Below are 57,671 nucleotides of genomic sequence, written 5' to 3'. Positions count from 1 at the left end.
CTCTACAACTAAACAGGTATTCTCAAGCGCCAACAGCGGCTTGGCATGGGCAGCATCTTGCGCAGGCATACCTATGCTCGGCGGCTCAGATGGCACTAATGCATTCGGTAATGATCGATTCTATGACAATCGAGTTGAGGACCTGTGTGCGCTGGTGGGCGGCACCTGGAGCAGCAGTACGATCGCTGGCATCTGGATCGTCACTGGCCTCAATTCTCGGTCGAATAGCAACAACAGCCGCGGCGTCCGGGCGGCCTTGTATTTTGTTTGACTGAGCGATAGCGAGGGGATTAATAAATTATGGCAGTAGATAGCGAGTCAAATTTAGATAGGAAGTTTATACAAACGATGCAGCTATTGAATATATATCTAAATCACTTCCCAAGTCACGAGAAGCACGGCTTGGCGTTAAGAATAAGGACCACTGCTTATGAGATGTATGATTACATCGTCGAAGCGCAAAAGAGATATCACAAAAAGACAACGCTCACTAACTTAGATATTAAGCATGAGCAACTAAGGATGCAGGTAAGACTGGCGTTTGAGCTGTCCTACTTCGGCCATCCAAAAACTGAGAAGATATCAGTGCAAAAGCTAAACGCTAAAAGGTATTTATCTATATCAGTGAATATTGATGAGATCGGTAAGATTATCGGTGGCTGGATAAAGTCAGTTATGTAGCAAGCAAGGTTCAAAAAAGGGAGGCGTCTTAATATGTGCGCTGGTGGGCGGCAACTGGAACAACAGTACGAACGCTGGCGTCTGGATCGTCAATAGCAACAATTCTCGGACGAATAGCAACAACAACATCGGCGTCCGGGCGGACTCGGCATCACCTCAAGCGACAAGTTGTCGTCTGGTGCCAAGGGAGACGTTTTCCTGCGTTACGCGAAATCGGAGTAAGCGCGCATTTCTAGTAGGGCAACCGAAAGTCAGGCGCGTTCTTTTAAGGATGTTTATGAAGAGAGTGGGTGATTTATATAGCTCAGTTGTTTCATTAGAGAATCTATGGCAAGGCTTTTTGGGTGCCAAGAAAAGCAAAGGCGGTAGAAGAGGTTGCTTTCAATTTGAGAAAAGCTTAGGCCGAGAACTAGCATCGCTACAAGAAGAGTTAGAAGCTGGTACTTACAAACCACGGCCCTATTTTAAGTTTATCGTTTATGAACCCAAAATCAGGGACATTTATGCACCGGCATTTAGAGATTGCGTCGTTCAGTATGCGATATATAACGCACTCATGCCGATATTTGAAAAGACATTTATTGATCAGTCATTTGCTTGTCGAGTCGGCTTGGGCACACACGCTGCTGCTGACTACGCACAAAACGCATTAAGAAGAGCGGGACCAGATACTTATACATTGCAGCTTGATATCAAAAAGTTCTTTTATAGTATTGATAGGCCAGTATTGAGGCAGTTATTAGAGAAGAAGATTAAAGATAAAAAGATGGTCGACTTGATGATGCTGTTTGCTGACTATCCAGAGCCAACAGGAATACCGATTGGCAACTTACTATCGCAGATGTTCGCGCTCATCTACATGAACCCAGTAGATCACTATGCTACTCGCGTGCTTAAGCCAGCCGCAGGTTATTGCAGGTACGTTGATGACTTCCTATTGTTTGGATTGACTAGGGATGAGGCGTTGGATTACAGGGTTAAGCTCACAAAGTTTGTTAATGAAGAGTTGAAGCTCACACTGTCACGATCAACCATCGCTAATACGAGAAAGGGCGTTAACTTCTGCGGGTATAGGACGTGGCGATCAGGCAGGTTCATTAGAAAATACAGTTTGTACAAATCAAGAAAGGCAGTCAGAAAAAACAAGCTCGACTCTTTTATCTCACATCTAGCACATGCATCAAAAACGCGATCACTGCAACACCTACTAACTTATGCGGAGCAAGAAAACTATGGCTTATATTGTGAGCTACCAAAAATTTATCACAAGAAACATCACAAAACAGTTAGAGATCCCAGAGTCGGCAACGGAGTTATGTACAATCGCTGGGGTGACGTATGTTAGCGTTCCTGACGGCTTGGAGCTGCCAGAGAGCCAGCCAAATGAGATTGTGAGCACTATAGAGACGGTCGTAATGACTGATCACTTTCTTGAGCTAATCAAAACTAACTCTACGCACGTACAGCTCATCAACAATAGAGTCAAAGCAAAGATTGCAGAGCGTTATAGCTTGTCGGACGAACTAAAAGAGATACGCAACTCATCGTCAGAGACATTTAGCGTTTATGCTGATTATGTAGAAGATTGTAGACAATGGGGACGCGAGCAAAAATCAGCCCTCGGCTTAGCTACTGACACAAGTAAGCATTTACGGGCGCTAACTCGCAGGCAGTTTAAGCTGGTCTTGATGAAAAATGACTTACTCAGTGCCATTGAGACAGCTATATCGGGCATAGAGGATGGGGCATTAAAAGCTCGTATTGAAATTGAGTACAACGAAGCGACTATCTTTGAGCGTACAAGTGAAAGCGTGGCTTATATGGGCGCGATGCTTGGTTTAACTAATGAGCAGCTAGACGCGATGTGGGCTCAAGCACTACTACTTTAAAATTTAGGAGCGACAATGCTTAGCTCAGACTTACAAAAACTTAGCGTTACGGGTCTTGTTACGCTTTATGAGTTGGACGCAACTAAACTAGGCGGCAGCTTACTTCGATGGCACGGCCATCAATCTTATGAGGAATGGGAATACTTGTTTAAATTCGCTAGCAAAGATGAGTTTGCTGACAGTCAATATCATGTAACAAATACAGGTAAAGGCGAGACAATAAGACGCGATATTATCTGGCAGGGTCAGTCTTATACACCAGTAGCGATACAATCTGACGGATTAGAAGTGCGCGGTGATGGTCGTCCGTCATCACCCACCCTAGTTATAGCAAACGAGATTGATGGCACTGTGGGCGCTGTAACTATTATGTGCGCTCTATACAAAGACTTTGCCGGGGCGACCTTAAAAGTCACGCGCTTACTTGCTAAATATCTCGACGCCGCAAACTTCACCGAAGGCAATCCAACCGCTAATCCTAATGAGTTTACTAGCGAATACTGGACGATTGAGCAAAAAACAGAAGAACAGTTTGATACCGTAACCTTTGAATTAGCAAGCCCGTTAGCGGCTCAACGCATCAAAATACCGACTATCAATATCACGTCTTATTGCACATGGGCAGTACGAGGTCAGTATCGTAGCGAGTATTGTGGCTATACCGGTACAGCTATGTTCACCAAAGACGGTGAGCGAACTGATAACCCTGCGTTTGATCGGTGCGGCGGTAGACTGTCAGACTGCAAAAAGCGATTTGGCGAAAACGAACCTTTAGGGTTTGGCGGCTATCCGGCCTCTAATCTTAACTAAGGCGCTACTATGTATATTTTAAAAGCAACCAAAGAAGCGATGCTTAATCATGCCGCCGCTTGCTATCCGCGTGAGTGTTGCGGCTTTTTAGTCAATCGTGAGTATGTTGAGTGTCGTAACATAGCGGATAACGATAGCGAGTTTAAGATTGATCCGCGTGATTTAGTCCGCGCTGAGAAACTAGGTAAGATAGAAGCTATCGTCCATAGTCACCCAGACGGCTCATCAAATCCCTCGACATTCGACAAGCTGCAAATGAGCAAACATAATCTACCGTGGGTTATCGTGGCCTATCCTGAGACTGACATTAAAGTCCATAAAGATAAAGGCTATCAAGCGCCGCTAATTAATCGTGAGTACATTCACGGTGTTTTAGATTGCTTTAGTATAGTCCGTGACTACTACAGCCGTGAGCTTGGCATTGATATTGACAACTTTGAGAGGACAGATTTATGGTGGGAGTCAGCCGACAGTGATGATTTATATGTCGCTAACTTTGAATCTCAAGGCTTTGTACAAGTCGGTAGTTTGCAGCGACATGATGTTATTTTGTGCCGTGTTCAGCCGACACACCATGTCAATCATGCGCTTATCTACCTCGGCGATGATAGCAGCTTAACCAGTGAGCAATCAGAGCGTGTGATTAACAATCACTTAGTGTTGCATCATCCATACTTGCGAAGGTCAAGACGCGAGATATATGGCAATATTTGGCAAGAGCGCAAAGCTATTATTGTGCGCCATAAATCACTGATGTAACAATAAAAACAACCCACCGCCCACTTAATTGTGGGGTTTTTTATGCGAGGTCATAAATGCTAAGACGTATTGAATTGAGTGGCGTACTCGCTGAAATGTTTGGCAAGTCTTTTGAGCTAGACGTTGCTAGCCCACGCGAAGCTTGTGAGGCATTGAGCTATCAAATTAAAGGCTTTAAGCAATTTATGGCAAACGCGCATAAAGACGGGTTATTTTTTGCGGTATTTAATGACGACGATAATATTGCTGACAGTCAGATCGAGCATAATACAGGCGCTCAAGTGATCCGCATTGTGCCCGAAATTGTCGGTGCGGGTGGTGATGCTGGTGGTTGGCTGCAAGTTATTGCGGGCGCTGTATTGGTAGGCGTTGGTATTTTTGTGCCAGGCGCACAAGGACTGATAGCTCCAGGTGTTGGTTTGATGATCGGCGGTGCTGCAACCCTGCTTATGCCGACCCCTAACATTGAGCAACAAGATGAGTCGGGCAACAAAGCGAGTTACGCTTTTGGTGGCGCAGTCACGACAACCGCTCAAGGTAACGTGCAGCCCTTGCTATTAGGTCGTCGTCATATCGGCGGTCACATTATCAGCTTACAGATAGTCAATGAGGATACATAATGTCAGTAGTTATCGAAGGCCGAAAAGCAGGTCAAAAACAGCCTAGCCGTCCGTCTATCGCTGACGACACTATTGCGTCAATTAGCCGCCTAAAAGCACTATATCTATTATCAGCTGGTGAAGTCAAAGGTCTAGCGAATGGCGCAGCTAGTATCATGCTTGAGGGTACGCCTTTAGTTGATGATAGCGGCAATCCAAACTTTGAGAATGTCGAGTGGGAGATTCGCCACGGCACAGTTGACCAAACTCATATCGCAGGTATGCCGAGCGCAAGCAACGAGGTTGGCATTAACGTCCAACTCTCTAGCGATACGCCTTATATTCGCAGCATTACCAATACCCAGCTATCTAGCATCAACGTCAACATCTCATTTCCACTGCTCAAAAACGTCACCGATAAAGGCGATGTAGTCGGCACTACTGTCGCTTATGCGATAGATGTACAGACAGACGGCAACGGCTATGTAACGATGCTTAATACGTCATTGACTGCTAAAACCAGTGGTCGCTACCAAAAGACTTACAATGTTAAATTACCAGACGCTCAAAATAATTGGCAAATTCGTGTGCGTAAAATTACGGCTGACGGTGACAATGAGCTGTTATTTAACGGCATGCAGGTTGATAGCATTGCTGAGATTATTGACGCAAAATTACGCTATCCTTGCAGCGCATTACTCTATTTATCGTTTGACGCTAAGACGTTTAGTAATATCCCTAAGCTATCGGTTGATATGCAGGGCGTTTATGTGCAAGTGCCTAGCAACTATGACACTGCAACTCGTACTAGCACTGGTATTTGGGACGGTACATTTAAGCAAGGTTATACCACCAATCCGGCTTGGCATTACTACGACTTAATTACCAATAAGCGTTATGGCTTAGGCGATAAAATACAGCCGTTTATGATTAATAAGTGGGCGCTTGAGCATATCGCAAGAGTTTGTGATGAACCAGTAAATGATGGAAAAGGCGGTACTGAGCCGCGCTTTACCTGCAATCTATATTTGCAAAAAACTGAGGATGCTTATCAAGTCTTGCAGCATGTCGCAGGTATATTTAGAGGCATGAGCTTTTGGAATGGCTCACAAATCGTAGTCGATGCTGATACGGCTCGTGATGCTGAGTATGTGATTACTCGTGCCAACGTTATCAATGGCGCGTTCGTCAAAACAGGCAGCGCCGCAAGCGATAGACATACGATTGCAAAGGTGGCATGGTCAAACCCTGCCAATGCTTATGAAACTGAATATGTGATGGTACGCAATGAGCAAGCCATTGCCGAATTTGGGATTAACCTACTCGACTTATCGGCTGTCGGCTGCACAAGCGAAGGGCAAGCCTATCGCATGGGTTTAGCTGCTTTACTCGCTGAGATTAACCGCACTCAAACCGTTAGTTTTGCAATGGGTTTAGATGGCTCGCTACCTGTTGTTGGCAGCCGCTTAGACATTGCGGATATGATGTTTACTGGTGCCAATAATGGTGGCCGCATATCGTCTGTCAGTGCCAATCGTAAAGTAATTACCGTTGACCGTGACAATGTTCCTGCTACCGTTGGCGATAAACTCATTGTTAATCTTGAGTCCGGCAAAGCGCAAGAGCGTGTGATTACCGCTATCAATGGTCGCGCTATTACTGTCGCACTTGCTTTTGATCCAGTCGCTAGTCAAAACGTCTGGGCGGTCAATACGGCTGAGATGCCAACAATGCCATTTATCGTTATGTCGGTCACGCAAAACGAAGATGCTACTCAGTACAATTACACTGCAATGCAATATGACCCTAGCATGTACGCGCAAATTGACAACGGCACAATTATTGAGCAGCGTCCAGTCGTACCTACCAACAACCCTTATATTATCGCAGCACCGGAAACGGTCGCGCTTGATAGTCGTCATCGTGTCGCTCAAGGCTTAACCGTTACCACGCTAATCATAACGTGGGCACAAGTAAAAGAGGCGGTTGCTTATGATGTGGAATGGCGCAAAGACGATGGCGACTGGGTTACAGTACCACGCACAGGCAATATATCAGTAGAAATTGACGGAGTTTATAGCGGTAATTACGTAGCGCGCGTCAGAGCAGTTAGCGCGTTTGATGCTATCTCAAAACCTGTCACATCTATGCTAACGGCTATCGAAGGCAAAGTGGGAGTGCCGCCCGTTATTGTTAGCTTGACTGCTACTGGTGTGTTATTTGGTATGGAGTTGAAATGGGGATTTGGTCAAGGTAGTGGCGATAGTGACTACACCGAGATACAAGTTGGTAGTGCGCCTGATGTCAACGTGGCAGCATTAACACAAGCAAGCTACCCTACTAATACGCACACCATTAGTGGCTTACAGGGCGGTCTATCGCAGTCATATAAAGCACGTTTAGTCGATAAGCTCGGCAACAAAAGCGCGTGGTCAGCTTGGGTTACTGCTACGACTGATAACAGTGCTGATAAAGTGCTTGATTTAATTGAGGGAGAAATTAACGAAGGTAGTCTTAACGGCATCTTAACCTCAAAAATTGACAAAATAGAAGTAGTTGAGCGTGAGTTATCAGCTGAAACTGCCACCCGCATACAAGACATCATCGAGACTAAGCAACAAGCCGATGACGCTCAAAGAGCCGCTGACGCAGCCGCAACAGCTGCTAGCAACGCCGCCACCGCCGCAGGAAACAAGGGTGAGGTTATTTATCAATGGCAAACCCCTTCCGCCGCGCGTCAACTCCCACAAAACCTATGGATCGACACAACAGGAGGCAAAAATACACCAAAACGCTGGGACGGCAATACATGGGTAGTTGTGACTGACAAAGCCGCAACGGATGCCGCTCAAGCCGCTAGCGAAGCAATGGCCGCCGCGAAAGACGCTGATGACAAAGCAGTAGCTGCACAAAGTACCGCTAACACTGCAAAAGCAAACGCCAAAACAGCAGACGATAAAGCGATAGCCGCGCAGCAGTCAGCAACCGCCGCACTATCATCTTTAACAGAAATCGCAGCAGACAACAAGCTAACAGCGGTCGAGAAAAAACAGGTCAAATTAATATTCGACGAGATGCAGCGAGTTAATACCGATCTGCTAGCTCGCGCTACAAAGTATGACGTTTCATCTATAGCTTATACAGCTGCTTATAATGCTTTAGTGAGTTATATTACACCGAAACTGGCTGATATGAGCACGACTAGCGTTATTATCAGAACTGCTTTTAATGGCAAGTTTGATGATCTGTTTTTAAAGCGCGCTGATCTTAACACTGCTATTGTTAATGCCGCCAAACTCGTTAGTGATAACGCTCAAAACACTGCCAACCAAGCGCTAGATAAAGCTAATATTGCAAGCGACAAGATCATTACGATACTCGATGAGCAAATCGAGATTAATAACGAGCTTGGCGTGCAATACGAAACGTTGCAAGGTGTTATTCTTGACTACAAGCCACGTTATGCAGACAAAACTCGCCATGTAGACGCTAGCAGTAGTCAGCAGTGGACATATGCCAAGACTGTGGCGCGTGATAACTACGCCGCTAACGAGCGTGTCACCAACTTGCAGTCTGAGTTTAATGATAGCAATGCCGCTTTACGTCAAGAGCTTGAGACGCTAGCCACCAATGACGCTGCTTTTGCTACTAGCTTTACTCAACTCAAAGCAGAGACACAAGGCAACATCGCATTAATACAAGACTTGGATCTTGCTATCACTACTCCAGGCACCGGATTGGCCGCTAAAGTTACCGAGCTTCAATCGTCAGTAGGCGAAAATCTAGCTTCATTAGTCGAAGGCAGCGGGGCATTTAGCACAGATTTTGGCTCTATTGCAGGTAGCTTTTCAAGCATGCAAGGCGTTATTGACGGTCAGCAAACAGCCATCGAAACTATATCGGCTGTAGGTAACGCTGAGAAGTTAAAGAATGAGATTGCTAAAGCTCGTTTGGATAAAGACGTCACTAATCTAAACGCACAATCAACAGCCTTAACGACTCAGATCAATGACTACACAAGCAAGGTCGCTGACTTAACCGCTAAGCGCAACTCTACGCCTGACACAGCATTAAAAGCTGAGTACGACAGTCTGATAGCAGATATAAACGCTGCGAAGGCTGACTTAACAGCGCAGAAAGCCGTTATCGCTGACCAAGTTGGACAGTTGAATGCTGAAAAGGTAGTGCTTGACTCGCTGGTAGCTACTGAGACAGATGTAAAAGCGCAGCACACTATCAAGATTGATGCAGGGGGTAAAATTGCAGGTTATGGTCTTGTTGTTCAAAAGAATAACTTTAGCGCGTTTGATGTTCGAGCCGATAGGTTCACAATATCCGCACCTGCTAATGGCGTCGATGACGGTGTAAGTCCTTTAATGGTACTAAGCACACCGCAAGTAATCGACGGTGTGACGGTGGCAGCTGGAGTTTATACTCGTAACTTTTACGCACCAAAAGCGTCAATAGGTCTTATTAGTATCGATACGGCAACCATAGGCTCATTAGACGCATTGTCAGCCACAATCGGACATTTTAAGTCAGCTCAAACAGGCGCAAGACTTGAGATACAAGACAGTTTACTAAGTGTTTACGATGATAACAACACACTAAGAGTGAGATTAGGACTATGGTAAATAATTTTCTAAGTATGATTAAGAGATTTTTTAGAAAGTTATTTGGTAAGGAGAAAGATATGCCAAAAGGGTTACAGGTTTTCGATGAAAATGGTATCAACGTATTAGATACTAATTCAGGTACAGTAAAAATATTTGGCAAGTTTGATTATGATCCAAATGTTGTGGTTTTCTATAGTGATTTATTTGCAACAGAAACACCCTTTTTCATCGCGAGTCCTAGTATGCGATATGAAGATAGCCAAGTTAAGGTGGAGTTTTCAGGCAATAAGTGTACAGTAACTAACACAAGGTCATCTTTTAAACGTAGTTTATACGTGGGGGTATATTAAATGAGCACAGGATTTGAGGTTGTAAATGACAACGGTAGTAAACAAGTATTGGACAAAGCACCTTTATTTGTGTTTAGAGATAAACTTGACCACAATAACCCCAACGGTTCAGGAAGGCAGTACGGTCAATTTTCAAATAAGCATGTATTTGCTACTAGACCGTATGATGGACATACGTTATTAACAAAACAAGGGGGCGCTTTTTACTGGTTAGATGACCCAGTAGATAACGAGCCTTATGCTCACGTAGGTATAGGCCAAGGCGAAGTCATAAGGTTTGACTATAACATCCCCGCCAATTCTACTGATAACTACGGTTTAGAGGTTTTCGGGGAATCAGGTTCTTTAGTTTACACAAGCAACCAAAAGGCGTTAAAGATACTGGACGTTGTTAAGTTCTCTGATATTAGGCCTGAGCTAACCACCGTAAACGGTAGGAATACCTGCTGGTCAAAAAATTACATTGGGAAGAATGTTGCAGCACTAACAATCCAATTTCCAGCGTGGAATAAAAACTCTGATTTGATGACTATAGCTTTAGCAAAAAGAGGAGATACTTACGCATTAGAAGCAGCCGTTGAAGTCAGTAATGATAGTAATGGTGATATTGTTCCAGCATGGGGTTTGTACGTTTTAATAATAGACGTCACGGGATACTAGAAAAAATTGGTTATTACTGATAAGTATAACTATAAGTAATATATAAATAGTGGATTATTAATACAGCACCTTAATCGGTGCTTTTTTATTGCCAAAATTAAGGAGATGTATGCCAAATAACACACCATTTATTGACGTTATTATATTAAAGCTGCTGGCGTTTCTGCCAAAAGTCTTTGCTGCTGTTATCGGCGCTGTTTTTGGCTTAATGCTAAGCGGCGACATCGGCAAGGACGGTAAAATACAAGTCAATATATCAGTTATCGTTAAGTTTACAATTGCTGTAACGATTAGTTTATTCGGTGGTCAAGCACACATCGAAATTTATGGGTGGCAAGATTATAGCCCAATGACGCAAGGCGCAATCATGCTCATGTGGGCAGTGTTTGGCATGTTAGCCATAGGTATTGTCTATCAAGCTGTCGCTCTCATGCAAGGTAAGCCAGCATCAGCAATCATCAAAGAGGTTAAAGACGCCGCTTTTGCCATCTTCGGCAAGTAATCAAAGGGAATAAATCATGAGAAGAAAATTTATCAAACTAGCAAAGAACCTAACTAGTATCGCAGTACAGAACAGCGAGGTTATCCAGCCATATGTCGAACCAAAGTATTATCGACGCGGCTTAGCAGCACTCAACGCACTGCATTGGGCGCTACGACTCGCAGACAAATAACAATCGACATTAATCACAGCCTCTATTCAGAGGCTTTTTTAATGTCTGAAAAAGGATAAATCTATGAGCACAGTTACTATCACAGCAGGCCACAGCAATACCGACCCCGGCGCAGTCAACGGCAACGTCACTGAAGCTGAAATCACTACTGATATGCGCAATATCGTCGCTTACTGCTTAAAAGATTTGGGCATCGATGCGATCACAGACGGTAAAGGGAGTGACAATCAATCACTACGCCAGGCTATCAAGCTGATCAAAAAAGGCAATGTCGCTATTGAGTTTCACTGTAATGCCTTTCACCTCCCAACCGCCGGCGGCGTCGAAGCACTAGCGCAACCCAAAGATAAAGCAATCTGTCAAAAACTCTGTGAAGCAGTTAGTGATGTGATGGGTATCCCAGTTCGCGGCTCTGCTGGTGGCTTTAAACCAGAAAACAGTGGCCAACACTCACGCCTTGGCTATGTGCGGAATGGTGGGATCATTTTAGAGCTATTCTTTATCTCTAATCCGACCGAGCTGGCAACTTATCAAGCCAAAAAATGGCCACTCGCACGTGAGATTGCGGATGTCATTGCTCAGCATGTTGGTGTTGGGTGCACTGGATAAAGATTGACGCAGTTTTTGGCGCAGTTTAATGTTAAACTATCACAATCAATCGAGACGTAGAATCATAAGGTTTTGATTTTACTTATTTTAATTGTGATGGGTTTGTATTGATTTACATCAAAGAGAGTTCGAGTCTCTCCAGCCCCACCATTTTTCGATAGTGACTTAAGTTTATCTAATTAAACGTTTGTCTCAAATACATATCAAATTAAACCTGCTATTAAGCAGGTTTTTTTGTGTCTGTTATTTGATAAATAAATCTTCTGAACATACTAATTCGCATGTTACCTCTCTCCTTTCTACTATTAATCTTTTATTGGATTTTATGAAACACAATCTCGAAGCGGGCACAGACTCTCTGCGGACTCAGTATTTTAGAGTGATCTTAATGGGCATCAGTGCGTTCGTGGTGAATACCACAGAATTCGTCCCTGTGGCGCTGTTGAGTGATATTGCCCAAGATTTTTCAATCACCACGGCAGAAACGGGTTGGATGTTGACGCTTTATGCCTGGATCGTCGCTGCCATGTCGTTACCGCTGATGTTATTGACCGGTAAATTGGAGCGCAAACGGTTGCTACTGGCCGTTTTCGTGGTATTTATTGCCAGCCATGTACTGTCCGTTTTTGCGTGGAGTTTTCAAGTACTGCTGATGAGCCGAGTCGGGATTGCTTTATCGCATGCGATATTTTGGTCAATTACAGCGGCGATAATACTGCGGGTGGCCCCTGAAGGTAAAAAGGCGCTAGCGCTTAGTGTACTTGCTACAGGTACCTCATTGGCGATGGTGCTGGGTGTTCCTATAGGACGATTGGTGGGTCAATGGTTTGGCTGGCGAACCACGTTTGGTGGCATTGGTGTGATTGCTTTTGTAGTTTTTGTTCTACAAGCAAAGCTATTGCCAACCCTGCCAAGTATGTTTGATGGGTCGGTCAAAAAAGTACCAGAATTACTTAAAAATCCATTATTGGTCTGCCTGTATTTGTTCTGCTTTGTGGTCTTTACGGCCCACTACGCCGCTTACTCTTATATCGAACCCTACATGCGTCAGGTCGGCTCAATCAGCGAAAACTTGGTCACCTTCGTGCTGCTACTATTCGGTGGCGCTGGGCTGATTGGCAGTGTGATATTCAGTCGTTGGGGTGATAAATCCAGTACGAAGCTAATGTTGGTATCTACAGTACTGATGTTACTGTCTATGGCCACGCTGTTGTTGGCGGTTAAATCTATATGGTCGCTGAGTGTGATTACCTTACTCTGGGGAGCCGCGCTCATGCTGCTTGTAATCTGCACCCAAGCTAAGGTCATTATAATTGATGAAAAGGCTCAAGACGTAGTGATGTCGATGTTCTCTGGTATGATTAATTTAGGCATTGGTGCCGGTGCTCTGCTCGGAGGCTATGCCGTCACCCATATCTCGCTGTCGAGCGTGGGATTCGTGGGTGCTGCCTTCGCTAGTGTGGCGCTGCTACTCATGATATTTATGATCCAACGCTTTCCTGCATTACGCTAAGCGTTGTGGTTAGATTTTTATTGTTAAAGGTCTATTTTAAATACGGATGTTAGAGGCAAGTACTTAAAGATGCCAGTCACTCAAGTGAGCTGGCATTTTGCAATAACTATACTATTTATAGCTTACAATTTGTCCAAATCTCTCAAAACCTCTTCCATATTTTTACAACGCCTTTCCACCCGTTTCGCCAGTAGCTTTTTAACAATATCTTGATAATTATGATATTCCTTCGGTAATATTGGAATTGGAATTGGTTTTTGGCAATGCTCAATCGCCCAATCTCTTAATGGCTCACTACTTTGCTTTGATATATTAAACGGTCGCATGCCTATCAGTATTTCATAAACCATTATCCCAAACGCATAGATATTGCTTTGCTGGGTTGCGCCCTGCCCTTGCCAGCGTTCAGGTGCGAGATAAGCCGGCGTACCAGCAGCATCTATTGAGTACTCTTGATCAAAGCATTTATTAACGCCTCTATCAGAGCCTTCAACAAAGCGTTCAGCTAGAGCAAAATCGGTCAGTAATAAACTAGGCGTTACGATTTCACTGTCAGCAGAATATATTTGATGCTCACTGAGCAAAATATTGCTAGGTTTTATATCGTTATGTAGCCAGCCACTATCGTGAAGATTGGTTATAAGGTGTGCGACCTGAACAATAAGTTGATATTTTTGCTGGTCTGTTAATGGCTGCCGTAAAAAATGCGCCAAGTTGCCATTTTTATAATAAGGCATAACTAGGATAGTGAGTTGCTGATTCTGCTTAAAGACTTCGATTTGCAAAGTATCATAAGCCAAGACTAGCGGCGCTATAACTAATATAGATTCGGCTTTTTTTTGAGCTTGAATTAGTTTTGATTTGTTTAAGGCAGTCGAGACAGCAATTTCATAATCAAGATTATCAAATGGATCACGGTTACTATCAGAGTTAAGTTGCCACTTAATCATAACGCTACCAAACTGTGAATGTTGTGCTCGCGTTAAGCCTTGATAGCTATTGGTTTTAGCGTTTCCTTGCTGACTAATACGCTGGTGACATACCTCAACATAACCTAACGTTGCCAGCACAGCAGTCAATGCCGTCAATAGAGGGGTGGATTGTTGTTTTAAAACCTGTTGAGCGCTAGAGGCTTGTGTTATGGACGAATTACTGGCACTATTTTTCATGGTACAGTCAAACCCTTATAAAGCCGCTACCGAACTATTAAACATAGCATTTATCTTTTTATTAATAATAGAGTAATTATGTCTTCCTCATCTGAGTCATCTAAGTCATCACTCCCTTACGCCCTACCCGATCCACTGCTAGATTTACTCAGCCAGTATTTACAGCAGCAAGTGACCCCAACTATTGAGATTGATCCTGAGCAGCTGGCCTATCGCTGGGTTGGTGGGCGTACTGGTCACTTAGAGCCATTGGTGGTCAATTTGTTTTTGAGCTTAGACGATTTACACGGTATCGATACGCAAAAATCGAAGCTGGTACAGAACACGCGGCAGTTCCTAAAAGGCTATCCAGCCAATCACGTGTTAATGACTGGTACACGCGGCGCAGGTAAATCATCTCTGATTCGCGCACTGCTCCAAGCCTATCATAGCGAAGGGCTGCGCATTATTGAGATTGCCCGTGATGACTTACTCGTGCTAGATAAGATTCGCGTGGCCATCAACGCCTTACCTGCTGACTGTAATTGTCGCTATGTGGTGTACTGTGATGACTTGTCATTTAACGGTCAAGATGAGAGCTACCGTACTTTAAAGAGCGTCCTTGATGGCTCGCTAGACTCCGAACAAGACAAGCTATTGGTTTATGCTACTAGTAACCGCCGTCATTTATTGCCACAGTTGATGAAAGATAACGTCAATATTTATGATGGGCAGACCGATGAGGTCAATCCTTATGAGACCATTGACGAGACCGTATCCCTATCTGACCGCTTTGGCATATGGTTGTCGTTTCATCCGATGAATCAGCAGACCTATTTGCAAATCGTTCAGCATTATTTAAGCTTACAACAAGCGCAAATAACAGATAGCGTTGTTGATAATAGTATTGATACTGACATTGGCACTGAGGTTGATAATAACGAAATGGCTGAAGATATCAGAGCCGATGCGCTACGATGGGCATCAGAGCGTGGTGGACGTTCGGGGCGTATAGCGTATCAATTTAGCCGATATTGGATAGGAAAAGCACAGTTAAAAGCTGCGGATAATGAGTTTTAAAATATTCAATACAAATTGCTAACGCGGGTCGTCAATTAGATTATGAGACTTAAAATGAGTGCATAGGCTAATTAATGACACGCTCCAAAGCTTTATTCAAAAATTACGACTCATTGCCGCGCTTCATCGTTATATAGCAGATTCACTTTAGAAAGAATGCAGTGCTATTAGGAGAAATTTTTCGAAGCCTCTGGAGTGGCGCAGCCACACAGCAAGCGAGTAAAATTTGTACCAGTAGCACGTTGTCATATCTGTGACTACTTTATCTTCAATTGACTATATATAGAGCCTAAATACTGTACGCGGCTATCTGACTGCTCATCTACTTCTGCTCCTCCATTAATCATATACTGGGCAAAATCCGCTGCTAGCCACAAATTACCTTTATACGCACTTTCTGCATCCAAGCGAATATGACCCATATTAGGCTTGAGGCTGCTTGGATTATCAAAGCCTTGATAGCGAGCGCTAAAGTGAGTCAGGATTAAATTATTGAGTCCGATATCTTGCGCGAATTTGCCGACTTGTTGGGCGCTACTGTGCATCGGATCGAAGTTTGGATTTTTAGTTTGAATGTTAGCCAACACTTCCGCGGTATAAGTCGCTTCATGTACTAATAAGTCGGCATCGTGTAGTGTATTCGAAAGTAAACTTGGCGTGTCATTATCTCCTGCCACGACGATTCTAGTACGTTGCTGCTCATCGTGAACATAATCTGCCGAAAGCAATAACTGCCCATTTTCTGTACAGACGTCTTTGCCTCGTTGCAGTTTACCCCAAAGTGCACTTGCTGGAATACCTGCTGCTTCAAGCTTATCCGTATCCAATATACGGTGATTGATAGTTTGAGTCACGCCAAACGCATGTGAAGCAACCCGATGTGATAACGGTGTGATATCAATGCTAACCTCATACTGATGCTGCTGCTGACTGTCTAAATGCAAATTGATTTTGCCATTTTTCTGGGACAAGACCTCCTCAATCGCCATGAAGTTAATGACGAAGGGAAGGTATAATTCGGTGGTTAAAATAAAAGCATCAAGCAGCGTAGCGATAGCTTGTGGTGCGATAAGAGTGAGCGGTGCAGTACGTCCTGACATAGCCATACTAGCAAGTAAACCAGGTAGCCCATAGCAATGATCGCCATGCACATGGGTAATGCAGATAACGGTCAGTTGATGTAGCGATAACTTGGTATGTAATAGCTGCTGCTGAGTACCTTCGCCACAGTCAATCAAAAGCCAAGGGCGTGACTTGCCAGTTTGCTGCTTACTACCTGAGGCATACGAGTTTAGGCACTCAATAGCCAGCGCGGTAACGTTGCGCTGCTTAGTGGGTACGCCCGCTGATGTGCCTAAAAAGGTTAGCCGTAGCATGGCTTATCTTTCATAAAACACACCTTGTTCATAAAACACATAATCTATGATAATTCACATAAGATGGTCTTATCACCTTCAACGATTTGGCCACCGCTAGCAAAGCATTGATTAACCATGCTCGACTCATATGACTTCCAGCCGCCATAAAAACTTGCCACACATAATAAAACGACCAGCAGTTTTTGTGACCATGCTTTGATCGACACCTGCTGCGGATCTATGGCTGGCTCTGTACGGCTTTCGACCTTAGTATGAGCCGTCTTGGTGTCCAAGTTATTGGGGTCTGTCATCACGTTACCTTATCAAGACTTTGTCTATTAATTTGCTATTAATTTGCTATTGATTCGTTATTGATTCGTTATTGAGTATAGTCAATGCTAAATAAAAACATCAAACGCAGCATCTTCTGTAGCTAAAACTGAATACGACCACCCTTTTCTTCAGCGCGTTTAAAGGCGTCACGTTCCTGACAGCGTTTGAGCCAATTTAATACATTAGCATATTTGCCGTCGCTTAATCCTGTACGTGATTTGGCTGCGACCACCGCAAAGTACATCTGAATATCTGCGGCACTAAAAGCTTCACCTGCGAACCAATGATTGTCTTGTAGCTGTTGCTCCATCATGGCCAATATGTTGGTAATACTGTCCTCAATCATACTGCTTTCGACCTGCTTTTGGATATTCTTGCTGATGGGTTTGACTAGCATTGGCGACCTTTCCACCACTTTAGTAAACACCAAACGCATAACTAATGGCGGCATTATCGACGCTTCACAAAAATGCAGCCAAAAAGTGTAGGCTTCCCACGCCGCTTCATTATCACCAGAGGGCTTAAGCAACTGTTCTTTATCATAGTGTCTGAGCAAGTACTCAATGATAAAGCCGGACTCGACTAGCACGCGATCGTCCACTTCTAATATTGGGGCGTGACCTAATGGATGGATTTTCTTTAGGCTATCTGGCGCAAGATAAGCTTTGGTGCGCTCATAACAGGTCAATTGATAGTCCACATTCAACTCTTCTAATAACCATACAATACGAAATGAACGCGAATTTTCTAAATGATGAAGATGTAACATAGACCATCCTAATAATAAATTATCGTGAGTCAAACATAGTGATATACACTTGTTATTAATAATAGCGTACTTAACTTACCTTTAACACAGCCTACGCGCTTTACCGTTACCAAAAACAATGCCTGTCTAGTCAGGTTTGAAATACAATCCCATAACAGCCTTATCTTGAATGTAGCTGTTCAATTTTATTGGTCATCTTATCGATTTTCTGTTGATAACGCTTGATTTTGCGAAACCGACGCGCGGTTAGTACGCCTTTAATACGGCGATTTTTTATACGACGACGCGGCGGGAAGCTATTAATTTGTGGCTCCCTATAACCATGTAAGCGGTTATCACGCCGGCGGCCTACGTAGCCAAGCGTACTATCCATAATCATAATAAATAGCGCGACAAAAATCATCGCATACATAAATAATGAGCCAGCCTCTTCGATACCTTGATTCAAAAACGTTAAAGAAAAAACAAGTAAAAAAATAGGTTCAAGATAGGATAAGGTGCCAAATAGTGAGACCGGCAGCTTACGACTGGCAATCATGGTCAGTGACATCGCCGCCGTGCTAATAATACCCAACAGCGGCAACAAATACCATAGCTTACTGGTCGATACCGCCAAATCAAAGCCACCACTGGTATAAAGCACCACTAAAACCAAGGGTAATAATAAAGTCAAATCCGACAGTAAACCAGTAATAGGCGGGACTGCCAACTTACGCCGCAATAGATAATAAGGAGGATAGCCCAGGCACACAAACAAGGTTGCCCACGATAGTGACCCAAATTGCCACACTTCATAAGCAATACCAACCGCCGCGCATAAAGTCGCAACCCACTGCAATTTACTGACATACTCATGATAAAAGAAGCGACCGACCAGTATCATCACTAATGGGTATAAGAAATAACCCAAGGTCACATCGAGGCCTAAGCCGTTAACCGGCCCCCACATAAACAGCCAAATTTGCCCCCCTAAAATCGGGGTGGGTAATATAAATAGCAGCCATTCTTTTCGAGTTTTTAAGGTCTTTAGATAATCAAAAACATGCTGCCACTGCTTTACTAGGCTCACCAACAACACCAGACTAAACAGCATCATCACCACGCGCCATGATGCCACTTGCGTACCCGATAGCGGGTGCAAAAATAGCCCAAACAAAAACAATAATGAGAATAAAAAATTGGCAGTCGACGCAGCAGCGGTTCCTTTCACAGTCTGGTTGGTAGTTAGCATAACAACAGCCTTGAAAAAATAGCCTTCAAAAAACAACCTTTATAAATAGGTTATATCGATAATACTTTATTAAAAAAACATAAAAGCCTCAGACGCGAACGTCAGAGGCTTCCTTTCACTTTGCCATTAGCCAATAAAACAATGCTAAGACAATCGGTATTACTTTATGGTACTCAAATTATATGTCAGTATTATGTCAAACGCCGACTGAATAAGCAATAATCTTGCTTATCCAGTCTTAGTCTAGTCTGCGAATTACAAACTCAAACGCTTATTCTGCGTCGTTGTCGATAACGTTGTCATCATCAACATTGTCATCATCAACGCCATCACTAACAGTGCTTTCAGTCGCAGCATCTACGTCCATTTGTTCCTGACCTTCTACTTCAAAGACACCATCTTCTTTTAAGGCGTCAACTAAAGCATTATCGCTTTCTACATACTCAACCCGCGCCATAGCAACCAGTTTTTCATCTTTTGACAAACGAATCAGAGTGACGCCTTGGGTGTTACGTCCCGCACTAGCCACGTGTTCAACGGGTGTACGTACCAAGGTACCTTTATCAGATATTAAAATAATATCATCTTCAGGTTCAACCTTAGTCGCCCGTACCAGTGCTCCGTTACGTTTACTGGTTTTGATAGCGATAACACCGCCACCGCCACGCCCTTGTTTATTGAATTCCTCGATAAAGGTACGCTTACCAAAGCCGTTTTCGCAGGCAATCAAGATTTCTCGAACATCTTGTTCAATGACCACTAGCGACTTGATAAACTCATCATCAGCAAGGCGCATACCGCGAACACCTTTGGCAGTACGTCCCATAGAGCGTGCGTCATTTTCATCAAAACGTATCGCTTTACCACTAGACGCAAACAGCATTACGTCTTGAGTGCCATCAGTAATACGGGCGCTAACTAACTTGTCACCCTCTTCTAAACCAACGGCAATCAAACCGTTAGAGCGAATACTGGCAAACTGCTCAAGCTCTACCCGTTTTACCGTACCGTTAGCGGTAGCAAAGAACACAAAATGACCAGTTACTTCAGCAGTGGTTTGCGGTATCGGTAAAATAGTCGTTACTGTCTCATCATTATTAAGCCCAATCAGATTAACCAATGGACGACCACGTGCGCCGCGACTGGCAATCGGCACTTCAAAACCGCGCAGACTAAATACTCGACCAGTATCAGTGAAGCACAACACGGTGGCATGGGTTGAGGTCACTGCTAGATGATCAATCACATCGTCTTCTTTCATAGCAGTGGATGACTTGCCTTTACCGCCACGTTTTTGGGCGACATAGTCGTCGATCGGTTGGGTTTTTGCATAACCAGTACGCGAGACGGTCATCACGACCGTTTGTTCAGGAATAAGATCTTCACGGCTAAAGTCAGTACGTGAATCAATAATATCGGTACGGCGTTCATCACCGAAGTTTTCACGAATCTCAATCATCTCATTAGAGATAATGGTCATTAATTTATCAAAATCACCAAGAATAGATTCTAAATTCGCGATTTCACGTAATAAGTCTTGATACTCTTCCGTCAGCTTATCTTGCTCAAGACCAGTTAAACGGTGCAGTTGCATCTCTAAGATCGCATTGACCTGATCTAATGATAAGCGATAGCTCTCTATACCTTCAGCACCATCATTAATTAAGCCAAATGGTGCTTTTGGATCTTCACCTTCAATAAAGTCAGGACGTACTGATTGACTACCTGCAGCAGTGAGCATCGCTTGTACGCTGCCTGAACCCCAAGTATTGTTTAGTAAGCTTTCACGTGCTTCACCGCGGCTTGCAGAGGCTTTAATAGCGGCAATAATCTCGTCAATATTGGCGAGAGCAACGGTCAAACCTTCGAGCAAATGACCACGTACGCGTGCTTTATTCAGCTCATAAATAGTACGGCGCGTCACTACTTCTTGACGATGACGTACAAAAGCAGCAATCAGCTGACGCAAGGTCAATAGCTTAGGCTGACCATTGTCCAGCGCCACCATATTGATACTAAAGCTAGACTCAAGAGGCGTTTGAAGAAACAGATTGTTGACAATAACCTCAGCGGTCTCACCACGACGCAAATCAATAGCGATACGCATACCGTCTTTATCAGACTCATCGCGTATTTCGGTAATGCCTTCGATTTTTTTGTCCCGTACCAATTCAGCAATACGTTCAATCAGTTTTGCTTTGTTGGTCTGATAAGGCACTTCAGTAAAGACAATACGCTCACGATCACGGTTGACACCCGTGTCACTCATGGCCTCAATAATATAACGACCACGAACATGCAGACGGCCTTTACCGGTGCGATAAGCATCTAAGATACCCGCACGGCCATAAATGATACCGCCTGTCGGGAAATCCGGACCTGAGATATAAGTCATCAGCTCTTCGGCTGAGATTTGCGGGTTTTCTGCATAAGCTAGGCAAGCATTAATCACTTCGGTCAGGTTATGCGGCGCCATGTTAGTCGCCATACCAACAGCAATACCTGTTGCGCCATTGACCAGCAAGTTAGGAACACGCGCAGGTAGGACGCTTGGCATGCGTTCAGAGCCGTCGTAGTTGTCTTCCCAGTCGACCGTGTCTTTATCCAAATCAGCGAGCATTTGATGGGTCAGCTTGGTCATACGTACTTCGGTATAACGCATCGCTGCCGGTGGATCATCATCAATTGAGCCAAAGTTACCTTGACCGTCAATCATCGGGTAGCGCAAACTAAAATCCTGCGCCATACGCACAATCGCATCATAGACAGCACTATCGCCATGCGGGTGGTATTTACCGATGACATCACCGACCACACGCGCCGACTTTTTATAAGCTTTATTATAGTCATTGGATAACACGTGCATCGCATACATCACACGGCGGTGTACTGGCTTGAACCCGTCACGCACATCAGGTAGCGCACGCGAGACAATCACGCTCATCGCATAATCCAAATAGGATTGTTTCAATTCATCGACGATGCCAATAGGACTGACCGATTCGCTCATATACATTCCTTCAATCACACCCATTCTCTAAATTTGTATCACTTATAGTTTCTAGTTTATTTACATCTATAGTCTGCTATACATAAAATTAGCCGCATAAGTATGCTGCTATTGTTAAGGTATAAAGCTTGAATATCAGTCATAAAATAAGTACTACAAACCGCGCGAAAATATAGAAAGATGGCGATAGTTTTAATGGTAAATAAAAGAAGCTATTTTAGCACAAATTTGCCTGTTTGGGGGCATTTGCGTGCTGTTAACCCGTAACGAATCAGGTCGTTTGTGGTGATTATTTTAGATTATTTATTAGGGTCTGAAAATGACCAACTTATGAAGCTACTGTTCAAATAATATCAACGACATATTTTTTGGATTGACTGTTTTGCCATTTTTACAGACAAACTTACCGTCTTTTGAACAATGGTCTACCCCGCCAATTTTGCCTGAACAAGGCGTATTACGGGCTTGTGCTTGGGTGATAGATGCATTGATAAAAGTGAGTACCAATAAAGCAGTAGTGATTGATTGCGTACTTTTCCCTTAATTTAAACCTTCTATGATTTTAAGCTGCTATAACTTAAGATTGCTTTGATCTAGGTAAAAGGTTTAACCCATAAAAAACTGCACCCTTACGGATACAGTTTTTATTCGTTATAAATTTAACTCTAGATTATTAATAACTAGCTACCTTAAAATCTAATTACTTCAAGATATTTTAGATACATTAATAAAGTTCTGATCAAAAAACTCACGAGTAGCTTGCGTACAAGCAGTACTGACTAGACCACCATGGTAGCTGCCCAATACTGCAGCGCCAGCAGCAGCTTCAAATTGTGCTTGAGTATTTGCACCTGCGGCTTGAGCCTCTGCAATGGCTTTATTCTGAACTGCTGTCAATGTAACAGCAAACCTGTTTTGAACATTATCAACTGTTGGCGTTGACATCCATGGGTTGCTCATAGCACTACCAATCGCAGTCACTGCACCTCGATTATCCCTCACATCAACATCTAATACAGTAATGTTAAGGTTAGCTTCGGGAGCTGCACTTGCTTGCTGCAATATGGCTGTCATCGAACCAGTATTCAGATCGTAATATACCGTTGGATCTTGATTACCACCACATAAGAGCGTTGGCATTTTGGGTACATAACCACGCAGATCATTGTCTTTTAAGGCTTTACGTAGGTTGTTTTGTGGACTAGTAGCAGGAAACGCACCCGTTTTAGCTATTAAATCATCAGGGTGTTTTATGGCATCTGCTAAGTAAGCTGCTCGAAAATCAGTTTTTATCAGATATTTTTCAGCTGCAAATCCTAAGAATGCGAAAGGCAATTCACTATTTGGTAGTTGATCAATTACAGGGTTACTTGTAGGTTTTGCTTGAAACAGCGCATTATCAGGTAGTTTATTCGCATCCACTAGCTCACCAAAACTTTGCAAACTTGGTAGTTTAGTATTTGCATACTCTGTCGTAAATATTTCTGAGCTACTTCCGTATACGTTTTTATACTTTTTGTCCAAACCAATCGCTAGTAACGGTGCAAATCTGGTCGCCCCAATATTGACGTTACCTTCAAATATGTAATCACCAAACGCCGCTAACGCATAAGGTCCTGACGATGGTGCAATCGCAGTGACATGCTTACCTTGTTGCTGGAGCAAGCGCGCAGTCGCCATAACCACATGCCCACCTTGTGAGTAACCGCTGATGAACAATTCGCCTGAGTCCTCAATATTAATATAACTTGTATCATTGACAAGCTTTTGCTCTTCGATGATGGCACGCGCGCTATTTAAAGCGTCGACCATATCAGTGGATTGCTGATCAGCCACGAGGTAAGGATGATAGTCAAGATCAGATTCATCATAGCCGGCGTAGTTGGGTGCGACAACGATATAGCCTTGTGCGGCAAAGTTCGCTGCTATTAATGTGGCCTCATTAGCTGCTGGATTTTGAGGCTTGCCTACTTGACTAAAGTCATAGTTCTTATCAGTAGTGGTACCATGAGCGTAGAGCAATATAGGTCGATCGCCTTTGCAGTCAGCACTATTACCACTGGGTAGCATTACTGCAGCAGTGGCATTAGTACGCTCGCCAGCAGCCCCTACAGTCGGATAGTTAACTTTTTCTATCTTGATATCACATTTAGCTTCAGGTGCAGCTACTCCAGCACTAATTATGTTATTTATATCATTGGCAGTAAATGAATTTATAGGCTCAACGGTCGTAGCATAGGTAACGTTTGTAGTGTTGTCATTATCATCGTCACCACAACCAGCAAGTAGTAACGCACTCGCTACCGCAAATGATAATAGACAACGCGTCATTGTTGGCGTATTTATTTTGCTAGTATAGGATGGTGGATGGGTATTGAAATCGGGTCTGACAGTCGTTTTAATTATTTTCATTTTCGCTATCCTTAGCAGTAATTAAAAGAGAGTTTCTACGTCCTTGGTAGTCGACAAAAGCAAACTTTGTGTCTTGCATCTTACTGTTTATACCTTAAAATGTTATGAAAAGCTACTAAGAAGTGTGCTAGCAGAAGTCATCGCAAAATATATGCACAGCACGACCATCGAGTACCTATGTCTTAACCACACTTTTAATAACTCATAATCATGATTAATTTATTGATTCTATGAGCCACTTACCTCACGAAATTTTCTGTTATTGTAGACAAAATATTCCTACCCGCTACACTAGTGACAGTTTCGTTTTAACAATAGTGATCTAGCACCTCAAAACATCGCCACTTATATATAGGCCTTACTTATTATGGATATCATTTTTGCTATCGTTTGGATTTTGGCGATGGTGTTATACAGTTTTTCTAGCGATTATGCCGTCAGTTTTCCTAATCATAATAATAGCGCCTTACCGTTTGTGCGTTGGGGTTCGCTACTGGTGGCTATGGGATTATCAGCTTATCTCGCCTCTGCCTATCAAGCCAACTTGCAAGGGTCTGGTATTTGGGTGTTCGTTGCGGTGGTATTTGTGATAATCACTTTATCTAAGCTTATATTTAAATGGGTCATCAACCGACGGCGTAAGCGTTAGTTTAGGCCGTGTTGCTTAAATAATCTCACTTAACATAGCAATTATAATAAAGACAGCGTAAATACCTATGCAAACTGATAATAAAGACAATCACAACCAAGTCACTGCTGCTTTGACCGACCACAACAGTCAAGCGCCAGACTTGGTAGAGCCAGTAGGCGAACGTACTGATCGTAGTTTTGATACCATTGCTGATCATTTTGAAAAAAAGGTTTATGGGGGTTTAAAAGGCGAGATACGATTGGCCGTGTTGCGACGTGATATCTTTGAATATACGCAGCAGATGTCTAAATATTTTGGGCGTCCGCTACGTATTTTAGATGTTGGGGCTGGGCTTGCGCAAATAGCCATTGATCTTGCTGCGCAAGGTCATCAGGTTGTGGTCAATGATATTTCAGAAAATATGCTTGCTAAGGCCAAAGCTAATTTTGAAAAACAAAAGGCGGCTGCAAATATTGATACTTTTAATACGAGAGCTTTCGGGGAGATGACATGGCACGTCTGTCCATATCAACAGCTTGAAGAGAAATTAAATCCTGAAAACAGTAGTGTTGATAAAACTAATTCTGATAAATCTACCAAGTTTGATTTAATCTTGTGTCATGCGCTACTTGAGTGGCTGGCAGAACCGGCAGCAATCATGGACTTTTTTGATCGGCAACTTACCGATAATGGCGCGCTGTCGTTATGCTTTTATAATCCGGTAAGCTATGAGTATCGTAACCTGATTATGGGTAATTTTAACCTACTCGATAATACAGAGTATCAATCGGACAATAAAATCAGCTTGACTCCGAATCATCCCGTTGCCAAGCAGCAAGTAGAGTCATGGCTACAGCACCACCATTATAATATTGTGCTCACAAGTGGTCTGCGCGTGTTTCATGATTATACGCCGTTAAAACGCGGCGGCAATACTGATCCCGAAGCAGTGATACGGATGGAGCTGCGCTACTCACAGCAAGAGCCCTATAAATGGTTAGGACGTTATTTGCACATTTTGGCCACTCGTTAGGCATAATTGATTTTTCCTAAACTTTGATGACTGTTAAATACCAATCAGCACTTATATAAGCTTAACCATACCTTATGACATATCATATTCTGACCAAGTGGTGGCGTTAATATTCTTTTCATCGAAGACTACCACATGCTTGAGCATCGGTAAAATACCAATACGTGTGCCAATATCATGGTTATGATGGCTGGAAACCAAAGCCAATACCGTTTGTCCGTCATCTAATTGCAAGCGATATAGGTAGTTTGCCCCGCGGAATACGCGTCCAACCACTAGTGCTGTTTGTTTACTATCATCATCATGAATGACATCGTCAGGGCGTACCAACACCTTAATTAACGTACCATTAGGGTAGTCATACTCGCAGTACTGTGGCCGCCCCGCTTCATCATATACTTCCATCCGCCGGTAAATATCGCCAAGCGCGGTTTCAACATGACCTTCCTTAATGATGCCATCTATCATCGCGCCTTCGCCTACGAACTCAGCAACAAACGGACTGACTGGCTCATGATATAGCTCAGTTGGAGTCGCCCACTGTACCAGCTTACCTTGGTGCATGACCCCCACTTTATCCGCCAATGCAAAGGCCTCGTTTTGGTCATGAGTGACTAAAATTGCAGTAGTGTTAGTACGTTTAAGAATATCGCGAACGCTCATCGCTAGCGACTCACGCAGTAATACATCTAGATTAGAAAATGGCTCATCAAGTAACAGTAATTTAGGTTTCGGTGCTAATGCTCGTGCTAAAGCCACCCTCTGCTGCTGACCACCTGAGAGCTCAGTTGGGCGCTTATCCGCATGCTCAGACAGCTCAACGAGAGCAAGCATCTCAGCAACCCGTGCTTTCTTGTCAGCGGCTGACCATTTATTAAGACCAAAGGCAATATTTTTGGCAACGCTTAGATGCCCAAACAGCGCATAATCTTGGAACACCATGCCCATTCCGCGCTTGGCGGGTGCCACCGCAAATGAAGTACGCGCCGTCTGCTCAGTTAAACACTGATTATTTAAGCTAGTCGTTCCAAGGCGCGTTGGCTCTAGACCTGCAATTGCGCGCAATGCTGTGGTCTTTCCACAGCCGCTGAAGCCCAAAAAGCAACCAATTTCACCTTGTTGTAAGGTCAGCGACAGCCCATTTACCACCGTGATATCGTCATAACCAACGACTAAATTCTGCACGCTAAAATAGGGCTTATCAGGGATGCCTGCTTTATCAAGACTCGTTTCATTAGGATAACTATCGCCGTTATTTTGACTAGAACTCTGATTATTATCTGCATGCTTGTTTTTAGATTCAAGCTTTCTAGCTTGTAGCTTTGTAGGCGCTGAAATTTTTTCGGAATTAGCAGATCGCGCCTTAGTTTTGGCTAACCTTGGGTCTGATTGGTCTGTCGAGTCATTAATCAAGTTAGTATACATAGACGGCACCATTAGGCGATAAATAAAAAGCGATGAATGAGTGAAGCGGTAAAAATAAAGCAGTGCAATAAAGGGTTGTATTTATAACCTAAAATAATAACTTATTCAGTCTTTTATTATTTTGTGACAGGGAAATCTAACCCGTTTTGTCACTTTGACGCAGCAATATCCAAACGGGAAGAAGCCCAACCAACACTATCAATAAGCTAGGCAATGCGGCGCGTCCCCACATCCCTTCACTGGTCATCTCAAATACCCGCACTGCTAGCGTATCCCAACCCTGCCGCCGCGTCATTAAAGTAATGGGCATCTCTTTCATAACCTCAACAAAACCCATTAGTAAGGCAGTTAGTACCCCTGGGCTGAGCACAGGCAGTACCACTTGCCGCCAGCGTTGTATCGGACTGTCACTGAGCAATTCAGCGGCGGCTTCTTGATTAACTGTTAACCGCTGCAATTGACGGTCTACTGGTTGAAAACTGACGGTCATAAAGCGCGTCGATAATGCCAGCAGCATCACGACAACACTACCTGATAGCACTTGATGGGAGGTAACACCAAAAGCAATCAGTTGATTATCAACCCAAGCAATAGGTATAAATACCCCAACCGCCAACACCGTACCCGGTACCACATACCCTAAATTGGCTAAAGTTGTCAGCAATTTAGTGGTTTTATCCGGATATTGACGCTTAACCCACGCAATGATGATAGCTAAGAATGCAATGAAAAGCGTGGTCATACTAGCAATTATTAGGCTATTAGTAACAAAATCAAGATAGCGCTGATCAAAATCTTGGCGAAAATTCATCGCTGTCCAATAGACCAGCTGTAAGAAGGGTACTAAAAAGGCAATTAAAAACACTACCGTACACAACAAGGTCATCGCAATTTTGGCCGGAGGGCTGGCATCAAAACGGCGGTTACTGCCTTGGGTTACGGTATTGCCGCGTCTTGCTTGCCAATATTGCTCGAAAAGCACAACGATAAATATGACCCCAATTAACAGAGCGGCTAATTGAGCAGCGGTCGTTAAACTGAAAAATCCAAACCAGGCCTTATAAATAGCAGTCGTAAAGGTATCCACATTAAATACGGACACCGCACCAAAATCAGCAAGGGTCTCCATGCTGGCCAGTAACAAACCACCAACCACCCAAGGGAGTGCTTGCGGTAATGCCAAACGAAAAAACACACTACTGCGACTCAGACCCAGCATTTGACCCGCTTCAATCGCACGTCGCCCTTGTGACAAAAAGGCTTGGCGTGCCAGCAAGTAAACGTAAGGGTAAAATGCCAGCGACAAGACTAAACCTGCGCCCCAGATATTGCGTACTGAAGGTATGGCAGTACTAATACCGAAATCGCGCAGACCAGTCTGTAACGGCCCACTAAAATCAACAATTCCTATTGTGACGAATGCCAGAACATAAGCCGGTATCGCCAGTGGCAACATGAGCGCCCAAGAAAAAAATCGCTGCCCAGGAAAACGATACATGCTCGTCACCCATGCCAGCGCCGTACCGATACTACCTGAAATCGTTATAACCATTAATAATAAAATGGCGGTATTCTTCAGGACTTGCGGCAGCACATACTCACGCATGTGCGTCCAGATATCGGCTACTGGCTGTGTCCACGATAGCAGTACCACTAAAATCGGTATCAACATAAACAACGAAATCAGCCCTAAGACTGATTTCGAGATAATACGTTTGCGGACTGCGTGGTCTTGGCTGACAGCCTGACTGCTATTGTCACTACCCTTGTTAGTATTGTCATTTACAGTGTTGTCTTTACTAGCAGACGCTCCTGGCATTGTCATCATAAAATTATTACCATATCAGACGTATAAAGACCATGACCCATAACAACTTATAAACTTACTGACCAGCCATTATTTATATCCGGCTTTATCCATCATTTGAATCGCTTGGGTCTGTAATGAGCCGAATTTTTGTACATTAATGTCGTCTTTTTTGAACTCGCCCCATGATCTGAGCATATCCGACTCATCGACACCTGCTTTTACCGGATATTCTTTATCAGAACTGGCATAAATACCTTGTGCTTTATCAGCAGATAACCATTCCATTAGCTTAAGCGCGCCATCGGGATTGTCTGAGCCTGTTACCACACCGGCACCAGAGATGTTCACATGCGTACCAGTAGACTCTTGGTTTGCCCAGAATATTTTTACTGGGAAATTCGGCTGTTCATCCAGCAGACGACCATAATAATAACTATTGGCAATACCCACTTCACACTGGCCTGCGGCAATAGCCTCTAACAGACTGGTATCGTCACTAAACACATCAGTGGCTAAGTTATCGACCCAGCCGCGAATGACTTGTTCGGTTTTTTCCTCGCCTAAATGCTCCATCATGCTGGCCACGAGTGATTGATTATAAACCTTTTTCGAGGTACGTAGACATAGCTTACCTTTCCATTTTGGATCTGCTAAATCTGCGTAAGTGGATAGCTCGGCGGCATCAACTTTGCTCGGATCATAAAAGATAGTACGCGCACGTAGAGACAGCCCTGTCCATTGACCTTTTGGATCACGGTATTTAGCAGGAACGTTGCTCTCTAACACGCTAGAGGCGATTGGTTGCAATAAGCCCTGCTGCGACGCTTGCCACAAGTTACCCGCATCTACAGTTAATAACATATCCGCTGGCGTATTTTTACCTTCAGCTTGTAGACGCGCCATGAGTGGACCGGTTTTATCAGTGACCAGCTCAACCTTCACGCCCGTTTCTTCAGTATATTTATCTAATAATGGCTTGATTAACTGCTCATTGCGTGAAGAATAAATGGTAACCACTTGATCATTGTTAGTCGCCGCAACGCCATCGGTGGTGGCGTCTTGTCCAGCGACAGGCGCGGTAGTTTCTACTGGCATATCGGCATCCGCACTTTGCTCAGGCGTTTCCGCTTTGTTACAACCTACCAAACCCAACATCAAGCTAAATACAGCAACAGATAAGGTGACTTTGACAGGGCGGGTAAAAGATAGAGGGGCTGTAATCGCATTCAACGACATGGTTTTCTCCATAAATAGTGCGATAAATCGGTAAAGTAAAATTATAGAATCAACAGCTAAAGGATAAAAAGAACCGAAAAGAGGCTGATAAATAAATAGTAAAAACTGAAAGCGACATACTAATACAAATGAGATTAGTTATCAATACATTTATATTACCCTGTACTTTGCATGCTTATGCTGTCTCAACAACACTCATTAAAAGGATACTTAATAGTAGTATTTCGCCATAGATTTTACAGTAACCACTGTCCAAGAAGCGCATTTACGGCAGCCTCTGTCCGTAGTACTCGCCGGCCCATATTGACCGCTTGGCACCCTTGCGCCGCAAGCAACTCAATCTCGTAGTCAATCCAACCACCTTCTGCGCCAATACAGACCACACTGGGCAAGGCTGATTTCATATGTAATTGCTTATGTTCTTGATTAGAAATACTTGCAGCGCTGTTCAAGGTATAAACTGTAGGCTGAGCATGTTGCTGTAGATACTGCCCTAACGACAGCTCACTATAAGGGTGCGCCACGATGGCACAATTGGTCATTAAACTTGCCAGCTCATCTTCGACAAACGGTTTAAAACGTTTTTGTAGGGTAATACGTGGAACCAGGGTATCGACGCCTTGTTGCAACCCTTCTAGTACAAACTCATCAAGACGCGCTAATAAGGGACTTTGCCAATAGCTTTTTTGGGTACGATAGCTATTGATCAGGACGATATCGCGCACACCTATCGCAGTCATATCCATAACTAAACGCCGCAAAACTTTTGGACGCGGCAATGCCAAAACTACGGTGACATCTAACTTAGGAGGCGGTTCAATAGTCAACCGTACATCGCAAAGCTGAATCTTAGCAGGCGTCATCTCATCAATGACAGCGGTACCAAGATTGCCACCAAGTTGGCCAATCTTTAACGTCTCACCAACTTGCGCGCCCAACACCTTACTAATATGCTCAATTTGCCTAGGCGCATCAATTAGAGCATGAGTTGGCGAAAAGTTAGCCGCTGGTAATAAAATACAGTTCATACAGCATGTCGCTTAATAATGAGTGGGGAGCCTTGGGTAGAAGCAGATGGTTGGTAGCTAATGATATGAACTACCCGCCGCTTTAGAAGCGGGGGTTTCTTAGGTAACGCCCATACTTAGTACGATGTTTTGCACCAGCGGTTAGGCGAATTTACTAAGCTAACTCCCTTGCACCAAGGGTTCTTTTAGTTTTAGACAGCGCAACCCTTCATTGAGGATATTGATACTAGCGTTGATATCTCTATCATTATTTTGCAGACAGAACGGGCAGTCCCATGATCGCACTGACAACGGCAACTCCTCTTTAGTCAGCACATGACCACAGCCTGAGCAAGTTTTAGAAGATGGATACCACCGGTCTATTTTGACAAGCGCTTTACCGTACCATTCTGCTTTATAGGCAAGCATAGTGGTAAATGTTGACCATGAGCTGTCTGATATAGCTTTTGCAAGCTTCCTGTTCTTAACCATGCCTTTGACGTTCAAATCCTCAATCGCAATAACATCGTGGTTTTTGATGATATTGAATGAGAGTTTATGTAGAAAGTCTTTACGGGTATGGGTTATTTTCTCGTAAACCTTAGCAACTTTTAGGCGCTGCTTTTGATAGTTTTTACTGTCAGATAGTTTGCGCTGTTGATTGCTAGCAACCAATCTGCGTTTAGCTAGTATCTTTTGTTCGCGCCCCAATTTATCTTGTAAGCTAGCTAAAAACTTAGGGTTAGCAACTTTTGACCCGTCTGATAGGACGATAAAGTGGGTTAATCCTAAATCAATGCCGATATTAGAGTGGGTTTTTGGTAAAAGAGAAACAACGGTTTCAACCAATAAGCTGACGTAGTATTTACCTGATGGGGTTTTGCTGATGGTGGCACTCTTAATCAATCCATTGATAGAACGGTGTATCTTCGCCTTGATGTGACCAATTCTAGGCAACTTAACGGTGGTGTTTGTGACCGCCACTGTCCCTTTTTGGTTGTTGGTGGTGTAACTGTCTTTTTGTCCTTTTTTCTTGAATTTAGGGAAGCCTGCGCCTTGTTTGAAGAACTTGCTATAAGCACTGCGTAGGTTTTGCTGCACATTATCTAAAGCTAAGCTATCCACCTCTTTTAACCACTCAAACTCAGTCTTGTACTGAGCTGGCGTGTTTTTGAGTTCGGTTTTATTTTCTTTGTAATACTCAATCTTATCATTAAGCATCTTGTTCCAAATAAAGCGCGTACAACCAAATGACTTAGTAAAGAATAGCTGCTGATCCTCTATCGGGTACAGTCTGACTTTATAGGCGTTAAGGACTTGCTTGGTCATGAGATACTTGCTTTATTAAGTGTTATGTTTATTATACCAAAAACATCAAATAGTAACCTAAAAATACGCATTCATCCCACTACTTTAGAAGTAGGGGACTTCTGCGCTGAGGTGTTAAAAACAGTTATTAAAAGTTATCCATAAATCTTAGTATTCACTGCTCGGAAATTGCTTAACAACCTCTTCAATCATTGTAAGTTGACGAGTAAGTACCGATTGCTGCTGTAGGGTTAACTGCTTACCTGCCTGTCCTGCCTGCGTCGCTAGTTGCGGATGACTGAGCCACAACTGCAGTTGTTCATAAATAAGGGCGCTATCATCAGCATCCGCAGCTTGCACAATAAGTTCAGATCTATTCTGCTCGACTGGCTGGTCATCAAGAGTAAGAGCTCGATAAAAATGATTGCTCGGCTGATATAGCGCGCCAACGCCAGCAAGTTTATCAACCACACTTTGACAAGACTGGGTATAGCCTCCCATCAATACAGGCGTTGCCACACTCGCCGGCTCAACAGGGTTATGTCCACCAATATCAACCAATGAGCCACCGACCAGCGCCACGTCAGCCAATGCATACCAGTGCATAAGCTCACCCATACTATCTGCCAGATAAACTTGCGTCTGCGCGCTGATGGCTTCCTGATTACTACGTCGCGCCATTTGTAACCCTGACTTTTGAACAAGCTCTGCCACTTCATTGAAGCGCTCAGGATGTCTGGGCACGATAATTAGTAAGGCTTCAGCCAGTGCGGGGATTGATAATAGCTGCTGTTGTAATGACAGCGCGGTATCTTCTTCACCGCTATGTGTGCTTGCTGCTACCCAAATAGGTCGGTCGAACTGTTTTGACTGCTCTAATTCAACTTTAGGGTCATTTCCCATGTCACTTTCAGTACCACTTTCAATATCGCTCTCAATACCACCTTTTTGCTTCTCTATTTGCTTCTGTATAACGTCATTATCGTCTTTTATATCAGTGACTTTAACGTCAATTTTAGGGCTATTAATCACCCATTTAAGCGAGCCTGCCACGCGAATCTGTGCACTATGAGCGCCCAACTGCCGAAAGCGCTTAGCAGATTCATCATCTTGGGCGATGATTAAGGTCAGGTTTTGCATCATGCTGCGACTCACCGCGCTAATTTTTTGGTAACGGGTAAAAGACGCAGCTGATAAGCGACCATTAACTAAAATACTTGGAATATGATGTTGAGAGAGCTTAACCAGAATATTTGCCCATAGCTCAGTTTCTACAAACAGCGCAGCGACTGGTTGCACATGCGCCAAAAAGGTCTCAATCACCGCCGGACTGTCTACTGGTACATAGCTGTGACTCAATCGACCTTGAGCAATCTCATCTGCGAAACGGCCGGCACCACGAGCAAACCCAGTCTGCGTGGTATTGGTCAGCCATATCTGATAGCCCTGCGCTAATAAAGAGTCTAATAATGGTGCAATCGTATTGGTCTCACCTAAGGAAACCGCATGACACCAAATAGTTTTATTATTAACATCAAAGCTATTAATATTAGAATTATTAACATCGGCTTTGTTAGCATCAGTGCTGACATCGGCCACGGGACGCGGTGGGTAATGTTTACCAAAACGCTGTGCAACCTCTTGCTGATAATTATCACGCTTATACGAACGCCGCCATACTTGCAGGCGGTATAGTGGTTTTAATAAGGTAATAATAAATCGATAATACCAAGGTGGCATGCTAGGCATGCGTGTGGTCAAGGGTACTGAGATAGCGTCTAGCTGATTGACAGGCGCGAGCGAATCGGGATTGGTAGACGGCTGTGGAGGTAAATGAAAAGATGGCATGCAAAAGCCCGGGTTAATAATGGATGAAATAATAAAAAGATGGCGTCAAAAAATGCGTTAATTCTACCTGAAATTAGCGCTTAACAATAACCTTTTAAACTAAGGTTTTTAAACCTAGCTATATGAACTACCCACTACCTTAGAGGTAGGGGATTTCTGCGCGAGGTTTGTTAAAAACAGATCTTTAAATCCAGTACTGTAAATAAAGTCCTGTTATACAAAAATGATTAACAATAACGCGGCTACTATCACAGCGCCAATCAATAATTGATAGCGCTTAAGGCTATGTTGCTCCTGCTGGCGTGTCGTTATCAACGTTTGCGCTTGCTGCCACTGCCCAACGAGATTGGCTGCTTCTACGTGACCATTTTCAGCCGCTTGCTCAAGCCAGTGTTTACCGCTATTAATATCTTGCGGCACACCTACCCCTTGATAATACATTCTACTAAGCAAGCGCTGGGCGCGGCTGTCTTTTTTATGAGCAGCTTGCTTGATCCATTCAACCCCTACCTCTTTGCCAGTATCTTTGCCAGTATCTTTACCTTTTTCACTATCTGTTGTCAGCCTTTCATCTAGCAGTTCATACATAGCAAGGCGTAGCATGGCAGCGGTATTACTAAGGTCAGCAGAATTTTTTAACTTCATAAGAGCTTGTTGCTTTGCAGCTTGATGGGACTCGGAGAAAATGACTTGTGCACGTGGCTTATTTTGCTTAGCGATATATTGTTCAAACTGGTCGAGGATTTTTCGCGCTTGTTGATAGTCATCGTTGCCGACAGTTTGTGTCACCTCAATCTCATCTAGCTCTGTGAGCAGTTGAATAAAAATTTCAGGCGTTGGCGGTGCTACGAGAGGAGCTACTTTTTTTGGTAGTGAAGATAAATCTTCAGTTGGGATTGATTTTGCATGATTCTCGTCGCCAGATGAGCCCGCATCAGTCACAGCGACTAGTGTGGGAATTATAGAGGCTTTATTAGCAGAGATTTTATTAGCAGACACTCTATCGGCTCGACTATCTACTGGTTTAAACTTATCGCCAGCAGGATTATTTAGCGTCTTGTCTGTTATAGCACTGGTTACTTTGGGAGCGGTTTTGGAATCTACTTCAGGTAAAACGTCACCTTCTGTGGTCTTAGCAAGCATGACAGCTTGAGTTGAGTTTAAACTTACATCTGAGCCTAGGTTCAAACTGGTACTTAAAATTGGCACAACAGTAGCAGTCTGACCAGCAGTCACAGGGGCAGCAGTCACGTTGGGTAGCCGTGTGATGACTGCTTGATATAAGCCGCTGGCTATTTGTCCCCCATGTACCGCCTCAAAATGCCGATCTATATGCCCAAACAGACGTAGCCCTATTGGCTCTAAAGCAAAAAATACGGGAGCAATTACTTTATAATTACTATCATCTCTATTATTGTCTTCGCTCCCTTTAATATTAGTATCATGGGTAACAGCCGCAATAAAAACAGAGGTGTCATTGTACAGCACCGCCATATGCTGATAAAAGTCATCAGTTGTCATTGCTAATTTAGGATAGCGAGCACGCAGCTCAAATTGACCATACCAATGAGGCGTATTTTGCCACTGCCGCGCCAATATTCGTCCTGCGTAAAACGCCAAAAACACCAGCAAATTACGATAGCGCTCATCAGCCAGTATCGTGGTTTCATCCCATGTGCTAGCTTTAACCCTATCACGGCGTATTTGCGATAATAACGTATCTATCCGCTGTAAGCTTACCAACGACTCATCTAACTGGCAGTTGCGCAACTGTGCTTCATAAGCCATGCTGCCAGCGATAGGACGCTTGTCTAAAAAGTCTTGCCAATAATCTTCTGCAATATAGTCGAGGGGCGTTAAGGAAGAAGCAGATATAGCAGGCATGAGGCAAGCGTATCCTTTGATGAAATAAGTTGACAGTGGCAGTAATGAGTCGACGGCGACTATAATAAAATAGTAAGAGCTTACCTTAACCTAAAATTTGAATGGCTACAATGAACCGCTACAGCAAGGGACTAAACAGGCGTACGACATTATCGAATAAGCGTTTATAATCACGGCGCTGCTCCCATTCTTCTAAGCCCATAAAACGACAGCTTTGTAAGTATGACTCCTGACAGTCAGCAACCTGCGCGACCATTTCTGGGGTATAAATCGCCAAACTAACCTCCATATTTAAATAAAAGCTGCGCATATCAATATTGACCGTACCAAATAAACAATAGTCATCATCGATAACCACTGTTTTGGCATGTAGCAGGCCGCCTTTAAATAAAGCAATGGTCACCCCCGCCTCTAACAGCTCTTGATAATAAGCTTGCGAAGCATGCTGTACCAAAAACGAATCGACCTTTTCAGGGACAATCAGCGTCACATCAACACCGCGCTTAGCCGCTGTGACTAACGCTCCTGATAAAGCTTCATCAGGAACAAAATATGGCGTGGTAATTTGAATACGTTTATTAGCGCGGTGGATAATGGTCACTAAAGTATTATAAATCACATGTGCGGTCAATTGTGGTGCTGAGGGAATCAGCTGTGCCACCACACCTTTTACCACTGGCATCTGCGGAATGACGATTGACGTTGACCCAGTGTTAAGTTGTTCAAAATGATCTACGCCATCATCTAGCACCTTTATGCGACTATTCATATCATTAATAGTCGGATCTAACACGTATAATTTACGCGTATAGTTATTAACTCGTTGATGCAACGCATCCAAATTGTCATTATTCTCAGCGCCAATATCAGTGACCACCACCTTGGCCATCGCGGTTGCAATACTGATTGGCTGCTGACTGACACTTCGTATCGCCACATCAATCCACTGTCCGACATCTTTATCTTGCTTAAAAAACTTAGGATCGACCAAGTTAAAACTGCCTATATAACCAATATATTCGTCAATAACCACAATCTTGCGATGGTTGCGCAGATCAGAACGCTTAAATAAGGTCTTAAATAAACCTACTGGCAGCGATTGATGCACAAAGACGCCAGCACGTTCTAAATCCCTATGCTCGTCGCTATTAAAGAAACTAAAACTACCCACACTATCTATGAGAAGGTGACACTCTACCCCGCGCTGAGCGGCCGCCATCAACGCTTGTATGACATCTAACACTTGCCCCTTCGGATAGATAATATAAAACTCTATCAAAATAGTACGTTGAGCGGCGTTAATATCATCAATCAAAAGCTCAAAAATAGCATTAGAGTGAGTTAATAGCTGCATGTCATGGTCTGAAAATACCCCAAACCCTGTCCAGCGGGTGCCCATTTGGCTAACACCGCGATAGTGTTCAGGGAGTAGCTCTTGGCCTTTATCAAAAACCAAACGCTCACGCTCCGCCATTTCATTCATAATGATGCCTGCCTGTTCCATCCGCTGACGATAACGGCGACCAATCATGGGCTCACCCACCAAAATATAAGCAAACAGCCCTACTAGAGGTAGCGTATACAACACGGCTATCCACGCAATGGCTACCCCAATGTTGCGCTGCACCGAAACAATACGTAGGGTCAGCACCACCATCAAGATAATGTTCAATATGAGACCGTACCCTGCAAAGTCGCCCCACGACCACGCTGCAAGTTGCGACTCAGTAGTTAAAGCTTTTATGTTCACCTCCATTAACCAATACGACTCATATACTTAAAACTAACTAAACATAAGCGCTCTTACTAAAACGTTACTAGTATAGTAAATTTTGGCAGTCACACAATAGGCAACTGTGTAGCCTGCCTTTACCCCCAATCATTCACCTTTGCCACATAATAGCGACCATTTTATAAAATATGTGAAATAATATTTGACAGGCCAATGTAAATGTATATAATACACACCCACAGCAAGGGGCTTTAATTAGTTCTGAGTTGTTGGAAGTTTTTCTGATTCTAGAGTGTGACACCTTTAGATAATCAAACTTCTAAGAAATCCTATTTAAAGGATTTCTCTTGCGAAACTAAAAAAGCGCTGCTTTTTTTATACGTTTCTCAAGGGTGATTAGCTCAGTTGGTAGAGCGTCTGCCTTACACGCAGAATGTCGGCGGTTCGAATCCGTCATCACCCACCACTCATTTAGCGAAGTGGGTCCTATTTATAAGGGCAAGACGCTAAAAACGACCTAAGCAGCGGTAGTTCAGTTGGTTAGAATACCGGCCTGTCACGCCGGGGGTCGCGGGTTCGAGTCCCGTCCGCTGCGCCATATTTAAAACGAATTTAAACCTTTGGGTTTAAGCAAGTTTCGCCTCAAACATAACTTTGTTTGGGGTTTTTTTGTGTCTGTTATTTCAAATATTTAGAATTGGAGCATTCCCTGATCTGATAAACAGATTTGATAAACATATCTAATGCTAAAAATCTCTCATTAAATATTCAGCTTTCATAGTTTTTGACTCAAGCTCTAAACCACTTATCAAGCCCAACCAGCTTAACATTTTCTTAACACCGCACCTGCTACCTTAAAGAATGACACCCTTTCTCATTCTATTAAGAAGTCCGTGTATGTCAAAATTATTAGTGCTTGATACAAATATTGTAAAGTCTGATAGTGTAAATAGCGTTAGAAGCAAATTCTATAATCGTGAGGTCAATCTTACTTACCTGATTATAGTAGTTACGTTATATCTGGTCGCTACGGCAAATATTGGCTTTTTTAAGCAAGTGCTGACTATTTACCCAGTAGCTGACAATATTGGCTTTCTAATTTCCCTTACCGGCTTACTGTTTGGACTGATGTGGTTAGTATTTCAGCTGCTATGCTATCGACCAACGGCAAAGATAGTATTGATTACAATGGTAATTATTGCAGCAATCTGTGGCTATTTTACTGATGCGTATGGGACGATATTTGATAGTAATATGCTCACCAATAGCTTACAGACTGACCAAGCTGAAGCGATGGGATTGATGGCACCAAGCTTGATTATTCGAGTACTATTGTTAGGCGTACTACCAGCCTTTATTATCAGAAAAATTCGTTTAAAGCGTCCTTCTTGGCGTCGAGCAATATTGCAAAAGACAGCCACTTTGATACTGTCTATTGCACTAATAGCAGTCTGCCTATTACCATTCGGTAATCAGTACGCCAGCTTTTTTCGCCAGCATAAATTAGTGCGTAGTTATACCAATCCCATTACTCCCATTTATTCAGTGATCAAACTCGGTACCGATTATGTCGATGAGCTAAGCCGACCTAATACCATGATACTTCATGCCACAGATGCAAAACGTATAGCACCCGTCAGTAGTACAGCGAAACCTAAGCTAATGGTCTTTGTGGTAGGAGAAACAGTTCGAGCGGATCACATTGGCTTAAACGGTTATAAGCGCGATACTATGCCACTGCTCGCCAGCCAGCCAGATATCTATAGCTTTAAAAACGCGACTTCTTGCGGGACATCTACAGCATATTCGGTGCCTTGCATGTTCAGTTATGCCAATAGAAAAGACTACGATATCGATACTGCTGAGTATAATGAAAACGTGCTTGATACGTTAAATAAGCAAGGCGTTAATGTCATTTGGCGAGACAATAACTCTAGTTCTAAAGGCGTGGCAGACCGAGTGACTTTTGAGGACTATAAAACTCCCGGGGTAAACCCTAACTGCGATAGTGAATGTAGAGATATTGGTATGCTTGATGGTTTTGATACCTTAGTCAAATCAGACGCTTCCCCCTCTACTAGCAAAAAAGACACGCTGATTGTGCTGCATCAGATGGGTAATCATGGCCCTGCTTACTACAAACGCTATCCCAAAGAATTTGAGGAGTACAAACCGGTATGCATGACCAACGAGCTTTCTAAATGTGATGCTCAATCCGTCATAAATGGCTATGACAATGCGATTCGTTATACCGATTACTTTTTGAATGCCGTTATTGATACGCTAAAACCCTATCAGCAAGATTATGATGTGGTGATGGTATATATTAGTGATCATGGAGAAAGTTTGGGTGAGAACAATATTTACTTGCACGGCCTTCCCTACAGTATTGCGCCAAATGCCCAAAAGCAGGTACCAGTAATTATCTGGTCTCCCAAAGACAATAGTATTAATTCTAACAGTCTATCTGATATGACCAATCAGCCGGTATCTCATGATTTTATTACGCCAACTTTACTGAAATTTTTTGGTATTACTACTCAAGAAGTTGCAGCAGCACCCACTTTTTTTGAATCTGCGAATTAAGTATTCTTTTATTACAGCTAAGCTTTTTTGAGATGGTGACAATTATGTACAAAATACTCGTTATTGAAGACAATCCCGATATTGTGGCAAATATTTATGCTTTTTTTGAGCCAAAAGGTTTTGAGCTAGACAATGCTTATAATGGACTTAGCGGCTTGGCACTGGCGTCAAGCAATCGTTATGACGTTATATTGTTGGACGTAATGCTCCCAGGTATAAATGGCACCAAATTATGCAAAAAGCTTAGAGAAGATCTGCATAATAAGACCCCAGTATTAATGCTGACTGCACGTGATACTATTATGGATAAGGTGGCAGGGTTCGATAGTGGTGCCGATGATTATCTGGTTAAACCGTTCTCATTGGTCGAATTAGAAGCCCGCATCAAAGCCTTGATACGACGTGATCAAGATGAACATTTTCAGCACAACCTTACCGTAGGGGCATTGTTTTTAAATCCTAATGAGCATAATGTGAAGCGAGAAGATCGACTGATAAAACTGACACCGATAGGGTTTAAGGTCTTGCATACATTAATGAGTGCCTCGCCTCGGGTAGTCAGTAAAACCGAGCTTGAGGAAAAGATATGGGGGCAAGATATTCCAAGTAGTGATGCTTTGCGTACACATATGCATAGTGTCCGTACACAGGTCGACAAGCCATTTTCCAAAGCCCTTATAGTTACGGTACCAGGTGTCGGCTATCAGATCATAGATCTCTGATCATTAATGGTAATTGTTGATGTTTTATGACCTAATTCTAATGCGCGCTTCTATAAACAACCAATCACATCTACAACCGTTACGACTCAGTTATTTGTCGTTTCTTACTATCTGAGAAGTAAACGCTATGTTCAATCTAACCTCCATTGTCAATAAATTTCGGCTATCCTACCTCGTGTTTGCAGTTTTGCTGTGTGCGACTTTCGTCAGTATTTTCTTATATGCTGAGGTTAGAATGGAACAAGAATTGGTAAAAGGTCGTCTCTTACAACAGTTGGAGCTTAGTCAAGAAAAAGAGGGTGAGCAGTCAGTTTATATTGCCAGTCCTGGCATCAAGATTTACCATTACGACAAGGCACCTTTGAGCCTGCAAACTCTGGCGACTGAAACGGTGCAAGAAATTTCGGTGACTATAAACACTGAAGAAGGTAAAACTAAGACTAAACTTCATTTTTTCAATTATAAAAAAAATAAACAAGATTATATTTTGACTTACTTAGAAGACACCGAAATGGTCATGGAGAACTATCCGGTTTTAGCAATTTTTGAGCATTTAGAAGACATATTTGCTGATGCGCTGAAAATCGCTGTCATTTTGAGTTTGCTTATCGCAGCGATATTCTCTCATTTATCCTCCAAACAAATCACTAAGCCGTTATTATCCCTAAAGCAAGCCGTAGAGACTGATCATCAAAATTTAACCCAATTGACTCACCTGCCCTCAGAGGTTGGGGTATTGGCACGGGCCATTGATGATAAAAATCATAAGCTAGCACAGTATCTGAAGCGAGAGCAGCTGTTTACAGGGGATGTCAGTCACGAGCTACGTACGCCATTGACTATTATCTTAGGAGCATCAGAAGTGCTTGCAGCGCAATTAGGAGATAATAGTCGCTTGAGCGAATTCACCGATCGTATCAGCAATACCGCTAAAGAAACCTCTGAAATTATCAGTGCTTTATTGCTGCTATCTCGTAATCCTGAACAACTGGACACACCGCAAACCTCTATTAATACTATTGCCATGAATGAGGTTACACGCCTAAAATATTTACTTAAGTACAAACCCGTAACTTGCACAGTAGTTGCTGAGCAGAACTATGTAGCAGCCGTACGACCTGAACTGCTAAAAATGGCCTTAGGTAATTTAATAAAAAATGCTTTTCAATATACCGATGATGGCGAAGTAATCGTCACTATCGATGCTGAAAAGATTACGGTGACCGATACTGGCCTTGGTATTCCTAAGATTATGATGCCTTTGCTATACGAAAGATTTGAGCGTTTAGATCATAAAAGTACAGGCGATCAAAGTGATAACGAGTCCAAAAATCAGTCCGCGTCGCATGAGTACTCCAGTAGTGACGTAGAAGGTACAGGTTTAGGGCTTAGTATCGTGCAGCGTATTATGACTCATATGGACTGGCAGTTAACGCATCAAGCGAATGAGACCGGCGGCAGTACGTTTAGTATTTATTATAAGTAATGATTCTCATAAACAGCGGCTATAAATGGACTGTCTTTGAGAAATTGGTTGGACGGCGAATGGTACTGAATTTCTTTTATCTTATAAGCTCAACGATAACTCTATTACAAGACCCCTAAAACAATAACCCTCGCACTTAACGGATTGTTATATGCGAGAATCAATACGGTCTTAACGTTTTCTTAATCTTCACTGTAGTACACTTAAAGGGTTCTGAGTTTTTGTTTGATTGTCTTTGACACGGCTCAAAATCTACAGCATACCTTGATGTTAATGACTATTGAGAATTCAATATGAGCAAAGTTAATCCCATTAATCTTGATGACGAACAGGCCAATCATTACTCTTTAAGCCAAACAACCTATAATCAGTTGCTTGCACCTGATAGCTATGCAAGTCATGTTAAAGGTAAGAAAGGTCTTTCTCGTATTGTTAAAGCCACGGGTTATTCTTTAGATGGTTTTAAAGCCGCTTACGAAAACGAGGCTGCCTTTAGACAGGTTCTATGGCTCAATCTTGTGTTGTTCATTGCCATTATATTCATTCCTTTTGACATCAGTATAAAAATGATGCTGATAACCGCCTCTTTTTTATCCCTTATCGTTGAGCTATTTAATACTGGTATTGAAGCCAGTGTTGACCATACCTCAACGAACCAACATCCACTCGCTAAAATAGCCAAAGATGTGGGTTCTGCTGCGCAGTTTTTGTCGTTATCACTCTTGTTCATCTTATGGTTACTGGCATTATCAAGTCTTTTGTATTGAGAAATACGTAGGTATATCGCAAGTTAATGTATTCTATAAGGTGTATCAATGACTTTAGAAAACAACTCAACTGATTGGGTCTGGCTCAAACTACTGTGCTTAACCATCATTGCAGCATTAACCTTCGAACACAGCCAATTTGATGTTCGTATTAGTGAGCTTTTCTATTCAAATGGACATTGGCTGTTAGAAAAAGGCGCGCAGCCTTATGCGTTTATCTTTTATGATTTTCCCAAATTATTATTAATTTTATTGGGCGTCTACTTAATAACGATATTAACTTGGCGGTATTGGCAAAGTCGATATTCTAATACCAAGCTTGCTAAGCCATTCTTGTTTAAGCCAATCGCAGCCTTGTCCAGCCGAGAGCTAGGTTATCTGTTAATAACCCTAATCATGGTACCTACTGCTATTGCACTGCTCAAAGGAGTAACTCACGTTAGTTGCCCGAATCACTTGACTCTTTTCAATGGCGATTTGCCCTATCTTAACCTCTGGCAAAACATAGTAGCCATGACACCAGCAAAGTGCTTTCCAGCCGCTCATGCCAGCGCAGGGTTTTCTTTATATGGGTTAGCGTTTTTACCAACCCTACGACAGTATCGCTACAAAATATTTGCAATAGTCACTGTCTTAGGATGGACGATGGGTCTGTATAAGATGCTCTTTGGCGACCATTTTTTTAGTCATACTTTGGTATCTATGTTGCTGTCATTAACGATAGCTTGCGCGCTCGCAACTGTTTTTTTCAAAAGGGCTGCTATAAACATAAGAACAGTGATATAGGTTGTTTATAATTTGATGGTTTGCCTGACGCTAGCAATAGCGGTTGTGCTATTATTTAACTCAACTAAGTCCTAGATACATTCTGTCAATATAGGAAGGAGTAAGGTTATGACTCAAAATAATAATAAGAGTTATCAAGATACCCCTGAATCTAATGCTACCAATAAAGCCCTAGATACTGATGACAGTTGGATTAAGAAGATATGGGCATGGGCAGACGATTTTGAATTACTAGACTCTGAAGTTCCTCGTAATAAAGAGGCGCTACTAGCCATAACCAAGCTAGAAATTTTAGAGCCTGATCTGGATGAACAACACTCTAGAGATGTCTATAGAATGGACTATATACCTGATGAACTCACCTTTCTCACCAATCTCATAGAAATAAATATTAGTGGTATCCATTCGAGTCATTTACCGCAAAATATAGGCCAACTCAGTAATCTGACCAAACTTTCTATTAGTCATTCTAGCCTTATAGCCTTGCCCGATAGTATCGGACAACTCAGTAACCTTACTGAACTCTTTATTGATGAAAGTCAACTTAAAGAACTGCCTGACAGTATCGGTCAACTTGCTAATCTTAATAAGCTTTTTATTAGTCGCTGTCAGCTTAGATGCTTGCCTCACAATATTGGGCAACTTAGCAACCTTACGATACTTGACCTCGTGCATTGTGAGCTTAGGGAGCTGCCTAACAGTATTGGTCAACTCCACAAACTTAATAAGCTATTTATTAGCTATTGTGGGCTTACACATCTGCCGGATAGTATAGGTCAACTTACTAATCTTACTCAGCTCGATCTTATTCACTGTGGATTTAAACATTTGCCAGCTAGTATTGGTCAGCTTACTAACTTGAATAAGCTTTATATTAATCATTGTGAGCTTAAAGAATTACCGAATAGCATTGGACAACTCAGCAACCTGACTGAGCTTTTTATTAGCCATTGTGAGCTTAAAGAGCTACCTGACAGTATCGGAGAACTTACTAATCTTACTAGGCTTGATCTTATCCACTGTGACCTCAGAGAGCTACCGGACAGTATTGGGAAACTGACCAACCTTATTGAGCTTAACCTTATTAATTGTGAACTTAGAGATTTGCCTGAGAGTATTAGTCAGCTCACTAACCTAACTAAGATTAATCTCACTGATTGTAGGCTTAGAGACTTACCTGCCAGTCTCACACAGCTCACTAATTTAGAATGGATTAATCTTAATGGAAATCCATTTGTTAATCTGTCTTCAAAGGTGATAGAGCATTTGCGTACTATAGCCATAGTATATGGTTGGGAGCAATAGTCGTACAGCTGATGGTACAGTGCCATATGTGTTGTTCAGTTCCAAAAAAATGCTGACCAACTCTGTCCGCGCTTTTTTCTTATAAACTCTCTCGAATCCATATTTACGTAGTCATTCAGACCTAAGTGTTGCAATTGCTACGCTATACCGGTGGCTACTGGTCTCCAATTATGCTTAATATGCCTCACTCCCCATTTTCCAAAGCTGCACTCATATACGAAAAATTTAGTGTCGGCACCTATCTCTAACTCCGAATATTGCTACCCAACCACGCTACCAACTCTCGGGCAGCAGCCTCACTCAAACACTGTGGACAATCAAGATAAGTCATCACGCAGTCATTTAAATCAGTCAACATATGCAGTAACAATCCTAAACCAATTAATTTATAGGGCTTTGGTAAAAGCAACATGCCCGCATATACTGCCATCGCATGATAAGTATGCAGCGGATGAAAGTTGATACTACAGCGATTGGGCGAAAAAATAGGCGTTGCCAGCAGATGATCTAAATCTACTAGCATGGTTGCTAGTAAGATCAAATATACTCGCTTATAGTCACTACGAAAAAACGTGTAGGCGATAATCAACGGCATACCAAAATGTAGAAAATAATGGGTAACAGTTTGAATCATCGCTTTTTCCGATTTAAGAGGGTGTCTTAGAAAGTGTGCTAAGAGTAGCATACAAGCAAAGGCATACAATTTAATTATGCCACTACAATTACACCTAAAACACAGACGCGAATTCGCCCCTTAGTGTACAGAGATTAGTCATCTGACTATAAACACGCACAGTAGGTAGCAGTCTGATCTGCCGTTGGGAGACGCCAGCAAACGTTGCCTCGGTATATATACTAACGGAACAGTACCGACACAATGATGACACCTTCTATTCTTGGCCTTAGTCTCATCCACCTATAATCAGTGAGTATTATGCAAAGCGTAGCGAGTGGTATCTTTTCTATCTATTAAGTATCGTACTTTGCACATTTGCACAACTGATAGCTTTTTCTAAAATATCGATTAGCAAGTTCTTGAGTGTCGCTATCTATACGCAGCACTATTTACACCTTGTGCTTATCATCAGCCTGAGTGCCAGCCTGTGTACTTGAATCAGTATCTGGTACTGGCAGATTGCCTTCATGATTAAGTGCGCGGTTTTTGCGAGTATGCTCGGTCTCTTCATCTTTTACCGCTTCTTTAAAACCTTTTACCGCACCACCTAAATCTTTGCCTGCATTCTTTAGCTTAGCAGTGCCAAATACGACCACCACCACGACCAATAAAATCAGCCAATGTGTAATAGAAAAACTACCCATAACGGTATCCTTATATATTGAGATCTTGATAAGAGCATTGTTTGTAACTATGCTTTAGAAAATGCTTTAAAAAACTTTTACAGTACTGACATTCTAAAGTGAATATATTGCCTAACGACCAAGCTTGTAACGGGCTAGCATCCACCTTTCTTATTGTCCTAGTGTCATCATTTTTCAGTAATCGCTCTGTTGCAGGCACAAAGGTTTATGCGGTATAGTCTTCATTCAGAATATTTTCGGAAACGCGCCAAGCGAGCTTGCGGTTACGGTAGGCACCTCTGCTAACACAGCTGGTAACTGACTCAAAACACAATTGTCGTCGAGTACGACACAACTTTAATTTTGAGTCACATTTGATGCATCTAAGCGAGAACTGGTCAACCCTAACCGCTTAGTTTAAGGCCTTAATAATAGGCCGAGTTTTCGGCAGCTGCGTAAGAGTACGCGGTTATTTACCCAACACAAGGACGACATATGAAAACGCTTAGAACCCCTGATTCGTGTTTTGCGAACCTGCCCGATTATGACTTTGCTCCAAACTATCTAATGGTCGACGATAGCGAAGGAGGCGAACTGCGAGTGCATTACCTCGACGAAGGCCCAAAAGATGCCGATCCAATATTACTGTTGCATGGTGAGCCTTCATGGTGTTATCTGTATCGAAAAATAATCCCAGTATTGACTGCAGCAGGACATCGCGTTATTGCCCCAGACCTGCCGGGTTTTGGACGCTCAGACAAACCTGCATCCCGTACTGACTACACCTACCAGCGTCATGTCGACTGGATGCAATCGGTACTCGACCAGTTAGATTTGAAAAACATCACCCTATTTTGTCAAGACTGGGGTGGCCTCATTGGCCTGCGCTTGGTTGCAGCACATCCAAATCGGTTTGCTCGAGTAGCCGCTGGCAATACCATGCTCCCTACTGGTGATCACGACCCAGGAGAAGGTTTTCGCAAGTGGCAGAAATTCTCACAGGAAACACCGCAATTTAATGTCGGAGGCACCATCAAGAGCGGTACCACCACAGAGCTGCCACAGGCAGTAATCGATGCTTACAATGCACCATTTCCTGATGAGTCATATAAGGAAGGTGCCAGACAGTTCCCGCTGCTCGTACCTACAACACCAGATGACCCTGCCTCGGAAAATAACCGTGCTGCTTGGATTGAACTGAGCAAATGGACAAAGCCCTTCATTACCCTGTTCAGCGATTCCGATCCGGTCACTGCTGGCGGTGATCGGATAATGCAAAAACTCATTCCCGGGACCAAAGGCCAAGACCACAAAACTATTGTCAACGGCGGGCATTTTCTTCAGGAAGACCAAGGCGAAAAAGTAGCTGAGCTTCTGGTCAAGTTCATTAACGATAACCCTAGATAACTTGCCTGAATAACTTGCAACCCTTTAACAAACACGGCATATCAGAGCTTTAGGCGACGTAGTCTCAGCGCATTACCAATAACCGATACCGAAGAAAAGCTCATCGCAGCTGCCGCTATCATTGGACTGAGTAAAAGCCCAAAAACTGGATACAGGACACCAGCAGCCAGCGGTATGCCGAGTGCGTTATATATAAACGCAAAAAACAGATTCTGCTTGATGTTACGCATCGTGGAACGGCTCAGTTTATGTGCTCTGACAATGCCCATCAAATCACCCTTCAATAGCGTGATGCCAGCACTCTCCATGGCCACATCTGTGCCAGTTCCCATGGCGATGCCGACATTGGCCTGTGCAAGAGCGGGCGCATCGTTGATACCGTCACCCGCCATGGCTACGATCTGACCGCTACTTTGCAATTCTTTAATAATACGGTTCTTATCTTCTGGAGAGACATCTGCATGCACTTCGTCAATATTCAGCTTACTAGCAACTGCTCTGGCCGTTATTTCGTTGTCACCTGTCAGCATAACTACCCGCAGACCAGCTTTGTGCAGTAGTGATATGGCTTCACTTGTACTCGGCTTGATTGGATCAGCAACTGAGATTAGACCAGCGGCTCGCCCATCTACTGCGACGAACATTACGGTTTCACCGTCCTTCCTGCGTTTGTCGGCGCGTTCTGAAAGCGAGCTATCAAAACTGTCAAGTCGCTGCATGAATTTTGAGTTGCCGACGGCGACCTGCTTGCCATTAACCAGTGCCTGAGCGCCTTCACCAGTGGTTGAACTGAAATCGCTGGCTTTAGCAATATCGAGAGATTTTTCCTTCGCAGCCTTGACAATAGCTTCTGCCAAAGGATGCTCGCTGGCACTCTCTACCGCTGCGACAAGCACAAGGAGTTCATCCTCATCTATACTGCCAAGCGCTTCGATAGCAGTGAGTTCCGGTTTGCCTGCTGTCAGCGTTCCTGTCTTATCTACAACGATGGTATCAACTTTTTCCATGCTCTCTAACGCTTCAGCATTCTTGATGAGTACCCCATGCTGTGCACCCTTTCCGGTACCAACCATAATCGACATTGGCGTGGCCAATCCTAACGCACACGGGCAAGCTATGATTAATACAGCGATAGCATTGACCAGTGCATAGGCCATCGCAGGCACAGGCCCGAGCATAGCCCAGACAATAAAAGTCACAACAGAACAGAGCATAACGATTGGAACGAACCAACCTGCCACCTTATCTGCCAGTCGCTGTATCGGCGCTCGACTGCGCTGAGCTTCGGCAACCATCTTGACAATTTTGGACAATACCGTATCTTCACCGACATCAACCGCTTCAATCAATAGTGTCCCAGTACCGTTCACCGTGCCGCCAGTGACCGTATCTCCTGCTTTTTTTGAAACAGGTAGTGGTTCACCAGTTACCATTGACTCATCGACGTTGCTATTACCATCGAGCACAGTGCCGTCTACGGGAAGCTTCTCTCCTGGCTTAACCCGCAATCTATCGCCACTTACGACTTCATCAAGTGACACTTCTGTCTCGACATCGTTCTCATCCACACGCCTTGCCGTTGGTGGTGCCAGCTCAAGCAGGGCACGAATCGCGCCAGAGGTCTGACTTCTGGCCTTGAGCTCCAGAACCTGACCCAATAGTACTAATGTCGTGATAACCGCTGCTGCTTCATAGTAAACACCGACCCGACCGGAGGCGTCCCTGAAACTGTCTGGAAAAATACCCGGAACAAAGGTGGCTACCAGACTGAAACCAAAAGCCGTACCTACGCCTACCGCAATCAAAGTAAACATGTTCAAGTTTCGACTTTTTATTGATTGCCATCCTCGAACGAAGAAAGGCGCTGCACCCCAAAGCACAACTGGGGTTGCAAGCGCTAGCTGTATCCACTGAGCAATCTGCCCAGAGAGATTATATTGACCAATATTATCTAGGTTTATCCCTACCATATCGCTCATTGCATACAGAAATAGCGGTATAGTCAGCACCGTACAAATCCAAAACCGGCGCGTCATGTCATCGAGTTCTGAAGTATCCTCCTCACCAAGAGTAGCCGTCTCAGGCTCAAGCGCCATTCCGCATATCGGACAGCCACTATTCTCCACGTCCCTAACCTCAGGATGCATGGGACAGATGTAAACAGTGCCGCTATAGCCAGCGGGTACTTTGTCATATTTGCCGCCTTTGACAGATTTTACATCTGTATTCGAAGCGCTGTTATTATGACTATGGCAGCTTGCGTGGTCATCTTTCATTTCTGCCGTCTCGGCAACAGTGTCTTCAGGTTTGAGTGACATTTTGCATATTGGACAGCCACTATCCTCGACGCCCCTAACTTCAGGATGCATTGGACAGATGTAAACAGTACCGCTGTAGCCAACTGGCACTTTATCGTACTTGCCGCCTTTGATGGGTTTTGCATCTGTATTCGCCATACCGCTATCACTTGCGTGGTTACTGTCCATCTCACCTTCTTTATGCATATCATGTTTCATAAAACTGCTCCTGCAATAAACAGAAATTTAGACTCTGCAAAACTGGTACTCGAACACCGTTTCCCTACTGCCAAATTCGATGATTTAATATGAGCTCTAACCTGGTTTACGTAGGTATTTGAGAAGTGCCCTAACTGTCCAGACGAGCAAAACAAAAAATAATAGCGCGAACAGTAGGCACAGGAGTATCCAACCCCAACCCATACCTTGCATCATTGTTCCACTCATCATACCATTGTGTGTTCCATGCATCATGTTGCCATCCAACTCAGCTGCTGAGTGAACCGAAGAAGTTAAATCCAGCATTGCAATGTATTTCATGCGTTATGCTCCCGAGTAAAAAAATATAAACCATCAAGATTCATGGCCAGTGTCCTAACCTGACCATATGGTGCTTGTAAACATATCTTCTTCCATCGTAGCATATCCCTACAGTTTGTAATGTTATTATCAGATCAGCTAGCGTTAGTTTCCCTAAGACCAGTCACATCAGCCTTGCGGGCTCTGCGTCATCTGGCGACAATAATGGGCTAGGTTGTCTGGCAAGTCATTTGGACAAACACCACATTGTTGGTTACCGGGGACGGCGTAGTCGATGAACTTTGGATACGGTAGGTTCAGATTGTCCATGATGACCTTGAACTCTTCGAGTGTCGTGTCCCCGCCAAGCCGTGGGTTACGCTTTTTTTCTTGATTGATCGAAGACACAAAGCGCCCTTGATAGTCGTGCGCAGGGTAGACTAGCGTGTCGTCTGGTAAAGAAAACAGCTTCTGCCGCACAGATTCGTACAGCGTATCGGCATCACCATTCTGGAAGTCGGTCCGACCACATCCGTCAATGAGGAGAGCATCACCAGTGAACACGCGCTCATTGAAGAGATAAGAGAAGTGCCCAGCAGTATGCCCCGGCGTATGTAGCGGGTGTAAGGTAATGCCAGCAACTTTCAAAGGTATGCCTTCTTCGAGTCCAACATCCGCACATGGCAGTCGGTCGTAGGCAGGCGCAGCGATCTTGCTGCCAACGGCACGCTTCAACTCTAGCGCCGCAGTAATATGATCCGCATGAATATGCGTATCAACGGTATAAACTAAATTCAACCCTAACTTATGCACTTCGGCCAAGTCGCGGTCCATTGTCGCGATGACAGGATCAATGAGGATAGCCTGCCCTGTGTCCTCGTCCCCTAGCAAATAAGTATAAGTGCTCGAGAGAGGTTCGTATAATTGTCGAAATATCATGGTAACTCCTTATGTAAGGTTATATAGTTCAGTGGACGGCGTGTCAGACATTATATATATACAATAAATATATTATCTTATAGTATATTATAATTGTAAAGTGTTACACCACACGGATGTATCATGACGTTACCGAAGTATATTTTCTAGTAAGGTAGCAGACTACAACTGACAGAATATACAAGCTTGTAAAGGTCTCATTCACCCCTAGGCCTATGCTCTGCGTCATTATTCCGTGACTTATACTACTCATCACAGTATTTTTCTTTGAGTCATAGCATAGGTGCTAATAATACGCATACGTATGCTTTTGAATACCTCAGCAGCATTCAGAAGTGTTGTTAAATAGGGGTAAGAGATTTGATTGAGGAGTAAGCACTAAAAAAACAACGATTACGGTGGCCAAAAAAGCCAGTGAGAAGAGTGAACCTGTCATTTGAGCCATTTGCTGAGTCAGCGCAACAATACTAGTGCCATTATGGCACCAGCACCGAACATAACCGCTTAACCTAACCCATTATTTTAGCTCATCAATCAGCTGCTTCATCTCATCAATTTCGCGTCTTTGTGCTTTGATAATATCATCAGCAAGCTTTTGTACACGTGGGTCTTCGGTATCAGCGCGCTCACTGGTCAAGATAGCAATCGAATGATGCGGTATCATCGCTTGCATCCAATCGACTTGATCGACGGTCGCTTGCGATCTAACGCCCCACAAACCAATGGCAAACATCACCATACTCAAACCATAAACCAGTAGATTTATCTTAGTCTTTTTATACATATTGCTCATAAATGCCAGCATAATCACTGCCATACCTGCGCCCATATAAAGCGCCATATAAGCTCTGGTTTCACTAAAATAAATATGATCCCATTGATAAGTATTGAAATACATCATGACGTACATCACGAGTGTAGACGTCAAAATCATCAGGGTAAATTTTACATAAGGATTCATGTGTTTTTTATTGGAGTCATTCATAACGTGACCTCTATCTAAACGTGACCTCTATAAGTTTGATACGATTAAAACCAAAATTTGACACCCGCAGTCAGACTACTACCATCAGCTGATTCGTTGTCTTGACGGCGCAAATCACGGGCATCACCCAGGGCAGACTCATAGCTTATACCGACATAAGGTGCCAGTTGACGACTCAAAGTCTCGTAAGTGAGTCTCACTTCGGCTTCCATCTCATTAAAACCTTTCGCAATATGATTATCGCTATCGTCTTTACTAAACGCAGTCAAACCTACCTCTGGTATGACTACCCAATGCTGACTCAAGCGCCACTCATATTCTGCGCCAAGATCAAGCTGTACTTGACCATCAGTATAGACGTAGGCTCTAGCATCTGTTTCAATAAAGTATGGAGCCGTACCGACAATACCTGCCATGAGCGCAGGCTTATCATTTTCAGTATTATAAGCAACACCAGCCTCAACATTCCAGTAAATGCCGAGTGGCTTCCAATAAGCCAATGAGCTCAAACTACCAATTTCTTTATCGTCCTTGGTTTGAGCACTTCCCTCTGTACGCAATCTGAAACGATTGCTATCATCACCGTACCAGCCTTCAACTTCAAAGTTGATCTGATCATCGTCGAACTGATAGCCTAAATCGTCTACAGAAACGCTCCATAGTGGCATGCTACCCATCATTACTGGCTTACCATAACGTCCGTAAGGAACACCGTTGGAGTAGTCAGAACTTCGAGCGTCAGCAGGAGCTTTGCCACCTTGCATACCCGACATGTCCATATCCATACTGCTGTGGTCCATACCTTCCATATCCATACCGCTGTGGTCCATGCCCGCCATGCCACCAGACATATTCATTTTGCTATGATCCATGCCCGCCATGTCACCAGACATATCCATACCGCTGTGATCCATATCCGACATGTCCATTCCAGACATATCCATACCGCTGTGATCCATATCCGACATGTCCATTCCTGACATATCCATACCGCTGTGATCCATATCCGACATGTCCATTCCTGACATATCCATACCGCTGTGATCCATGCCTGGCATTGTCATTTTGTTCACAGTAGTGTGGCCGTCCGCCGCATTCGCCAATGGCGTAGCTAACAACATTGATACGGACAATATAGACATTGGCAACACAGCAGTATTAAAACTTACTTTACGTATTTTCATCTCATCTCTCACCTATCAAGGAGTTATTTAAACGACGGCTACTTCTCTAAACATACCCGCTTCCATGTGATAGAGCAGATGACAATGCCACGCCCACCGACCAGCTTCTCCTGTAGTGTCGAAGCTGATTTTCTGTGCAGGTTGTACCACAATCGTATGTTTGCGGACTTGAAAGTCGCCATTAGGCGCACGCAAATCACTCCACATACCATGTAAATGCATAGGATGGTTCATCATCGTGTCATTGACCAAGGTAATACGTACGCGCTCGCCTGGCTTGATATTTACGGGCGTTGCGTCCTTAAACATAACGCCATCCATGGCCCAAATGTAGCGCTCCATAGCACCCGTTAGATGTAATTCAATCTCTCTGGTAGGTTTGCGCTGCTCTGCTAGCACTTGCTCATCAACAGAGCGTAATTGACTATAAGTCAGTACTTTTCTGTCAATCTTACGCAGGTTGATGCCGGGGTCATCAATGTTTATGCGCGCACTGTCAACACGCATATCCGTCTTAAAGTCATATTCTGTTTTGGCATGTTTGGCATCATAGCCATTTGCACCCATGGCACCCATCATATCGGCCATCGTTAACCACTCGATCTTGTCCATAGCAGGTATAACAGCACGAGCGCCTTTTTTAGTAGCAAGCGTAGTGGCAACAAAACCTGACCGATCTATGTTCTGCGCAAATATAGTATGAGCGTCCCCAGTCGGAGTAACGATGACATCATAAGTCTCAGCTACGCCAATACGGAAGTCATCTACGTCAACAGGTGCGACATCGTTACCATCAGTTGAGACGACTTTCATCTTCAGACCTGGTATCCGCACATCAAAGATAGTTTGTGCTGACCCATTAATAAAACGTAGCTTAACCGGCTGTCCAGCTTTTACGAGCTGTACCCAATTGGCTGCTGTAGTTTTGCCATTCATAAGATAAGTAAAGGTATTTTCACCCGATAAGTCAGTAAAGTCAGTCGGCATCATGCGCATCTGATTCCACATTTTACGCTTGTCATATGCCGCCTCTAAATCGGTTGCTGCGATATCAGACAGTAGCTTTTTGAAGTCTGGTAAATGATAGTTGTCAAAATCAGAGCGCTGCTTTAACAGTTTTAGTAAATTATGCGGATCACGATGCGTCCAATCACTTAGCAATATAACGTGGTCTTGCTCTACTGGATAACGCTCACGACCTTTAGGCTCGACGACGATGGCACCACGCATACCCGTCTGCTCTTGAAAACCCGTATGAGAGTGATACCAATAAGTGCCTGATTGAGGTAAATTAAATTTATAAGTAAAAGTGCTGTTGGCAGGAATACCTGCGAAACTAATACCCGGTACACCATCCATTTCATACGGCACTAAAAGACCATGCCAATGAATAGAAGTCGACTCGTTCAGCTGGTTATGGACGCGAATAACTACGGTATCGCCCTCTTGCATCTTGAGTGTAGGCCCTGGTAGCGAATCATTAATTAGCGTTGCCATGCTTGATTTGCCATTGACCGTTATCATCTTTTCACTAACATAGAGATCGAACTCATTACCTGTCAGTATAGGTACAATGTGATCGGATTTATCACTGTTAACGACAACATTGTTCTGACTGCTACCTAGTGCACTACTGGCAATGGTAGGTAGCATTGAGGCGCCAAGGACCATAGATGACCCTGTCAGAAAACGTCGACGGTTCAGTATGTTTTCAATATTCATAATGATGTCCTAATTTAATTTGCAAGATGGTGTTTAAGCTTATATTTCTAATAATTTCGACATTTAATAGATACTTGAATTCAGTTTGGGAATCTTCTTAAGTAACTTCAAATCTAAGACAACAGACAGAGTTACATTTGCTGTTGCGGAGACTCAATATCAGCATACACTTCTGTAGTGCCGTCATTATTAAGTTGCATTACTTTATAAGGCATAAACTTGTCTTGATACTCCATACCTGGACTACCGACAGGCATACTAGGGACAGCAAGCCCAATGGCTTGTACAGGTGGGTTTGCTAAAAACTGTGCCATGTGTTTTGCAGGAACATGACCTTCAAAAACATAACCATCGGTCGTGACCGTGGTATGACAAGAGCGCATTTGCTGTGGTACGCCATAACGATCTTTAAATAAGGACAAGTCTTCAGGATGCTGCGTGGTTGCGCTTAGACCATTATCTTCTGCATGACCCACCCACTCTTTACAGCAGCCACAGTTAGCATCTTTATAGACCGTTGCGGAGACGTTTTTGAGCAACGTTGACTGGGTGGTTGCGGGAATCATAACCGGTGCAACTTCAGCTTCTTGTGATGCTATCTGGACTGTTTGAGCAGCAGACGGCTCAGCCGGTACTGACTGTGAATCAGCGGCGCTGGTATTAGATTGGCTACAAGCCGCTAGTGTTAACGACAGTGAAGATGTCACCACCAATAAAAGGACACGACCAGATAACCGGTTATGTCCGTTAGAAAATATGTCTTTATAGCGTCTCATAGAACTACTCCTAAACCTCTATTGTTGTCATGAATAATCTCAAAAATATTGCATTGCGCTGAAAGCTCAAAAACCTGATATACATTACCTTTAAAAGGGAAATACCGTTCAGTATTATACCTTTAAATCTATAATAGCTTAATGCTGCATTTCAGATCCGTCATCTGACATGTCCATCATGTCCACGTCACTGCCAAGAGACATATCCATCATGTCGCTATCAAACCTAGTAGTCAGCATCGTGTATTGGCTTTCATCCAGTTCAGGTAACGATCTTATAAAAGCCACCATCGCCCACATTCTATCATCATCATGGGTTGCGCCCCATGCAGGCATTCCCGATGCCATGATGCCGTGTTTAATCGCCCAAAAATTCTGTTGTGCGCCTGCTTTAGTATCATAACGAGCAACAACTTCGGCCTTGGTAAAATTAGGCGGCTTTGGATATAGATACTCGCTCAGATCTGTTTTTTCTA

Annotated in this window: 49 protein-coding genes and 2 tRNA genes (1 of these 51 running past the window's edge); 26 read left to right on the top strand and 25 right to left on the bottom strand. The window is 43.4% G+C overall.

The window, feature by feature from the left end; all coding sequences use genetic code 11:
* From JMX97_RS04690 to JMX97_RS04625, 14 genes are all read left to right on the top strand, one after another.
* Window positions 1-271, top strand: partial view of a hypothetical protein gene (locus tag JMX97_RS04690; protein ID WP_201555778.1) — the end only. The gene continues 1,127 nt to the left of window position 1, outside the view; 271 of the gene's 1,398 nt are visible here — the last part of the coding sequence; the start codon falls outside the window, past its left edge; its stop codon occupies window positions 269-271.
* A gap of 29 nt (window positions 272-300) precedes the next feature.
* Entirely contained in the window at window positions 301-681 is a 381-nt protein-coding gene (locus JMX97_RS04685; protein ID WP_201555777.1) for a four helix bundle protein, read from the top strand.
* Between the two features lie 277 nt (window positions 682-958).
* On the top strand, window positions 959-2,026 hold the full coding sequence (locus JMX97_RS04680) for a reverse transcriptase domain-containing protein (protein ID WP_227671455.1): 1,068 nt from the start codon (window positions 959-961) through the stop codon (window positions 2,024-2,026).
* A gap of 70 nt (window positions 2,027-2,096) precedes the next feature.
* On the top strand, window positions 2,097-2,570 hold the full coding sequence (locus tag JMX97_RS04675) for a hypothetical protein (RefSeq protein WP_201555775.1): 474 nt from the start codon (window positions 2,097-2,099) through the stop codon (window positions 2,568-2,570).
* 15 nt (window positions 2,571-2,585) lie between these two features.
* Complete coding sequence (locus JMX97_RS04670; protein ID WP_201555774.1) at window positions 2,586-3,380, top strand: phage minor tail protein L; 795 nt, start codon at window positions 2,586-2,588, stop codon at window positions 3,378-3,380.
* Window positions 3,381-3,389: 9 nt separating this feature from the next.
* Entirely contained in the window at window positions 3,390-4,139 is a 750-nt protein-coding gene (locus JMX97_RS04665; RefSeq protein ID WP_201555773.1) for a C40 family peptidase, read from the top strand.
* Window positions 4,140-4,195: 56 nt separating this feature from the next.
* Entirely contained in the window at window positions 4,196-4,759 is a 564-nt protein-coding gene (locus JMX97_RS04660; protein ID WP_201555772.1) for a tail assembly protein, read from the top strand.
* Window positions 4,759-9,372: a phage tail protein gene (locus tag JMX97_RS04655; RefSeq protein ID WP_201555771.1), complete on the top strand. Its 4,614-nt coding sequence runs from the start codon at window positions 4,759-4,761 to the stop codon at window positions 9,370-9,372. Before JMX97_RS04660 ends, JMX97_RS04655 begins: the two co-directional genes overlap by 1 nt.
* 59 nt (window positions 9,373-9,431) lie before the next feature.
* A complete protein-coding gene (locus tag JMX97_RS04650; protein WP_201555770.1) occupies window positions 9,432-9,704 on the top strand; it encodes a hypothetical protein in 273 nt (90 codons plus the stop codon).
* A complete protein-coding gene (locus JMX97_RS04645; RefSeq protein WP_201555769.1) occupies window positions 9,705-10,364 on the top strand; it encodes a hypothetical protein in 660 nt (219 codons plus the stop codon). It abuts the gene before it with no gap.
* A 109-nt stretch (window positions 10,365-10,473) separates the two neighbouring features.
* Window positions 10,474-10,866 carry a hypothetical protein gene (locus JMX97_RS04640; protein ID WP_201555768.1) on the top strand — a complete coding sequence of 131 codons (393 nt, stop codon included), beginning with the start codon at window positions 10,474-10,476 and terminating at the stop codon, window positions 10,864-10,866.
* Window positions 10,867-10,882: 16 nt separating this feature from the next.
* Window positions 10,883-11,038, top strand: coding sequence for a hypothetical protein (locus tag JMX97_RS04635; protein WP_201555767.1), 156 nt, complete (start codon window positions 10,883-10,885; stop codon window positions 11,036-11,038).
* Window positions 11,039-11,101: 63 nt separating this feature from the next.
* Window positions 11,102-11,647 (top strand): N-acetylmuramoyl-L-alanine amidase, encoded by a 546-nt coding sequence (locus JMX97_RS04630; RefSeq protein ID WP_201555766.1) that lies wholly within the window; start codon window positions 11,102-11,104, stop codon window positions 11,645-11,647.
* A 325-nt stretch (window positions 11,648-11,972) separates the two neighbouring features.
* Window positions 11,973-13,160 carry a sugar transporter gene (locus JMX97_RS04625; RefSeq protein ID WP_201555765.1) on the top strand — a complete coding sequence of 396 codons (1,188 nt, stop codon included), beginning with the start codon at window positions 11,973-11,975 and terminating at the stop codon, window positions 13,158-13,160.
* Between the two features lie 122 nt (window positions 13,161-13,282).
* Here JMX97_RS04625 and JMX97_RS04620 read toward each other — a convergent pair whose 3' ends face one another.
* Window positions 13,283-14,329, bottom strand: a complete 1,047-nt coding sequence (locus JMX97_RS04620) for a protein kinase domain-containing protein (RefSeq protein WP_201555764.1) — start codon at window positions 14,327-14,329, stop codon at window positions 13,283-13,285.
* A gap of 78 nt (window positions 14,330-14,407) precedes the next feature.
* Here JMX97_RS04620 and JMX97_RS04615 point away from each other — a divergent pair, with 78 nt between their 5' ends.
* Window positions 14,408-15,388, top strand: a complete 981-nt coding sequence (locus tag JMX97_RS04615; protein WP_201555763.1) for an ATP-binding protein — start codon at window positions 14,408-14,410, stop codon at window positions 15,386-15,388.
* 257 nt (window positions 15,389-15,645) lie between these two features.
* Here the strand turns inward: JMX97_RS04615 and JMX97_RS04610 are convergent, their stop codons facing one another.
* From JMX97_RS04610 to JMX97_RS04585, 6 genes are all read right to left on the bottom strand, one after another.
* Entirely contained in the window at window positions 15,646-16,764 is a 1,119-nt protein-coding gene (locus JMX97_RS04610; protein ID WP_201555762.1) for a ribonuclease Z, read from the bottom strand.
* 44 nt (window positions 16,765-16,808) lie between these two features.
* Complete coding sequence (locus JMX97_RS04605; RefSeq protein WP_201555761.1) at window positions 16,809-17,057, bottom strand: hypothetical protein; 249 nt, start codon at window positions 17,055-17,057, stop codon at window positions 16,809-16,811.
* Window positions 17,058-17,179: 122 nt separating this feature from the next.
* The gene (locus tag JMX97_RS04600) at window positions 17,180-17,848 is read right to left on the bottom strand and encodes a glutathione S-transferase (protein ID WP_201555760.1); all 669 of its coding nucleotides are present in this window, start codon (window positions 17,846-17,848) and stop codon (window positions 17,180-17,182) included.
* A gap of 160 nt (window positions 17,849-18,008) precedes the next feature.
* Window positions 18,009-19,079 (bottom strand): EamA family transporter RarD, encoded by a 1,071-nt coding sequence (gene rarD, locus JMX97_RS04595; protein WP_201555759.1) that lies wholly within the window; start codon window positions 19,077-19,079, stop codon window positions 18,009-18,011.
* A gap of 271 nt (window positions 19,080-19,350) precedes the next feature.
* Window positions 19,351-22,089: a DNA gyrase subunit A gene (gyrA, locus tag JMX97_RS04590; protein WP_201555758.1), complete on the bottom strand. Its 2,739-nt coding sequence runs from the start codon at window positions 22,087-22,089 to the stop codon at window positions 19,351-19,353.
* A 705-nt stretch (window positions 22,090-22,794) separates the two neighbouring features.
* Window positions 22,795-24,501 (bottom strand): alpha/beta hydrolase family protein, encoded by a 1,707-nt coding sequence (locus JMX97_RS04585; protein WP_201555757.1) that lies wholly within the window; start codon window positions 24,499-24,501, stop codon window positions 22,795-22,797.
* 367 nt (window positions 24,502-24,868) lie between these two features.
* Between JMX97_RS04585 and JMX97_RS04580 the strand changes: the two genes are divergently transcribed.
* A complete protein-coding gene (locus tag JMX97_RS04580) occupies window positions 24,869-25,150 on the top strand; it encodes a hypothetical protein (RefSeq protein WP_201555756.1) in 282 nt (93 codons plus the stop codon).
* Window positions 25,151-25,217: 67 nt separating this feature from the next.
* A complete protein-coding gene (locus tag JMX97_RS04575; protein WP_201555755.1) occupies window positions 25,218-26,165 on the top strand; it encodes a methyltransferase in 948 nt (315 codons plus the stop codon).
* Between the two features lie 72 nt (window positions 26,166-26,237).
* Here JMX97_RS04575 and JMX97_RS04570 read toward each other — a convergent pair whose 3' ends face one another.
* From JMX97_RS04570 to JMX97_RS04535, 8 genes are all read right to left on the bottom strand, one after another.
* Window positions 26,238-27,590 carry an ABC transporter ATP-binding protein gene (locus tag JMX97_RS04570; RefSeq protein WP_201555754.1) on the bottom strand — a complete coding sequence of 451 codons (1,353 nt, stop codon included), beginning with the start codon at window positions 27,588-27,590 and terminating at the stop codon, window positions 26,238-26,240.
* 136 nt (window positions 27,591-27,726) lie between these two features.
* The gene (locus JMX97_RS04565) at window positions 27,727-29,418 is read right to left on the bottom strand and encodes an ABC transporter permease (RefSeq protein ID WP_201555753.1); all 1,692 of its coding nucleotides are present in this window, start codon (window positions 29,416-29,418) and stop codon (window positions 27,727-27,729) included.
* A 69-nt stretch (window positions 29,419-29,487) separates the two neighbouring features.
* A complete protein-coding gene (locus JMX97_RS04560) occupies window positions 29,488-30,636 on the bottom strand; it encodes an extracellular solute-binding protein (RefSeq protein ID WP_201555752.1) in 1,149 nt (382 codons plus the stop codon).
* A gap of 236 nt (window positions 30,637-30,872) precedes the next feature.
* Window positions 30,873-31,664 carry a 16S rRNA (uracil(1498)-N(3))-methyltransferase gene (locus JMX97_RS04555; protein ID WP_201555751.1) on the bottom strand — a complete coding sequence of 264 codons (792 nt, stop codon included), beginning with the start codon at window positions 31,662-31,664 and terminating at the stop codon, window positions 30,873-30,875.
* Window positions 31,665-31,823: 159 nt separating this feature from the next.
* Window positions 31,824-32,972: an IS200/IS605 family element RNA-guided endonuclease TnpB gene (tnpB, locus tag JMX97_RS04550; protein ID WP_201555750.1), complete on the bottom strand. Its 1,149-nt coding sequence runs from the start codon at window positions 32,970-32,972 to the stop codon at window positions 31,824-31,826.
* Window positions 32,973-33,119: 147 nt separating this feature from the next.
* Window positions 33,120-34,799, bottom strand: coding sequence for a 3-deoxy-D-manno-octulosonic acid transferase (locus JMX97_RS04545; RefSeq protein WP_201555749.1), 1,680 nt, complete (start codon window positions 34,797-34,799; stop codon window positions 33,120-33,122).
* Window positions 34,800-35,012: 213 nt separating this feature from the next.
* The gene (locus JMX97_RS04540) at window positions 35,013-36,674 is read right to left on the bottom strand and encodes a tetratricopeptide repeat protein (protein WP_201555837.1); all 1,662 of its coding nucleotides are present in this window, start codon (window positions 36,672-36,674) and stop codon (window positions 35,013-35,015) included.
* Between the two features lie 127 nt (window positions 36,675-36,801).
* Window positions 36,802-38,433 (bottom strand): cardiolipin synthase, encoded by a 1,632-nt coding sequence (locus JMX97_RS04535; RefSeq protein ID WP_227671457.1) that lies wholly within the window; start codon window positions 38,431-38,433, stop codon window positions 36,802-36,804.
* 372 nt (window positions 38,434-38,805) lie between these two features.
* Between JMX97_RS04535 and JMX97_RS04530 the strand changes: the two genes are divergently transcribed.
* From JMX97_RS04530 to JMX97_RS04495, 8 genes are all read left to right on the top strand, one after another.
* A tRNA-Val gene (locus tag JMX97_RS04530) sits at window positions 38,806-38,881 on the top strand.
* Between the two features lie 55 nt (window positions 38,882-38,936).
* A tRNA-Asp gene (locus JMX97_RS04525) sits at window positions 38,937-39,013 on the top strand.
* 299 nt (window positions 39,014-39,312) lie between these two features.
* Window positions 39,313-41,001, top strand: coding sequence for a phosphoethanolamine transferase (locus JMX97_RS04520; protein WP_201555747.1), 1,689 nt, complete (start codon window positions 39,313-39,315; stop codon window positions 40,999-41,001).
* 44 nt (window positions 41,002-41,045) lie between these two features.
* Window positions 41,046-41,723, top strand: coding sequence for a response regulator transcription factor (locus JMX97_RS04515; protein ID WP_201555746.1), 678 nt, complete (start codon window positions 41,046-41,048; stop codon window positions 41,721-41,723).
* 127 nt (window positions 41,724-41,850) lie between these two features.
* A complete protein-coding gene (locus JMX97_RS04510) occupies window positions 41,851-43,209 on the top strand; it encodes a sensor histidine kinase (protein ID WP_201555745.1) in 1,359 nt (452 codons plus the stop codon).
* A 293-nt stretch (window positions 43,210-43,502) separates the two neighbouring features.
* A complete protein-coding gene (locus JMX97_RS04505; RefSeq protein ID WP_201555744.1) occupies window positions 43,503-43,976 on the top strand; it encodes a diacylglycerol kinase in 474 nt (157 codons plus the stop codon).
* 48 nt (window positions 43,977-44,024) lie between these two features.
* Window positions 44,025-44,762: a PAP2 family lipid A phosphatase gene (locus JMX97_RS04500; RefSeq protein ID WP_201555743.1), complete on the top strand. Its 738-nt coding sequence runs from the start codon at window positions 44,025-44,027 to the stop codon at window positions 44,760-44,762.
* A 108-nt stretch (window positions 44,763-44,870) separates the two neighbouring features.
* Complete coding sequence (locus JMX97_RS04495; RefSeq protein WP_201555742.1) at window positions 44,871-46,067, top strand: leucine-rich repeat domain-containing protein; 1,197 nt, start codon at window positions 44,871-44,873, stop codon at window positions 46,065-46,067.
* A gap of 244 nt (window positions 46,068-46,311) precedes the next feature.
* Here JMX97_RS04495 and JMX97_RS04490 read toward each other — a convergent pair whose 3' ends face one another.
* Together JMX97_RS04490 and tatA are read right to left on the bottom strand one after the other, a co-directional pair.
* Window positions 46,312-46,701 carry a DUF6122 family protein gene (locus JMX97_RS04490; protein WP_201555741.1) on the bottom strand — a complete coding sequence of 130 codons (390 nt, stop codon included), beginning with the start codon at window positions 46,699-46,701 and terminating at the stop codon, window positions 46,312-46,314.
* A 431-nt stretch (window positions 46,702-47,132) separates the two neighbouring features.
* Window positions 47,133-47,387 (bottom strand): Sec-independent protein translocase subunit TatA, encoded by a 255-nt coding sequence (tatA, locus tag JMX97_RS04485; protein ID WP_201555740.1) that lies wholly within the window; start codon window positions 47,385-47,387, stop codon window positions 47,133-47,135.
* Window positions 47,388-47,861: 474 nt separating this feature from the next.
* Between tatA and JMX97_RS04480 the strand changes: the two genes are divergently transcribed.
* Window positions 47,862-48,773 carry a haloalkane dehalogenase gene (locus JMX97_RS04480; RefSeq protein WP_201555739.1) on the top strand — a complete coding sequence of 304 codons (912 nt, stop codon included), beginning with the start codon at window positions 47,862-47,864 and terminating at the stop codon, window positions 48,771-48,773.
* A gap of 41 nt (window positions 48,774-48,814) precedes the next feature.
* Here JMX97_RS04480 and JMX97_RS04475 read toward each other — a convergent pair whose 3' ends face one another.
* The 8 genes from JMX97_RS04475 to JMX97_RS04440 form a co-directional block, all read right to left on the bottom strand.
* Entirely contained in the window at window positions 48,815-51,289 is a 2,475-nt protein-coding gene (locus tag JMX97_RS04475) for a copper-transporting P-type ATPase (protein WP_265089430.1), read from the bottom strand.
* Between the two features lie 96 nt (window positions 51,290-51,385).
* Window positions 51,386-51,610, bottom strand: coding sequence for a hypothetical protein (locus tag JMX97_RS04470; protein WP_201555738.1), 225 nt, complete (start codon window positions 51,608-51,610; stop codon window positions 51,386-51,388).
* Window positions 51,611-51,778: 168 nt separating this feature from the next.
* Complete coding sequence (locus tag JMX97_RS04465) at window positions 51,779-52,528, bottom strand: MBL fold metallo-hydrolase (RefSeq protein ID WP_201555737.1); 750 nt, start codon at window positions 52,526-52,528, stop codon at window positions 51,779-51,781.
* Between the two features lie 517 nt (window positions 52,529-53,045).
* Window positions 53,046-53,513 (bottom strand): DUF305 domain-containing protein, encoded by a 468-nt coding sequence (locus JMX97_RS04460; RefSeq protein WP_201555736.1) that lies wholly within the window; start codon window positions 53,511-53,513, stop codon window positions 53,046-53,048.
* A 44-nt stretch (window positions 53,514-53,557) separates the two neighbouring features.
* Window positions 53,558-54,697, bottom strand: a complete 1,140-nt coding sequence (locus JMX97_RS04455) for a copper resistance protein B (protein WP_201555735.1) — start codon at window positions 54,695-54,697, stop codon at window positions 53,558-53,560.
* 27 nt (window positions 54,698-54,724) lie between these two features.
* The gene (locus JMX97_RS04450) at window positions 54,725-56,419 is read right to left on the bottom strand and encodes a copper resistance system multicopper oxidase (protein WP_201555734.1); all 1,695 of its coding nucleotides are present in this window, start codon (window positions 56,417-56,419) and stop codon (window positions 54,725-54,727) included.
* Between the two features lie 131 nt (window positions 56,420-56,550).
* On the bottom strand, window positions 56,551-57,195 hold the full coding sequence (locus JMX97_RS04445) for a DUF411 domain-containing protein (RefSeq protein WP_201555733.1): 645 nt from the start codon (window positions 57,193-57,195) through the stop codon (window positions 56,551-56,553).
* Between the two features lie 138 nt (window positions 57,196-57,333).
* A partial coding sequence (locus tag JMX97_RS04440; protein WP_201555732.1) for a c-type cytochrome occupies window positions 57,334-57,671 on the bottom strand: 338 nt, incomplete at its 5' end.

The sequence above is a fragment of the Psychrobacter sp. 72-O-c genome, from assembly GCF_904846605.1.
Lineage (GTDB): Bacteria > Pseudomonadota > Gammaproteobacteria > Pseudomonadales > Moraxellaceae > Psychrobacter.
Note: the sequence above shows the minus strand (reverse complement) of the source record. Positions and strands in the feature narration are given on the sequence as shown.

Bases quoted from the DNA above. Each gene is read 5' to 3' on its own strand.
- JMX97_RS04460 (WP_201555736.1), bottom strand. From the start codon at position 53,513: ATGAATGACTCCAATAAAAAACACATGAATCCTTATGTAAAATTTACC.
- JMX97_RS04570 (WP_201555754.1), bottom strand. From the start codon at position 27,590: ATGTATACTAACTTGATTAATGACTCGACAGACCAATCAGACCCAAGG.
- JMX97_RS04565 (WP_201555753.1), bottom strand. From the start codon at position 29,418: ATGATGACAATGCCAGGAGCGTCTGCTAGTAAAGACAACACTGTAAAT.
- JMX97_RS04615 (WP_201555763.1), top strand. From the start codon at position 14,408: ATGTCTTCCTCATCTGAGTCATCTAAGTCATCACTCCCTTACGCCCTA.
- JMX97_RS04685 (WP_201555777.1), top strand. From the start codon at position 301: ATGGCAGTAGATAGCGAGTCAAATTTAGATAGGAAGTTTATACAAACG.
- JMX97_RS04670 (WP_201555774.1), top strand. From the start codon at position 2,586: ATGCTTAGCTCAGACTTACAAAAACTTAGCGTTACGGGTCTTGTTACG.
- JMX97_RS04650 (WP_201555770.1), top strand. From the start codon at position 9,432: ATGCCAAAAGGGTTACAGGTTTTCGATGAAAATGGTATCAACGTATTA.
- rarD (WP_201555759.1), bottom strand. From the start codon at position 19,079: ATGCTAACTACCAACCAGACTGTGAAAGGAACCGCTGCTGCGTCGACT.
- JMX97_RS04675 (WP_201555775.1), top strand. From the start codon at position 2,097: ATGACTGATCACTTTCTTGAGCTAATCAAAACTAACTCTACGCACGTA.
- JMX97_RS04640 (WP_201555768.1), top strand. From the start codon at position 10,474: ATGCCAAATAACACACCATTTATTGACGTTATTATATTAAAGCTGCTG.
- JMX97_RS04665 (WP_201555773.1), top strand. From the start codon at position 3,390: ATGTATATTTTAAAAGCAACCAAAGAAGCGATGCTTAATCATGCCGCC.
- JMX97_RS04660 (WP_201555772.1), top strand. From the start codon at position 4,196: ATGCTAAGACGTATTGAATTGAGTGGCGTACTCGCTGAAATGTTTGGC.
- gyrA (WP_201555758.1), bottom strand. From the start codon at position 22,089: ATGAGCGAATCGGTCAGTCCTATTGGCATCGTCGATGAATTGAAACAA.
- JMX97_RS04480 (WP_201555739.1), top strand. From the start codon at position 47,862: ATGAAAACGCTTAGAACCCCTGATTCGTGTTTTGCGAACCTGCCCGAT.
- tnpB (WP_201555750.1), bottom strand. From the start codon at position 32,972: ATGACCAAGCAAGTCCTTAACGCCTATAAAGTCAGACTGTACCCGATA.
- JMX97_RS04445 (WP_201555733.1), bottom strand. From the start codon at position 57,195: ATGAGACGCTATAAAGACATATTTTCTAACGGACATAACCGGTTATCT.
- JMX97_RS04610 (WP_201555762.1), bottom strand. From the start codon at position 16,764: ATGCTACGGCTAACCTTTTTAGGCACATCAGCGGGCGTACCCACTAAG.
- JMX97_RS04620 (WP_201555764.1), bottom strand. From the start codon at position 14,329: ATGAAAAATAGTGCCAGTAATTCGTCCATAACACAAGCCTCTAGCGCT.
- JMX97_RS04600 (WP_201555760.1), bottom strand. From the start codon at position 17,848: ATGTTACATCTTCATCATTTAGAAAATTCGCGTTCATTTCGTATTGTA.
- JMX97_RS04605 (WP_201555761.1), bottom strand. From the start codon at position 17,057: ATGACAGACCCCAATAACTTGGACACCAAGACGGCTCATACTAAGGTC.
- JMX97_RS04495 (WP_201555742.1), top strand. From the start codon at position 44,871: ATGACTCAAAATAATAATAAGAGTTATCAAGATACCCCTGAATCTAAT.
- JMX97_RS04470 (WP_201555738.1), bottom strand. From the start codon at position 51,610: ATGAAATACATTGCAATGCTGGATTTAACTTCTTCGGTTCACTCAGCA.
- JMX97_RS04520 (WP_201555747.1), top strand. From the start codon at position 39,313: ATGTCAAAATTATTAGTGCTTGATACAAATATTGTAAAGTCTGATAGT.
- JMX97_RS04500 (WP_201555743.1), top strand. From the start codon at position 44,025: ATGACTTTAGAAAACAACTCAACTGATTGGGTCTGGCTCAAACTACTG.
- JMX97_RS04585 (WP_201555757.1), bottom strand. From the start codon at position 24,501: ATGAAAATAATTAAAACGACTGTCAGACCCGATTTCAATACCCATCCA.
- JMX97_RS04475 (WP_265089430.1), bottom strand. From the start codon at position 51,289: ATGAAACATGATATGCATAAAGAAGGTGAGATGGACAGTAACCACGCA.
- JMX97_RS04630 (WP_201555766.1), top strand. From the start codon at position 11,102: ATGAGCACAGTTACTATCACAGCAGGCCACAGCAATACCGACCCCGGC.
- JMX97_RS04545 (WP_201555749.1), bottom strand. From the start codon at position 34,799: ATGCCATCTTTTCATTTACCTCCACAGCCGTCTACCAATCCCGATTCG.
- JMX97_RS04465 (WP_201555737.1), bottom strand. From the start codon at position 52,528: ATGATATTTCGACAATTATACGAACCTCTCTCGAGCACTTATACTTAT.
- JMX97_RS04635 (WP_201555767.1), top strand. From the start codon at position 10,883: ATGAGAAGAAAATTTATCAAACTAGCAAAGAACCTAACTAGTATCGCA.
- JMX97_RS04510 (WP_201555745.1), top strand. From the start codon at position 41,851: ATGTTCAATCTAACCTCCATTGTCAATAAATTTCGGCTATCCTACCTC.
- JMX97_RS04580 (WP_201555756.1), top strand. From the start codon at position 24,869: ATGGATATCATTTTTGCTATCGTTTGGATTTTGGCGATGGTGTTATAC.
- JMX97_RS04455 (WP_201555735.1), bottom strand. From the start codon at position 54,697: ATGAAAATACGTAAAGTAAGTTTTAATACTGCTGTGTTGCCAATGTCT.
- JMX97_RS04655 (WP_201555771.1), top strand. From the start codon at position 4,759: ATGTCAGTAGTTATCGAAGGCCGAAAAGCAGGTCAAAAACAGCCTAGC.
- JMX97_RS04645 (WP_201555769.1), top strand. From the start codon at position 9,705: ATGAGCACAGGATTTGAGGTTGTAAATGACAACGGTAGTAAACAAGTA.
- JMX97_RS04680 (WP_227671455.1), top strand. From the start codon at position 959: ATGAAGAGAGTGGGTGATTTATATAGCTCAGTTGTTTCATTAGAGAAT.
- tatA (WP_201555740.1), bottom strand. From the start codon at position 47,387: ATGGGTAGTTTTTCTATTACACATTGGCTGATTTTATTGGTCGTGGTG.
- JMX97_RS04490 (WP_201555741.1), bottom strand. From the start codon at position 46,701: ATGATTCAAACTGTTACCCATTATTTTCTACATTTTGGTATGCCGTTG.
- JMX97_RS04555 (WP_201555751.1), bottom strand. From the start codon at position 31,664: ATGAACTGTATTTTATTACCAGCGGCTAACTTTTCGCCAACTCATGCT.
- JMX97_RS04515 (WP_201555746.1), top strand. From the start codon at position 41,046: ATGTACAAAATACTCGTTATTGAAGACAATCCCGATATTGTGGCAAAT.
- JMX97_RS04505 (WP_201555744.1), top strand. From the start codon at position 43,503: ATGAGCAAAGTTAATCCCATTAATCTTGATGACGAACAGGCCAATCAT.
- JMX97_RS04625 (WP_201555765.1), top strand. From the start codon at position 11,973: ATGAAACACAATCTCGAAGCGGGCACAGACTCTCTGCGGACTCAGTAT.
- JMX97_RS04575 (WP_201555755.1), top strand. From the start codon at position 25,218: ATGCAAACTGATAATAAAGACAATCACAACCAAGTCACTGCTGCTTTG.
- JMX97_RS04450 (WP_201555734.1), bottom strand. From the start codon at position 56,419: ATGAATATTGAAAACATACTGAACCGTCGACGTTTTCTGACAGGGTCA.
- JMX97_RS04560 (WP_201555752.1), bottom strand. From the start codon at position 30,636: ATGTCGTTGAATGCGATTACAGCCCCTCTATCTTTTACCCGCCCTGTC.